This is a genomic window from Branchiibius cervicis (assembly GCF_042661605.1).
Classification (GTDB): Bacteria; Actinomycetota; Actinomycetes; order Actinomycetales; family Dermatophilaceae; genus Branchiibius; species Branchiibius cervicis.
This window is the reverse complement of the sequence record NZ_JBHSWJ010000002.1, coordinates 3,688,691-3,745,731: the sequence shown is the minus strand read 5'-3', so window position 1 is coordinate 3,745,731 and position 57,041 is coordinate 3,688,691. Positions and strand designations below refer to the sequence as shown.

52 protein-coding genes and 3 pseudogenes (2 of these 55 running past the window's edge) are annotated in these 57,041 nt (G+C 68.2%); 22 read left to right on the top strand and 33 right to left on the bottom strand.

The features are described 5' to 3' along the window. Window positions 1-641 carry the 5' portion of an enoyl-CoA hydratase/isomerase family protein gene (locus ACFQBT_RS19350; RefSeq protein WP_377825264.1) on the bottom strand. 136 nt of this gene lie to the left of the window's left edge, so 641 of the gene's 777 nt are visible here — the first part of the coding sequence; it begins with the start codon at window positions 639-641; the stop codon falls past the left edge of the window. Between the two features lie 34 nt (window positions 642-675). On the opposite strand from ACFQBT_RS19350, the gene ACFQBT_RS19345 reads away from it, so the two are divergent. Further along, window positions 676-1,272, top strand: a complete 597-nt coding sequence (locus ACFQBT_RS19345) for a TetR/AcrR family transcriptional regulator (RefSeq protein ID WP_377825262.1) — start codon at window positions 676-678, stop codon at window positions 1,270-1,272. Here ACFQBT_RS19345 and paaI read toward each other — a convergent pair. From paaI to paaA, 9 genes are read right to left on the bottom strand one after another with little or no spacing between them, the layout of a single operon-like run. Beyond that, window positions 1,262-1,696 carry a hydroxyphenylacetyl-CoA thioesterase PaaI gene (paaI, locus tag ACFQBT_RS19340; protein WP_377825260.1) on the bottom strand — a complete coding sequence of 145 codons (435 nt, stop codon included), beginning with the start codon at window positions 1,694-1,696 and terminating at the stop codon, window positions 1,262-1,264. The genes ACFQBT_RS19345 and paaI overlap by 11 nt on opposite strands. Further along, window positions 1,690-2,526 (bottom strand): 3-hydroxyacyl-CoA dehydrogenase family protein, encoded by an 837-nt coding sequence (locus ACFQBT_RS19335; RefSeq protein WP_377825258.1) that lies wholly within the window; start codon window positions 2,524-2,526, stop codon window positions 1,690-1,692. Before ACFQBT_RS19335 ends, paaI begins: the two co-directional genes overlap by 7 nt. Next, a complete protein-coding gene (locus ACFQBT_RS19330) occupies window positions 2,523-3,263 on the bottom strand; it encodes an enoyl-CoA hydratase/isomerase family protein (RefSeq protein WP_377825256.1) in 741 nt (246 codons plus the stop codon). Before ACFQBT_RS19330 ends, ACFQBT_RS19335 begins: the two co-directional genes overlap by 4 nt. Further along, window positions 3,256-4,308 carry a 1,2-phenylacetyl-CoA epoxidase subunit PaaE gene (gene paaE, locus ACFQBT_RS19325; RefSeq protein WP_377825254.1) on the bottom strand — a complete coding sequence of 351 codons (1,053 nt, stop codon included), beginning with the start codon at window positions 4,306-4,308 and terminating at the stop codon, window positions 3,256-3,258. Before paaE ends, ACFQBT_RS19330 begins: the two co-directional genes overlap by 8 nt. Next, on the bottom strand, window positions 4,308-4,397 hold the full coding sequence (locus ACFQBT_RS19960) for a PaaD-like zinc ribbon domain-containing protein (RefSeq protein ID WP_465252301.1): 90 nt from the start codon (window positions 4,395-4,397) through the stop codon (window positions 4,308-4,310). The genes paaE and ACFQBT_RS19960 overlap by 1 nt, the downstream gene beginning before the upstream one ends. Before the next feature lie 32 nt (window positions 4,398-4,429). Then, window positions 4,430-4,795 carry a 1,2-phenylacetyl-CoA epoxidase subunit PaaD gene (gene paaD / locus ACFQBT_RS19320; RefSeq protein ID WP_377825253.1) on the bottom strand — a complete coding sequence of 122 codons (366 nt, stop codon included), beginning with the start codon at window positions 4,793-4,795 and terminating at the stop codon, window positions 4,430-4,432. Between the two features lie 5 nt (window positions 4,796-4,800). Then, entirely contained in the window at window positions 4,801-5,712 is a 912-nt protein-coding gene (gene paaC / locus ACFQBT_RS19315; RefSeq protein ID WP_377825251.1) for a 1,2-phenylacetyl-CoA epoxidase subunit PaaC, read from the bottom strand. A gap of 10 nt (window positions 5,713-5,722) precedes the next feature. Next, complete coding sequence (paaB, locus tag ACFQBT_RS19310) at window positions 5,723-6,025, bottom strand: 1,2-phenylacetyl-CoA epoxidase subunit PaaB (protein WP_465252296.1); 303 nt, start codon at window positions 6,023-6,025, stop codon at window positions 5,723-5,725. Then, window positions 6,022-6,960 carry a 1,2-phenylacetyl-CoA epoxidase subunit PaaA gene (gene paaA / locus ACFQBT_RS19305; protein WP_377825249.1) on the bottom strand — a complete coding sequence of 313 codons (939 nt, stop codon included), beginning with the start codon at window positions 6,958-6,960 and terminating at the stop codon, window positions 6,022-6,024. Before paaA ends, paaB begins: the two co-directional genes overlap by 4 nt. 100 nt (window positions 6,961-7,060) lie before the next feature. Here paaA and paaZ point away from each other — a divergent pair, with 100 nt between their 5' ends. The 3 genes from paaZ to ACFQBT_RS19290 all read left to right on the top strand — a co-directional run bounded on the left by paaZ (window position 7,061) and on the right by ACFQBT_RS19290 (window position 10,031). After that, window positions 7,061-9,091, top strand: coding sequence for a phenylacetic acid degradation bifunctional protein PaaZ (paaZ, locus tag ACFQBT_RS19300; RefSeq protein ID WP_377825247.1), 2,031 nt, complete (start codon window positions 7,061-7,063; stop codon window positions 9,089-9,091). A gap of 10 nt (window positions 9,092-9,101) precedes the next feature. After that, window positions 9,102-9,401 (top strand): EthD family reductase, encoded by a 300-nt coding sequence (locus ACFQBT_RS19295; RefSeq protein WP_377825245.1) that lies wholly within the window; start codon window positions 9,102-9,104, stop codon window positions 9,399-9,401. Between the two features lie 123 nt (window positions 9,402-9,524). Beyond that, window positions 9,525-10,031, top strand: coding sequence for an OsmC family protein (locus ACFQBT_RS19290; RefSeq protein ID WP_377825243.1), 507 nt, complete (start codon window positions 9,525-9,527; stop codon window positions 10,029-10,031). A gap of 105 nt (window positions 10,032-10,136) precedes the next feature. Here ACFQBT_RS19290 and paaK read toward each other — a convergent pair. Then, window positions 10,137-11,442: pseudogene (paaK, locus tag ACFQBT_RS19285) on the bottom strand (phenylacetate--CoA ligase PaaK). 82 nt (window positions 11,443-11,524) lie between these two features. Here paaK and ACFQBT_RS19280 point away from each other — a divergent pair. Then, window positions 11,525-12,748, top strand: coding sequence for an AGE family epimerase/isomerase (locus tag ACFQBT_RS19280; protein ID WP_377825241.1), 1,224 nt, complete (start codon window positions 11,525-11,527; stop codon window positions 12,746-12,748). A gap of 14 nt (window positions 12,749-12,762) precedes the next feature. Here the strand turns inward: ACFQBT_RS19280 and ACFQBT_RS19275 are convergent, their stop codons facing one another. After that, window positions 12,763-13,644: an Lrp/AsnC family transcriptional regulator gene (locus ACFQBT_RS19275; protein ID WP_377825618.1), complete on the bottom strand. Its 882-nt coding sequence runs from the start codon at window positions 13,642-13,644 to the stop codon at window positions 12,763-12,765. A gap of 24 nt (window positions 13,645-13,668) precedes the next feature. Continuing rightward, a pseudogene (locus ACFQBT_RS19270) lies at window positions 13,669-13,884 on the bottom strand (AsnC family protein); the annotation flags it as partial. Window positions 13,885-13,947: 63 nt separating this feature from the next. Here ACFQBT_RS19270 and ACFQBT_RS19265 point away from each other — a divergent pair. From ACFQBT_RS19265 to ACFQBT_RS19250, 4 genes are read left to right on the top strand one after another with little or no spacing between them, the layout of a single operon-like run. Then, a complete protein-coding gene (locus ACFQBT_RS19265; RefSeq protein WP_377825239.1) occupies window positions 13,948-14,958 on the top strand; it encodes an MFS transporter in 1,011 nt (336 codons plus the stop codon). Continuing rightward, the gene (locus tag ACFQBT_RS19260) at window positions 14,955-15,191 is read left to right on the top strand and encodes a hypothetical protein (protein WP_377825237.1); all 237 of its coding nucleotides are present in this window, start codon (window positions 14,955-14,957) and stop codon (window positions 15,189-15,191) included. The genes ACFQBT_RS19265 and ACFQBT_RS19260 overlap by 4 nt, the downstream gene beginning before the upstream one ends. After that, the gene (locus ACFQBT_RS19255; protein WP_377825235.1) at window positions 15,188-16,612 is read left to right on the top strand and encodes an amidase; all 1,425 of its coding nucleotides are present in this window, start codon (window positions 15,188-15,190) and stop codon (window positions 16,610-16,612) included. The genes ACFQBT_RS19260 and ACFQBT_RS19255 overlap by 4 nt, the downstream gene beginning before the upstream one ends. A 10-nt stretch (window positions 16,613-16,622) precedes the next feature. After that, window positions 16,623-17,183 carry a suppressor of fused domain protein gene (locus ACFQBT_RS19250; RefSeq protein ID WP_377825233.1) on the top strand — a complete coding sequence of 187 codons (561 nt, stop codon included), beginning with the start codon at window positions 16,623-16,625 and terminating at the stop codon, window positions 17,181-17,183. A gap of 39 nt (window positions 17,184-17,222) precedes the next feature. On the opposite strand, the gene ACFQBT_RS19245 is transcribed toward ACFQBT_RS19250, so the two are convergent. Further along, complete coding sequence (locus tag ACFQBT_RS19245; RefSeq protein WP_377825617.1) at window positions 17,223-17,489, bottom strand: hypothetical protein; 267 nt, start codon at window positions 17,487-17,489, stop codon at window positions 17,223-17,225. Further along, on the bottom strand, window positions 17,377-17,886 hold the full coding sequence (locus tag ACFQBT_RS19240) for a hemerythrin domain-containing protein (RefSeq protein WP_377825569.1): 510 nt from the start codon (window positions 17,884-17,886) through the stop codon (window positions 17,377-17,379). The genes ACFQBT_RS19245 and ACFQBT_RS19240 overlap by 113 nt, the downstream gene beginning before the upstream one ends. Before the next feature lie 184 nt (window positions 17,887-18,070). On the opposite strand from ACFQBT_RS19240, the gene ACFQBT_RS19235 reads away from it, so the two are divergent. Together ACFQBT_RS19235 and ACFQBT_RS19230 are read left to right on the top strand one after the other, a co-directional pair. After that, window positions 18,071-20,233, top strand: coding sequence for an ATP-binding protein (locus tag ACFQBT_RS19235; protein ID WP_377825232.1), 2,163 nt, complete (start codon window positions 18,071-18,073; stop codon window positions 20,231-20,233). Continuing rightward, window positions 20,203-20,739, top strand: a complete 537-nt coding sequence (locus ACFQBT_RS19230) for a helix-turn-helix transcriptional regulator (protein ID WP_377825230.1) — start codon at window positions 20,203-20,205, stop codon at window positions 20,737-20,739. Before ACFQBT_RS19235 ends, ACFQBT_RS19230 begins: the two co-directional genes overlap by 31 nt. A 4-nt stretch (window positions 20,740-20,743) precedes the next feature. Here the strand turns inward: ACFQBT_RS19230 and ACFQBT_RS19225 are convergent, their stop codons facing one another. Continuing rightward, the gene (locus ACFQBT_RS19225) at window positions 20,744-21,154 is read right to left on the bottom strand and encodes a YccF domain-containing protein (protein WP_377825228.1); all 411 of its coding nucleotides are present in this window, start codon (window positions 21,152-21,154) and stop codon (window positions 20,744-20,746) included. A 58-nt stretch (window positions 21,155-21,212) separates the two neighbouring features. Here ACFQBT_RS19225 and ACFQBT_RS19220 point away from each other — a divergent pair, with 58 nt between their 5' ends. Continuing rightward, window positions 21,213-21,758 carry a hypothetical protein gene (locus tag ACFQBT_RS19220; protein WP_377825226.1) on the top strand — a complete coding sequence of 182 codons (546 nt, stop codon included), beginning with the start codon at window positions 21,213-21,215 and terminating at the stop codon, window positions 21,756-21,758. Here ACFQBT_RS19220 and ACFQBT_RS19215 read toward each other — a convergent pair. The 6 genes and pseudogenes from ACFQBT_RS19215 to ACFQBT_RS19190 all read right to left on the bottom strand — a co-directional run bounded on the left by ACFQBT_RS19215 (window position 21,755) and on the right by ACFQBT_RS19190 (window position 28,912). Beyond that, a complete protein-coding gene (locus ACFQBT_RS19215) occupies window positions 21,755-22,393 on the bottom strand; it encodes an NAD(P)H-binding protein (RefSeq protein WP_377825567.1) in 639 nt (212 codons plus the stop codon). The genes ACFQBT_RS19220 and ACFQBT_RS19215 overlap by 4 nt on opposite strands. Further along, window positions 22,390-23,346, bottom strand: a complete 957-nt coding sequence (locus ACFQBT_RS19210; RefSeq protein WP_377825224.1) for a GNAT family N-acetyltransferase — start codon at window positions 23,344-23,346, stop codon at window positions 22,390-22,392. The genes ACFQBT_RS19215 and ACFQBT_RS19210 overlap by 4 nt, the downstream gene beginning before the upstream one ends. Window positions 23,347-23,435: 89 nt before the next feature. Next, window positions 23,436-23,957: an ATP-binding cassette domain-containing protein gene (locus ACFQBT_RS19205; RefSeq protein ID WP_377825222.1), complete on the bottom strand. Its 522-nt coding sequence runs from the start codon at window positions 23,955-23,957 to the stop codon at window positions 23,436-23,438. Continuing rightward, a complete protein-coding gene (locus ACFQBT_RS19200; RefSeq protein ID WP_377825565.1) occupies window positions 23,954-24,784 on the bottom strand; it encodes an ABC transporter ATP-binding protein in 831 nt (276 codons plus the stop codon). The genes ACFQBT_RS19205 and ACFQBT_RS19200 overlap by 4 nt, the downstream gene beginning before the upstream one ends. 70 nt (window positions 24,785-24,854) lie before the next feature. Further along, window positions 24,855-26,621: pseudogene (locus tag ACFQBT_RS19195) on the bottom strand (FtsX-like permease family protein); the annotation flags it as partial. A gap of 827 nt (window positions 26,622-27,448) precedes the next feature. Then, window positions 27,449-28,912, bottom strand: a complete 1,464-nt coding sequence (locus ACFQBT_RS19190) for an MFS transporter (protein WP_377825220.1) — start codon at window positions 28,910-28,912, stop codon at window positions 27,449-27,451. Between the two features lie 58 nt (window positions 28,913-28,970). Between ACFQBT_RS19190 and ACFQBT_RS19185 the strand changes: the two genes are divergently transcribed. The 3 genes from ACFQBT_RS19185 to ACFQBT_RS19175 are packed head-to-tail and all read left to right on the top strand — an operon-like array spanning window position 28,971 to window position 31,701. Further along, window positions 28,971-29,444: a MarR family winged helix-turn-helix transcriptional regulator gene (locus tag ACFQBT_RS19185; RefSeq protein ID WP_377825218.1), complete on the top strand. Its 474-nt coding sequence runs from the start codon at window positions 28,971-28,973 to the stop codon at window positions 29,442-29,444. A gap of 50 nt (window positions 29,445-29,494) precedes the next feature. Continuing rightward, complete coding sequence (locus tag ACFQBT_RS19180) at window positions 29,495-30,142, top strand: TetR/AcrR family transcriptional regulator (RefSeq protein ID WP_377825216.1); 648 nt, start codon at window positions 29,495-29,497, stop codon at window positions 30,140-30,142. Continuing rightward, the gene (locus ACFQBT_RS19175) at window positions 30,139-31,701 is read left to right on the top strand and encodes an MDR family MFS transporter (RefSeq protein ID WP_377825214.1); all 1,563 of its coding nucleotides are present in this window, start codon (window positions 30,139-30,141) and stop codon (window positions 31,699-31,701) included. Before ACFQBT_RS19180 ends, ACFQBT_RS19175 begins: the two co-directional genes overlap by 4 nt. Here the strand turns inward: ACFQBT_RS19175 and ACFQBT_RS19170 are convergent. Further along, window positions 31,698-32,018, bottom strand: a complete 321-nt coding sequence (locus tag ACFQBT_RS19170; protein ID WP_377825211.1) for an antibiotic biosynthesis monooxygenase family protein — start codon at window positions 32,016-32,018, stop codon at window positions 31,698-31,700. The two genes, ACFQBT_RS19175 and ACFQBT_RS19170, sit on opposite strands and share 4 nt — an antisense overlap. A gap of 14 nt (window positions 32,019-32,032) precedes the next feature. Beyond that, on the bottom strand, window positions 32,033-32,647 hold the full coding sequence (locus tag ACFQBT_RS19165; RefSeq protein WP_377825210.1) for a CGNR zinc finger domain-containing protein: 615 nt from the start codon (window positions 32,645-32,647) through the stop codon (window positions 32,033-32,035). A 63-nt stretch (window positions 32,648-32,710) separates the two neighbouring features. On the opposite strand from ACFQBT_RS19165, the gene ACFQBT_RS19160 reads away from it, so the two are divergent. Beyond that, complete coding sequence (locus ACFQBT_RS19160) at window positions 32,711-33,244, top strand: hypothetical protein (RefSeq protein WP_377825208.1); 534 nt, start codon at window positions 32,711-32,713, stop codon at window positions 33,242-33,244. 140 nt (window positions 33,245-33,384) lie between these two features. Here the strand turns inward: ACFQBT_RS19160 and ACFQBT_RS19155 are convergent, their stop codons facing one another. From ACFQBT_RS19155 to ACFQBT_RS19140, 4 genes are all read right to left on the bottom strand, one after another. Continuing rightward, window positions 33,385-35,076, bottom strand: coding sequence for a SulP family inorganic anion transporter (locus tag ACFQBT_RS19155; RefSeq protein WP_377825206.1), 1,692 nt, complete (start codon window positions 35,074-35,076; stop codon window positions 33,385-33,387). Continuing rightward, window positions 35,073-35,324 carry a hypothetical protein gene (locus ACFQBT_RS19150; protein ID WP_377825204.1) on the bottom strand — a complete coding sequence of 84 codons (252 nt, stop codon included), beginning with the start codon at window positions 35,322-35,324 and terminating at the stop codon, window positions 35,073-35,075. The genes ACFQBT_RS19155 and ACFQBT_RS19150 overlap by 4 nt, the downstream gene beginning before the upstream one ends. A 309-nt stretch (window positions 35,325-35,633) precedes the next feature. Then, the gene (locus tag ACFQBT_RS19145) at window positions 35,634-37,004 is read right to left on the bottom strand and encodes a HAMP domain-containing sensor histidine kinase (protein WP_377825202.1); all 1,371 of its coding nucleotides are present in this window, start codon (window positions 37,002-37,004) and stop codon (window positions 35,634-35,636) included. Continuing rightward, a complete protein-coding gene (locus tag ACFQBT_RS19140; RefSeq protein WP_377825200.1) occupies window positions 37,001-37,690 on the bottom strand; it encodes a response regulator transcription factor in 690 nt (229 codons plus the stop codon). Before ACFQBT_RS19140 ends, ACFQBT_RS19145 begins: the two co-directional genes overlap by 4 nt. Window positions 37,691-37,755: 65 nt before the next feature. Here ACFQBT_RS19140 and ACFQBT_RS19135 point away from each other — a divergent pair, with 65 nt between their 5' ends. Next, a complete protein-coding gene (locus ACFQBT_RS19135; protein ID WP_377825198.1) occupies window positions 37,756-38,685 on the top strand; it encodes an NADP-dependent oxidoreductase in 930 nt (309 codons plus the stop codon). A gap of 9 nt (window positions 38,686-38,694) precedes the next feature. Here the strand turns inward: ACFQBT_RS19135 and tkt are convergent, their stop codons facing one another. From tkt to ACFQBT_RS19110, 5 genes are all read right to left on the bottom strand, one after another. Next, window positions 38,695-40,809: a transketolase gene (tkt, locus tag ACFQBT_RS19130; RefSeq protein ID WP_377825196.1), complete on the bottom strand. Its 2,115-nt coding sequence runs from the start codon at window positions 40,807-40,809 to the stop codon at window positions 38,695-38,697. Then, entirely contained in the window at window positions 40,806-42,350 is a 1,545-nt protein-coding gene (locus tag ACFQBT_RS19125) for a PTS ascorbate transporter subunit IIC (RefSeq protein ID WP_377825194.1), read from the bottom strand. Before ACFQBT_RS19125 ends, tkt begins: the two co-directional genes overlap by 4 nt. Before the next feature lie 36 nt (window positions 42,351-42,386). Further along, window positions 42,387-42,650, bottom strand: coding sequence for a PTS sugar transporter subunit IIB (locus ACFQBT_RS19120; protein ID WP_377825563.1), 264 nt, complete (start codon window positions 42,648-42,650; stop codon window positions 42,387-42,389). A gap of 43 nt (window positions 42,651-42,693) precedes the next feature. Continuing rightward, the gene (locus tag ACFQBT_RS19115) at window positions 42,694-43,140 is read right to left on the bottom strand and encodes a PTS sugar transporter subunit IIA (RefSeq protein ID WP_377825192.1); all 447 of its coding nucleotides are present in this window, start codon (window positions 43,138-43,140) and stop codon (window positions 42,694-42,696) included. A 100-nt stretch (window positions 43,141-43,240) separates the two neighbouring features. Next, window positions 43,241-44,407 (bottom strand): ROK family transcriptional regulator, encoded by a 1,167-nt coding sequence (locus ACFQBT_RS19110; protein ID WP_377825191.1) that lies wholly within the window; start codon window positions 44,405-44,407, stop codon window positions 43,241-43,243. 241 nt (window positions 44,408-44,648) lie between these two features. Here ACFQBT_RS19110 and ACFQBT_RS19105 point away from each other — a divergent pair, with 241 nt between their 5' ends. The 5 genes in view from ACFQBT_RS19105 to ACFQBT_RS19085 are tightly spaced (at most 2 nt apart) and all read left to right on the top strand, a layout consistent with a single transcriptional unit that may run on beyond the window. Continuing rightward, window positions 44,649-45,947, top strand: coding sequence for a hypothetical protein (locus ACFQBT_RS19105; protein WP_377825190.1), 1,299 nt, complete (start codon window positions 44,649-44,651; stop codon window positions 45,945-45,947). Beyond that, entirely contained in the window at window positions 45,902-47,932 is a 2,031-nt protein-coding gene (locus ACFQBT_RS19100; RefSeq protein WP_377825188.1) for a DUF6603 domain-containing protein, read from the top strand. Before ACFQBT_RS19105 ends, ACFQBT_RS19100 begins: the two co-directional genes overlap by 46 nt. Before the next feature lie 2 nt (window positions 47,933-47,934). Then, window positions 47,935-50,778, top strand: coding sequence for a hypothetical protein (locus ACFQBT_RS19095; protein WP_377825186.1), 2,844 nt, complete (start codon window positions 47,935-47,937; stop codon window positions 50,776-50,778). Further along, window positions 50,775-56,093, top strand: a complete 5,319-nt coding sequence (locus ACFQBT_RS19090) for a hypothetical protein (RefSeq protein ID WP_377825184.1) — start codon at window positions 50,775-50,777, stop codon at window positions 56,091-56,093. Before ACFQBT_RS19095 ends, ACFQBT_RS19090 begins: the two co-directional genes overlap by 4 nt. After that, window positions 56,003-57,041, top strand: partial view of a hypothetical protein gene (locus tag ACFQBT_RS19085; RefSeq protein WP_377825182.1) — the 5' portion only. Its footprint extends 71 nt past the window's final position; only the first 1,039 of its 1,110 coding nucleotides appear in the window; it begins with the start codon at window positions 56,003-56,005; its stop codon lies off the right edge, out of view. Before ACFQBT_RS19090 ends, ACFQBT_RS19085 begins: the two co-directional genes overlap by 91 nt.

The following is a 57,041-nucleotide window of genomic DNA, read 5'->3' as shown; positions in this document are numbered from 1 at the left end:
TGGTCCAGCAGAGCCTTGGACTCGGCGTACGCCGCGGTCGGGCCGGCCGCCAACCCCACCGCGAGTTGGGTGGCGACTGAGAGCACTTCGTCGGGGGCCACCAACTCGGCGGCCAGCCCCCACCCAACGGCGTCGGTCGCCGGGAAGGGCATCGGCAGCATGACCAGTCGGCGGGCGCGGGACAGGCCCACCGCCCGCTGCAACGTCCACGACAATCCTGAGTCGCACGTCAGGCCGATGCCGGTGAAGGCCGTACCGAGCTTGGCCTGGTTGGACAGCACCATCAGGTCACACGCGAGCGCGAAGCCGAAGCCCGCGCCCACGCACGTGCCGTTGACCGCCGCGATCACCGGCTTGGGCATCGACACGATCGACCGCACGATGGGGTTGTAGTGCTCATCGACGGTGTTCAGGCTGCGCTCGGGCGCCGATTCGAGGTTGGCGGCGTGCTCGGCGAGGTCCTGTCCGACGCAGAAGGTGCTCCCGGTGCCGGTCAGGATGACCGCACGCACGGATCGATCTGCCGCCACCGCCGCGAGCGCATCCCGCAACGCCTCTTTCACGGCGACGTTCAGAGCCGGTTGGCCGAGGGTGAGGGTCGCCACGGACCCGTCGATCGTCGTACTCACTGGCTCGCTCATGCCGTCAGGCTACCCATCGGCTACGTTGCGAGGTATGCCGCAACCGACCCGCCCCCGCCGCGGTCGCCCCGGCTACGACCAGAGCGACATCCTGCGGTGCGCGATCGACCTGTTCAACCGCCAGGGGTACGACGGCACGAGCGTCGGCGACATCGCGGCCGAGCTGGGGGTGGTCAAGTCCGCGATCTACCACCACGTCCCGAGCAAGGAGCACCTGCTGGCAGCCGCCCTCGACGAAGCGCTCGAACAGCTCACCGCGACGGTGGAGGCGGCCAGCGTCAGCCAGGGATCGGCGTACGACCGGCTGCGCACCGTGGTGCGCGACTCGGTCCTGATCCTGACCGAGCACCTGCCCGCCGTCACGTTGTTGCTGCGCGTGCGCGGCAACAGCCCCATCGAGCAGGACGCGCTGCGCCGACGACGTGCGCTGGACGAGAAGCTCGCCGGGCTCTACGCGCAGGCCGCCGCCGAAGGCGCCGTGCGCGACGACATCGATCCGGTCGTCGCCAGCCGTCTCCTCTTCGGCATGGTCAACTCCCTGGTCGAGTGGTACCGACCCGGCGGACCCACCTCACCCGACGTGCTGGCCGATGCCATGGTGCGTACGGCGTTCGACGGGCTTACGGCGTAACGGCCGGATTGGTGCGCGAGGTGGCACGACTGCGCCCCTGCAGCGTGGCGATGACCTCACCGTCGCGGGTGACATCGACGTCGTAGATCCCGTTGCGGCCGCTCCGGACCCGCTCGGTAGCGGTGGCCACGAGCACGTCACCGCGGTGCGCCGGGGCCAGGAACGTGACGTCGATGCTTGCCGCGACAGTCACGACACCGTGAGAATTGCAGGCCACCGCGAAGGCGGAGTCGGCCAGCGCGGTGATGAATCCACCGTGTGCGATGGACCAGCCGTTGACCATGTCGTCGCGGATCGTCATCTGCAGGGTGGCGGTGCCTGGTCCGACGGCGACCAGCTGCATGCCCAGACCTTGGCTGGCGGCATCGGTACGCCACATCTCCTGCGTGCTCAACTGCGCGATCTGCTGCGGGTCGGTCACCATTGGTAGAACCCTTTACCGCTCTTACGGCCCAACTCTCCGGCCGCGACCTTGTCCCGCAGGATCTGCGGTGGTTCGAAGCGGTCGCCCAACTCGCTGGCCAGGTGCTCGGCGATCGCCAGTCGCACGTCCAGCCCCACGATGTCGGTGGTGCGCAACGGTCCGGTCGGATGTTTGTATCCCAGGGTCATGGCGGTGTCGACGTCCTGGGCGCTGGCCACGCCGTCCTGCACCATCCGCATCGCCTCCAGTGCGAGGAAGACACCCAGCCGGCTACTGGCGAAACCCGGGGAATCCTGCACGGTGATAGCGGTTTTGCCGAGGTCCTTCACCCAGCCCTGTGCCAGCTCGACCAGTTCCGGCGCGGTGTCCCGGCCGACGACGATCTCCACCAGCTCACTCGCCGGCACCGGGTTGAAGAAGTGCAGACCGATCAACCGCTCGGGCCTGGGCAGGGTCTTCGCCAGTTCGGAGATCGACAGCGAACTGGTGTTGCTGGCCAGCCAGGCATGCGGCGCTTGCTGCGAACAGGTCTGCAGCACAGTCTTTTTCAGCGCAGTATCCTCCGGGACTGCTTCGACCACGACCTCGACGTCATGCAGCGCGGTGGCGTCATCGCCGACTGTCAGACGCGTCAGCGCGCCCTCCGGTGACGAGCCGTCCGGAATAGCCTGCCGCGCAGCGGCTTTCGCCAGACTGGCCGCCACCCGCTCCCGCGCCGCCTGGGCGGCTTCCTCGGACGCCTCGATGACTCTCACCTCGGCTCCGGTCAGCAGGAACGCGTGCGCGATACCGGCCCCCATCCGACCGCCGCCGTAGACGCCGACCTTCACGATGTCTTCCTCCGTTCCAGGAATGCCGTCATCCGATCGTGTTTGTCCTGCGTCTCGAACAGCACCGCTTGGGCGATGTCGTCGATCAACGGGTGCGCCTCCCGCGGCGCATGGAAGACCCGTTTGGTCAGTTGGACCGCCAGCGGCGCGTTGCGGGCGATGCGGTCGGCCAGTCGGTGACCGGCCGGCAACAGGTCGTCGGCCTCGACCACCTCGGTCACCAGGCGGACGGCGAGCGCTTCGTCGGCACCCAGTACCCGACCGGCCAGCAGGATCTCCTTGGCCAGCGGTTCGCCGACCAGTTCCGCCAGCCGCCACGTGGCGCCTGCGGCGGCGAGGATGCCCAGCCCGGTCTCGGGGTTGCCGATTTTCACCATCGGCGTCCCGATCCGGAAGTCGCAGGCGTAGGCGAGCTCGGCGCCGCCGCCCAGGGCGTAGCCGTCGATCAGCGCGACGGTCGGCATCGGCAGCCGGCGGATCCGATCGAACACCGCGGAGTTGATCCCGCGCAGCGCCTCGGCACGACGCCGATCGCGCAGCGCCGCGATGTCCGCCCCGGCCGCGAACGTGCCGCCCTCGCCGATGATGAGCGCGATCCGCGGATCGGCCTCCAACCCGGCGCAGACACTGTGCAGCGCGTCGACCATCTCCTGGTCGATGGCGTTGCGGGCCTGCGGACGGTTGAGCCGCACGACCACCCGGTCACCGGACTGCTCCAGCAGGACCGGCTCAGGCATCGAAGTCCACACTGACCTCATCGCTGACCGGGTAGGTCTGGCAGGTGAGCACGAAGCCGGCCGCCACCTCGGAGTCGTCCAGGGCGTAGTTGCGGCGCATGTCGACCTCGCCCGCGCGCACCACCGCCCGGCAGGTGCCGCAGACCCCTCCCTTGCAGGCGAACGGCACGTCACTGCGCGACGTGGCCGCGCCGTCGAGGATGCTGTGCTCACGCGACATCGGGATCTGCGTCTCCCGACCGTCCAGCGTGACGGTGACCTGGCTGACCGCACCGTCGAGCGCGGCCTCGGCCCGGTGTACCTCCGGCGGCGGCTCGTCGACGTAGAACAACTCGAAGTGCACACGTTCAGCGGGGAAACCTCTCTCCTGCAGCACTTCTCGGGCATCTGTGATCATCCCGAAGGGGCCGCACAACCAGACGTCATCGATCGCGTCCATCGGTTGCAGCTCCAACAACCGGCGCAGTCGATCAGCGTCCAGGCGGCCGGAGAAGAGATCGACCGACCGCGGCTCACGCGACAGCACATGCACCACGTCGAACCGTGCGGGATAGCGATCCTTCAGATCGGCGATCTCCTCGGCGAACATCACCGAGCCGCTGGTCCGGTTGCCGTAGAGCAACGTCACTTGCGCCTCGGGATGCGTCAGCACCGTGGCCGCAACCGACAGCATCGGGGTGATGCCCGAGCCCGCAGCGATGCACAGGTGCCGGCCCCCGGAGGCGGGGTCCGCACGGAAGCGGCCACTCGGCGTACCGACCTCGACCCGGTCACCGACCCGGACCTCCCGGGTCAGCCAGGTGGAGAAGGTGCCACCGCCGGGGATCTCACGCACGCCGACCCGCGGCGCGCTGCCCGCAGGAGCACAGATGGAGTATGAGCGCCGCTGCTCGGCACCGTCGATGAGGCGCCGCAGCGTCAGCGACTGCCCGGCGCCGAAGTCGAAGTGCTCGCGCAGGTCGTCCGGCACCTCGAAGGTCACCGCGACCGCGTCGTCGGTGAGGCGCTCGACCTTGGCGACGTTGAGCTCGTGGAAGGTGGCCATCAGATCTCCTTCACGTGTTCGAACGGTTCGAGGCAGTCGGCGCAGCGGTAGATCGCCTTGCACGCGGTCGGCCCGAACTCCGACGTCACCTCGGTGCGCGGCGACCCGCATCGCAGGCAGGTCACCGCACGCCGGGTTGGCAACAACGACAAGGCAATTGGCCCGGTACGCCGGGGGCGGGCCCCGGCGCGGAGATCCCGTGCTCTTCCAGGGCAGCCCGGCCCTTCTCGGAGATCCAGTCGGTGGTCCAGGCCGGCTCCAAGCTCACGGCGATCCGGACGTGCGGAAAACCGTTGCGCTGCAACGCCGCCGTCAGATCGTCACGCATGGTGGCCATCGCCGGGCACCCCGAATATGTGGGCGTGATGGTGACCGTGACGCCGTCGTCACCTTCGGTCACATCGCGCAGTACGCCGAGGTCGGCCAGGGTCAGCATCGGCAACTCCGGGTCGGTGACGGCCGCCGCCACTTCGCGGGCAGTCGCCACGGTGGTCACCATCGTCCCGCCGGATGCGCCCGGGCGACGGACTGCATCTCGGCCAGCATTCGCGACAGCGCCTCGGTGTGTCGACCGTCCCGGCCGGTGCCGCCGTTCACCGGGCCTACGCGGGGCATCTCCGGCAGATCGAGGTCGGCTGCCGACAACGCCTGCGCCACAATGTCATCGGCTTCCTCGCGCAGCGTGCTGGGCAGCACACCCACCCCTTGCTCGGCCATCAGGATCTCGACCGGGTGATCGTCGAAGAGCTCGGCCCAGTAGGGCAGCACGACCCGCAACCCGGCCTGGGTGCGGCGGCGTGACTCATCGGTGCCTTTCGCGAGGGTCACCAACCAGCGGGCTGCGTAATCGCGGTGATACGTGACCTCTTTGACGCCCTTGGCGGCGATGGCCGCAAGCACCCGGTCGTTGCTCAGCCGCAACCGGTCCAGCAGCGCCAAGCGGTAGGTCGCGAAAAGGAACAGCCGCACGATCGTGACCGCGAAGTCACCGTTGTCGGGTTCCACGAAGCGCACGTTGCGGAAGCCGGCGTCGTCCCGGAAGAACGCCAGGGCGTCCTCTCCCGGCACCGGCGAGCCGTCGGGTAGCCGCGGGACGACACCCGGATCGGCGAGCGCGGCCCGCGCGAGCAACAACCGGGCCTGACCCAGCAGGTCCAGTGCCGTGTTGGCCAACGCGATGTCCTCCTCGAGGTCCGGAGCGTTGCTGGCCCATTCGGACAACCGGTTGGCGTAGACCAACGCATCGTCGCCGAGCATCAAGCAGTAGACCGCGAGTGCGGCGGCGTCCGTACCGGGAGTGATAGTGGTGTCCACTCCGGCCAGCGGGTCCTCGAAGTCGGTGCCGAACGCCCAGTTGGCGTCCTCACCCCCGGCGAAGCCGTCAAAGATCGAATCGTGGCTCACGGGCGCCTCCTCACATGTGCGGGACGTTGTCGGGGATGGCATAGAAGGTCGGATGCCGGTAGACCTTGTCCCCCGACGGCGCGAAGAGCGGATCCTTCTCGTCCGGGCTGGATGCGGTGATGTCGGACGAGCGCACGACCCAGATGCTGACGCCCTCGTTGCGCCGGGTGTAGACATCGCGGGCATGCCGGACCGCCATGTCATCATCCGCCGCGTGCAGCGAGCCGACGTGGACGTGGTTCAGCCCGCGCTTGCCGCGGACGAAGACTTCGTACAGCGGCCAGTCTGCATTCATTCCAAGGGACGCGCTCATGCCCGAACTCCCTTCTCGGCGTACGCCGTCGCCGCTTCCCGCACCCACGCACCCTCGTCGTGGGCGCGCTGCCGGTGCGCCAATCGCTGCGTGTTGCAGGGGCCTTCGCCCTTGACTACCGCTTTGAACTCGGCCCAGTCGGGCGAGCCGAAGTCGTAGTGGCCGCGCTGCTCGTTCCAAACCAGCTGCGGGTCGGGAAGCGTCACGCCGAGCGCTTCCGCCTGGGGGACGGTCATATCGACGAACTTCTGCCGCAGGTCGTCGTTGGTGTCGCGCTTGATCCCCCAGGCCATCGACTGGGCGGTGTTGGGCGAGTCGTCGTCGGGCGGGCCGAACATCATCAGCGCCGGCCACCAGAATCGGTCCACCGACTCCTGCACCATCGCCCGTTGCTCGTCGGTCCCGCGCATCATCGTCGACAGCAACTCGAAGCCCTGGCGCTGGTGGAAGGATTCTTCCTTGCAGATCCGGATCATCGCCCGGCCGTAGGGGCCGAAGGAGGTCCGGCACAGCGGGACCTGGTTGCAGATGGCCGCGCCGTCGACCAGCCAGCCGATGGTGCCCACGTCGGCGTAGGACAGCGTGGGGTAGTTGAAGATCGAGGAGTACTTCTGCTTGCCGGCCAGCAGCAGCTCGGTCAGCTCGCTGCGGGAGACCCCGAGGGTCTCGCACGCGGAGTAGAGGTAGAGCCCGTGGCCCGCTTCGTCCTGCACCTTGGCCAGCAGGATCGCCTTGCGGCGCAGTGACGGCGCACGGGTGATCCAGTTGCCCTCCGGCTGCATGCCGATGATCTCGGAGTGCGCGTGCTGGGCGATCTGCCGGACCAGGGTGGCGCGGTACTTCTCCGGCATCCAGTCCCGCGGTTCGATGCGGTCGTTCGCCTCGATGACAGCGTCGAAGTGACCTTCGAGATACGTGTCTTCGACAAGGGTCACGGGACCTCCTGGTGTATTTACAGACCGTTCGTTCAGTAATAATATGTCAGCTGGATCACACCCGCGCAACCTGTCTTCCGACCACCCGAGAGGTCCCTTCGTGTCCGAACTGCTCAGCAGCTATCTCGCCGGCTCCTGGTTCACCGCCTCCGATGAGGGTCGCCCGGTCCTCGATGCCGTCACCGGACAGGAGGTCTGCCGGGTCTCGGCGACCGGCGCCGACCTGGCCGCTGCGATCGAGCACGCCCGCACGGTCGGCGTACCCGCGATCCAGGCCCTGACCTTCCACGAGCGCGCGGCGATCCTCAAAGCCGTGGCCAAGCACCTGACCGCCGCCAAGGACGACTTCTACGCGTTGTCCACCCACACGGGTGCGACCCGCCGCGATTCGGCGGCCGACATCGACGGCGGCATCGGTACGGTCTTCTCGTTCGCGTCCAAGGCCACCCGCGAGCTGCCCAACGACACCATCGTCCTGGACGGCAAACCCGAGACCCTCGGCAAGGCCGGTACCTTCGTCGGCCAGCACATCTACACCTCCCGCCCCGGGGTCGCGGTGCAGATCAACGCCTTCAACTTCCCGGTGTGGGGCATGTTGGAGAAGTTCGCGCCGGCCTTCCTCGCCGGCCGGCCCTCGTTGGTCAAACCGGCCAGCCAGACCGCCTACCTCACCCACGCGGTCGCGGCCTCGATGCTCGACAGCGGTCTGCTCCCGGAGGGTTCGCTGCAGCTGTTGTGCGGCAGTCCCGAGGGTCTGCTGGACCTGCTGGGCACCCAGGACCACCTGGCGTTCACCGGTTCGGCCGCCACTGCGGCCACGCTGCGCCAGCACCCCAGCGTCGTGTACGGCGGCCTCGAGCTGGGCGTGGAGGCCGACTCGTTGAACTGCTCCATCCTCGGGCCGGACGTGCGCCCCGAGGACCCTGAGTTCGACCTGTTCGTCAAGGGCGTCGTCACCGAGATGACCGTCAAGGCCGGGCAGAAGTGTACGGCGATCCGCCGGGTTCTCGTCCCCGCCGACCGGGTAGACGACGTGATTTCCGCGCTCTCACAACGGCTTTCCAAGATCACCGTCGGCAACCCCGCCGACGAGACGGTGCGCATGGGTGCCCTGGTCAGCCTCGACCAGCGTGACGAGGTCCGCAAGAGCGTGCAGGCGCTGCGGGCGTCGGCGGATCTGGTGTTCGGCGATCCCGACCACGTGTCGGTGGTCGATGCCTCGGCGGTCGACGGTGCCTTCATGGGGCCGGTGCTGCTGCGCGCCCACGACGGTGCGATGGAGCCGCACGAGGTCGAGCCGTTCGGGCCGGTCTCGACGGTGATCACCTATTCGTCGGTGCCCGAGGCGATTTCGCTCGCCGCGAAGGGTGGCGGCAGCCTTGCCGGCTCGTTGGTGACGCATGACCCCGCGGTCGCCCGAGAGGTCATCCTCGGTCTCGCGCCGTGGCACGGGCGGCTGCTGGTCCTGGACCGCGACGACGCCGCCGAGTCGACCGGCCACGGGTCACCGCTGCCGAGCCTGGTGCACGGCGGCCCCGGCCGGGCCGGCGGGGGCGAGGAGCTGGGCGGCATCCGGGCCGTGCTGCACCACATGCAGCGGACCGCGATCCAGGCTTCCCCGGATGCTCTGACCGCGATCACCGGATCCTGGTTCACCGGGGCCGAGCGGACGGTGTCGTCGCAGCACCCGTTCCGCAAGTCCTTGGCCACGCTGCGGATCGGGGACGCGATCGTCTCCGATCGACGTACGGTGACGGCCGACGACATCGCCCACTTCGCGGAGTTCACGGGCGACACGTTCTACGCGCACACCGACCCCGAAGCGGCTGCTGCCAACCCGCTCTTTGGCGGGATCGTGGCCCACGGCTACCTGGTGGTGTCGTTGGCCGCGGGCCTGTTCGTGGAGCCGAACCCGGGCCCGGTGCTGGCGAACTTCGGGGTGGACAACCTGCGTTTCCTCACCCCGGTCAAGGTGGACGACTCGATCGCAGTCACCTTGACGGTCAAGGCCATCACGCCGCGCTCCAGCGCCGACTACGGTGAGGTGCGATGGGACGCCGTCGTGACCAACCAGCGCGATGAGCCGGTGGCAACGTACGACGTACTGACCCTGGTCGCCAAACAAGACTGAGCGAGGACCGATGCAGCGGATCACGGTGACGTACGGACAACCCACGAGCGTCGAGGAGTTCGAGGAGCATTACGCCAACACCCACATCGACCTGGTGAAGGCGTTACCCGGGCTGGCCCGGTTCACCACCTCCCACCCGACGTCGCTGAATGGCGGTGACTCGCCGTACTTCGTGGCAGAGCTGTGGTTCGCGGACGAGGCGGCCTTGAAAGCAGCCCTCACCTCCCCGCAGATGGCCGCAGCCGGCGAGGATGCGGCGACCTTGCCGGCGACGATGACGATGTACATCGGCGAGGTGGACGAGCAGTAGCCGCCCGGCCATGCGACGGCAATGGGCAATCCAGCGGACGTTTCACTGCCGCAACGACCGCAGAATTGCGAATTGCCGCTGATGTGATGAGGGCTTCGCGCCGGACGGGTGTAAGCCTGTGGGATGACCACGGTCGATGAACTCCGCGCCCTGCAAGCTCCGTTGAAGGAGAAGTACCGGTCCGACCCAGCCGCTGCGTCGATCCCGATCCATGCGACCGGTGACTTCCGCGATGACGGGATCACCTGCACGGTGGACGGATTCGCCGGTCCGGTGCGGGCCGGTCTACACCCCGCGACGGGCGGTGACGGCTCCGACGCGTGCTCGGGTGACCTGCTGCTGGAGGCTCTCGTCGCCTGCGCCGGCGTCACCTGCCGCAGTGTCGCGACGGCGATGCGGATCGCCTATGCCGACGTTACTGTGCAAGCGGAGTCGACGTTCGACGCGCGCGGCACCTTGGGGCTGGATCGCTCCGTCGACGTGGGCGTCGGCCCGATCCGGCTGACGATCACGCTGGCCACCGACGCAGACGACACCGCGTTGGCGAAGCTGGCCGAGCTGACCGAGCGCTACTGCGTCGTGGGGCAGAGCTTGAAGACTCCGCCAGAGGTCGTCGTCCGGCGCGCGTGAGGCCCTGCAGTGCGACGGCAATCGGCAATCCAGCGGACGGATTCGCGCCAAAACAACCGCTGGATTGCGGATTGCCGCTGATGTGACGAGGCGGGACGACGGCAATCAGCGCTTGGATCGGCGGTCCACGATCCGGCGCATCTTGCCCACGGACCGCTCGACCGAGTCCGGTGCGACCACGTCGACCGTGACCGAGACGCCGATCGTGCTCTTCACGAGGCGGCGAAGCTCCTGACCGGCTGCGAGACCGTCTGCCAGAGAGGCGTTTTCGCGGTGCTCGACCAACACGGTCATCGCATCGAGGGTGTCCGTGCGGGAGAGTACGCACTGGAAGTGCGGCGACAGCGCCGGCGTGCGCAGGATCAGTTCCTCGATCTGTGTCGGGAAGAGATTGACCCCCGCAGGATGATCATGTCGTCGGTGCGGCCGGTGATCTTCTCCATCCGGCGCATCGTGCGGGCCGTGCCGGGCAGCAGCCGCGTGAGGTCGCGCGTGCGGTACCGGATGATCGGCATGGCCTCTTTGGTGAGGCTGGTGAAGACCAGCTCGCCTTCCTCGCCGTCGGGCAGCACCTCCCCGGTGATCGGGTCGATGACCTCCGGGTAGAAGTGGTCCTCCCAGATGTGCAGCCCGTCCTTGGTTTCGACGCACTCGTTGGCAACGCCCGGACCCATGACCTCGGACAGGCCGTAGATGTCGACCGCGTGCATATCGAGGCGTTGCTCCATCTCCCACCGCATGTCGTTGGTCCAGGGCTCCGCCCCGAAGATGCCGACCTTGAGCGAGGTCGAGCGCGGGTCGACGCCCTGGCGCTCCATCTCATCGATGATCGCCAGCATGTACGACGGGGTCACCATGATCAGGTCGGGACGGAAGTCCTGGATGAGCTGCACCTGTCGCTCGGTCATCCCCCGGACACCGGCACGACGGTGCAACCGAGCTTTTCGGCGCCGTAGTGCGCGCCCAACCCGCCGGTGAACAACCCGTAACCGTAGGCGTTGTGCATGATGTCGCCCGCGCGCCCGCCGGCTGCCCGGATGCTGCGCGCGACCACCGTCGCCCACGTGTCGATGTCCTTGGCGGTGTAGCCCACGACCGTCGGCTTGCCGGTCGTCCCGGACGACGCGTGCACCCGGGCGACCTGCGTGCGCGGCACTGCGAACATCCCGAACGGGTAGTTGTCCCGCAGGTCGGCCTTTGCCGTGAACGGCAGTTTGGCCAGATCGCTCAGTTCCTTCACGTCGTCGGGGTGGACCCCCGCGTTGTCGAAACTGTTGCGGTAGTGCGGCACGTTCTCGTACGCGTGCCGCACCGACCAGCGCAGCCGCTCGGTCTGCAGCGCGCGCAACTCATCGGTCGAAGCCCGTTCGATGGGTTCGAGGTCCTCGGGGCGCGGGGTCCGGTCTTCCATGGGGCCTCCCTTTTCCTGAACGATCGGTCAGTATCTTATGTGTCAGGGGTCACACGTGGCAACCGGTGGGATGATCGCGGCCATGACCGCCCCGTGGCCCGAACTGCCGACCCACCGCGAATGGCTCCACGAGCAGGCGCGTTCCCTGCTGATTTTCGGTCGGCGTACGCCGAGTGCGGACGGGGGTGCCTACTGGCTGAATGATCACGGAGAACCCGTGCCGCAGAACGGGATCCACACGTGGATCACGGCCCGCACGGTGCACGTCTACTCCCTGGGGCACCTGATGGGTGTCCCCGGCAGCCGGCCCATCGCGCGGGCCGCACTGGCCGGACTGACCGGCCCGCTGCACGATCCGGAGTACGGCGGGTGGCTGGCCAGCCTCGGGCCCGGCGAGCCCGACGGCACCAAGGCGGCCTACGCCCACGCGTTCGTCCTACTTGCGGCCACCTCTGCCGTGGCGGCCGGCCTCGAAGGGGCGCCAGCCCTGTTGGACGAAGCCGCAGAGACTCTCCTGCAACGGTTCTGGGACGACGATCACGGACTCGCAGTCGATGAGTGGGATCGCACCTTCAGCCGCTGCGACCCCTACCGCGGGATCAACGCCAACATGCACCTGGTCGAAGCGTGCCTGGCTGCAGCCGACGTCACCGGCGACCGCGCGTGGCTCGAACGTGCCCGCCGCATCTCGCAGTTCGTCATCGCGCAGGCGCGGGCCAACCAGTGGCGCATCCCGGAACACTTCGACGCCGACTGGCGGCCCCGGTTGGAGCTGAACCGTGACAAACCGGGCGACCAGTTCAAGCCCTACGGAGCAACCGTCGGCCACGCCCTGGAATGGTCCCGGCTGCTGCTCCACCTGGAGGCAGCCCTGGGAGAGCCCGGCGACACCGATTGGTTCGGCGCCGCCCGCCATCTCTTCGACCGGGCGGTGGCTGACGGCTGGGCCGCCGACGGCGCCGACGGCTTCGTCTACACGACCGACTGGTCCGGCAAACCCGTGGTGCGGCAACGAATGCACTGGGTCGTCGCCGAGGCGCTCGGCGCGGCAGTGACGCTCTGGCACCGGACCGGCGACCCGGCGTACGCCGATCGGTACGCGCAGTGGTGGGACTACGCGCACCGTTACGTGCTCGATCACGACCACGGGTCGTGGCACCACGAACTCGATGAGCACAACCGACCGGCGGCAACGGTCTGGTCCGGCAAACCCGACCTGTACCACGCGTTCCAGGCGACCCTGCTGCCGTTGCTGCCGCTGACGCCCAGCTTTGCCACCGCGATCGCGCAGGGCCGTCTCGCGTAACGACCGACGCTTTGCTACCGCAGTTCGATGGGTGCCGGCGCCGCTGTCATTGCGTCCCATTCCCCGATCCCCGGCTGGAGGGCGGCCACTCGACCATCGGGTCCGAACAGTCGGCCGTACCGCTTGATCGACCGCACACAGAACTCCAGCCGCTCCACTTCAAGATCCGGTATCGCCGAATGCAGCGTCGCGAGGACGCGTTCGGCCTCACTCGGTGCCGGCAGCCAGACCAACAACAGGAACGGCGCCGTCCCGCTCACTGCTGACACGACCCGCACCCCGGGTACCCGTCGCGCGACTCTCGCGAGCCTCGGACCCTGCGCGGTACCCCTGATGGACAAGAACATCCCGACCGGCAGTCCGAGTGCTTCCTGGCAGACGTCGCACCGCGTGGTGAGCACACCGGAATGCAGCATCTTCGGCAGGCGATCACGCAGGGCACGCTCGGAAAACCCACTCTCCGTAGCTAATTCGATGTATGAGGCCCGGCCGTTACGCAAGAGCGCCGTCCAGAGTCCCAGATCCTTCTGCGTGGGGGATGCCGAGAAGGTGGGTTCGACACCCCAGACGGGGGGCGTGCCAGGATCCACCGGACCGACCGCTCGCGGTTGCCAGCGCGAACCATCGTGAAGGACGGAGCGGACCACTTGCGTACGCACGGACACCACCCCGGGTAGCACCTCGACATTCTCGACAGTGGCGTGGAACCGCCGAAGCGATGTGGCCCGGATCGCTACGAAATAGCTGAAGTCCCCCTCCAGTGCTTCGATCCAGTACGCCGCTGGGTCGGCCGCGAGGATCGAGCCCACCCGTCGCCGCTTACCGGGTAGGACGCTGATCCAGCAGTAGCCGACCGTGGTGACCAAACGGGCCGGATACGCACAGATCCAGCTCACGCCGCCTGCCGAGAGACGCTCCCATCGCCGAGCTGCGGAACTGGCACTGCCGTTGACGGCCCGCCCGATTTCCTGCCAGGTGGCGCGCGGCTGTGCCTGGAGCGCGGCAATCAACCTCTGGTCAGCATCAGCCAGTTCAGGGACCGCCGGAGTTCCGGATTCGAGCGCATCGTCGCCTGATCCGCCGAAAATCAGCGATTCCACGGTCTCCGGGCGTGGGCTCCCTACTGTTTCGCTCATCGTTTCAGCCCGGCCGCGGCTCTATCCATCACTGATATGCCTGTCCGTCCCCGAAGGACCGCCATGAATCCACGAACACGAACCACCGTCATCCTCCTGTTCATCGCATGGTGCATCGATTACATCGACCGCAGCGTGATCAGTGTCGCGCTTCCCGCCATCGGTCGGGACCTGGACCTCGACCACGGTCAGCTCGGTCTGGCAGTGTCCGTCTTCTTCATCGCCTACGCCGCGGTACAGATTCCAGGCGGTCTGCTCGCCGATCGGTTCGGAGCCATGCGCATCGCCGTGGTCGGTCTCCTGGCGTGGTCACTCTTCACCGGACTCACCGCCGCCGCAGCCTCATTCGGCACGTTGATCCTGATCCGAGTGCTGTTCGGCCTCTCCCAGGGGATCTTCCCGGCAGCAGGGATGAAACTGCTGGCGGAGCGTTCCACTCCGCAGGACCGGATGACCGCCAACGGGTGGGTCAACTCCTCCAACGCCGTCGGCGGTGTGCTGGCCATGATCCTCGCCGCCGTCCTCATCCCGCTGATCGGCTGGCGGGGTCTGTTCGTCGCGGTGTCGGTCCTGGGTTTGGTGGTGACGTTCTCCTTCGTGACCAAGATGCCTGCGCCGCTGCAGGAGGTCGACCTGGCTCCGAACCCGTCGAACGGGGGCACGGCACTGTTGAAGGTCCCCACGATGTGGTTGTACGTGCTCGCCTTCTTCGGCTATGACGTCCTGATCTGGGGCACCAACTCCTGGTTCGCCTCCTACCTACAGGAGGAACGCGGGCTGAGCGCTTCGTCGGCCGCATTGCTCGGTCTTCCGGCGGGCCTCACGGCAGCAATCGTCATCGTGCTGTCCGGCCGGGTCTCCGACCGCATCGGCGGCCGGATCCGACCCCTGGTCATTCCCGGGATGACCATTGCGGGGATCCTGATCATCCTGCTGCCGCACGTATCCAACCTTGTCGTCTACGTTCTCTTGTCCATGGTCGCGGTCGGGTGCAGCTCGCCGGCCTACATCGGCGCGTTCAGCATCCCGTTGAAACAGCTGAACCCCGCGTTGCCGGAATCGGATCGGGCATGATCCTCACCGGCGGCATGGTCGCTGGAATCGTCGCGCCGGCCATGTTCGGATTCGTCGTCGACGCGAATGGTTGGAACGCCGCCTGGGCCTGCTTGGCTATCGGATCCGTCATCGCCGTCATCGCTGCCTACCTGGCTCCGCGCAACGCCGAGGAATTCCGGGCTCGCGTCCCCTCTCACCTGCTCTTCGACCCCTCCGGTATCACCAACACCACGAAAGAGGCCACCCGATGAATGTCGATCCGCTGTACGACTCGGCTACCGAACTGCTGGAGAAACTCCGCCGTCTGGAGACGACGCCGACTGAGGTTCTGCAAGCCCAGCTGCGACGCGTCGACGAGGCGGGAGACCAGATCAACGCCGTCACCGAACGGATGGACGAGTCCGCGCTGGAAGCAGCGGAAGCCGCGACCCGCCGATACCGCGATGGCAACCCGTTGCCACTGGACGGGCTGACGGTTGCGGTGAAGGAGAAGCACGCCATCGCCGGTCACCACATCTGCGAAGGCTCCTCGGCCTGGGACGGCTACACCCCGACTGAGAATCACCCGATCGTCGATCGCCTGCTGGCGGCCGGCGCGGTACTGCACCTGCGGACTACCGAACCGGAGTTCTGCGTCGCCACCTACACCCACACGAAGATGTGGGGCGTCACCCGCAACCCGTGGAACTTGGAGATGTCTCCCGGCGGGTCCTCGGGTGGCGCCGCAGCGGTGCTGGCAGCGGGGATGACCACGGTGAGCACCGCCTCGGACATCGGCGGCTCAACCCGGGGACCGGCCGGATTCACCGGAACCGTCGGCTACAAGTCCCCGTACGGCCGGGTGCCCGGCACGGGGGCCATGAGCCTTGACTACTACCGCGGTGACGGTTCGCTGACGCGCACGGTCGATGACTCACTGCTGATCACGAACGTCATCGCTGGGCACGATCCGCGCGATCACGTATCCCTGCCCAAAACCCAGCTTCGTGCAGATCGCGACGTCTCCGGGATGCGTATCGCCTTCTCACCGGATCTGGACCTGTTCCAGGTCGATCCGGTCCAACGGGAGAATGCGCGCGCAACGGTCGACGCCCTGGCCAAAACGGGGGCACAGATCGAAGAGGTGCGGGTGGGCTGGGAGATGGAGGACTTGTTCCTCGCCGTCGTCGCACACTTCGGACAGTCGATGTCCTCCTGGCTCAGTCAGACCGTGCAGGGCCGCGAGGATGAGCTCAACGACTACACCGCGGCGTACCTCGAACTGACCTCCACCGGTCGCAACACCATGACGATGTTCGATGCCATGCGCGGCGAGCACGCGGTGCACCAGGCCCTGAGCAGGGCCATGCACGGTTTCGACGCCCTCATCTGCCCGACGGCCGCCGCGATCGGCTTCCCCGCCGGCGACACCATGAAGGACGGTATCGAGATCAACGGCTCCACCGTCGATTCCACGTTCGCCTTGTTGACGCTGCCGTTCAACATCGCGAACCGCTGCCCGGTGCTCAACGTGCCCAGCGGATTCGCTGCGAACGGTATGCCGACCGGTGTGCAGATCGTCGGTCAGCCCTACGACGACGACACGGTGTTCTCGGTCGGCCGTGCCCTGGAAGAAATCCAGGGCCCGTTGTTCGCCAGCCACCGACCACGATTGACGCCCACGCTGCCGTAGCGTGGGGCCGGTGACCAGGGTCGAGGACTTCGTCAGCCATTTCGACGCGCTCGCCGGCAAGATCCCGGCGAACGTCTACTACCAGGACCTGCCCGACGGCAACAGGATCAGTGCGCTGGTCTATCCCGACGTCCCCGAGGAGGGCATGCTCGTCGGCGTCACCTACGGGTTGTCGCTGCTGGACAACCCGGCGTGGACCCGCGGCCGGCCCGAGCTGCTGATCGGGGTGAGGTCCACCGATGAGCGCTGGGCCCGCGCCGCCGGTCTGCTGGCGGCGAACATCCCCGACTGCCCGTTCAGCTACGGCACCGTGCTGAACTTCGGCCAGCCGATCACGGAAGAGTCCGACATGGACCATTTCGTGGTCTTCGCGCCGACGCTGCTGGACGAGGCCGACTTCCTCAACGTCCTGCACGCCCCCGACGGGGCGCCGCCGCAGGATGTCATCAACGTCGCCGGCATCTACCCGATCCATGCCTCCGAGGCGGCCGCGATCAGCGACGGGCGGATGGAGCAGTTCTGGAAGTCCGGCGCCGACCTCTACGACGTGACCCGCCCCGCGGTGCTGTGACGCCCAAGGTCCCCGGTAGCCGGAAGACCCACGATCCGCTCACACGCCCGCCCGCACGGTGACCCCGCGCGCCGGCTGCGGTGTGCCGTGCACCTGCGTGGCGTATTTGCGGTAGGCACGCCGGGCGAGCCGGGGTACGACGGCACGCACCGGCGCCGGCATCTTGGCCAGCTCGGTGGCCATCGTGGCCGGGTCACCCTCGTAGAGCATCATGCCCAGGAAGACCATCCGCAGATTCTTGGGCGTACTGGACTCGCCAGCGTGCGCGAAGTCGGCCCACTCCTGCGGCTGGATGTGGCGGGCCATGATCGGCAGCAAGCGCGATTCCTCGGCGTCCAGGTGTTTCACACAATGCAGCGACCAGGTCGTCGAGCGCATCGGCCAGACGGGCGCCGTCCGAGCCGGCGGCGCTGGCCGTCCACGCTGCCAGGTGTTGCTGGACGCGTTCGCCCAGGTCGGCGACCCGCTCGTGCTGCTCCTCCATGAGATCGACGAGCGGTTCGAGCTCGGCGGGCACCCGCTGTTGCAGCAGCGGCCACATCATCTCGTCTTCGTGCGTGTGGTGGGTGTGCAGACCTCCTGCGACCAGACCCAGGTGATCGGCCAGGATCTTGACCCGCCTGCGGTCGCCGGCCGCGACCTGCCGGATGGAGGCGGGCAACAACCCCAGTTCGCGGCGGAAGACCCGGTGGATCGAGATCATCATGCGTACGTCGGTCAGTCCGTCGCCGTGGAGCCGGCCGTCAGTGGTGGGCAAAGTCATGAGCTTCTCCTTGTGATGGATCGTGTGATGGATGCGGTGTGCTCCCACCGTGCCCTTCGGTGGATGGCGGGCACATCGGGGAAATCCCTAGTCGTTGCCCACCCTTACCTGGGATTCTGCTGACATGTCGCTGATAGGCCGGGCCGCGGAACGGGCTGCGATGCAACAAGCCGTGGACGACGCGGCGCGAGGCCGCGGGCGCACGGTCATCGTGCGTGGCGAGCCCGGGATCGGGAAGACCGAACTGCTGCGGGCGACCCGCCGGTACGCCGCTGGGGCCGGACTGATGGTGCGCAGCGGCCGGGCCACCGAACTCGAACAGGACGTTCCGCTGGCCGGCCTGAGCGCCATGGGTCTCGCCCCCGCCGACGGTCAGCCGGACTGGCAGTGGGCGCAGTCGGCGGCCGATGACCTGCGCGATGCCGCCGGCGACCGGGCCGTGGCCTTGCTCGTGGACGACGCGCACTGGGCGGATCCGGCGACGGTGGACGCGCTCGCCATCCTGCTCAGTCGGCCGCCCCGGATACCGGCTGTGCTGATGATCACCGCTCGTCCCGGTCCGGTGGCCGATGCGTTGGTGCGAGTGGCGACGACGGCTCCGGCCGGCTGCCTCGTGATGGATCTCGGACCGCTGGACGAAGCGGACAGCATTCGGCTGCTGCGCGATCACGGCGTCACCGGCGACCGCCCGGATCTGGTCAGGGCCTCCGGTGGGAATCCGCTCTTCCTGCGCGAACTGGCTTCTCACGACGACGAATCGGTGCCGACGGGCATCGTCGCTGCGGTGCACCGGGAACTGGCCGGACTGTCCGCCGACGCGGTCAGGTTGGTGGAAGCGGCCGCTCTGCTCGGCGACCCCTTCGAGGTCGGGCTGGCCGCCCGGGTGGCCGGGCTGCCGGAGCAACGGACCGACGACCTGCTCGCCGAACTCACCGGGCACCGCTTCCTGCACCCCGGCGTCGATCTGGCGCAGTTCCGTTTCCGGCACCCGGTCGTCCGCTCGGCGGTGCTGGAATCGACCGACGTCTCCCGTCGGCGAACGCTGCACCGATCCGCGGCCGCGGTGCTGGCAGCCGGTGGAGCACCGGCGCCCTCGATCGCTCGTCACCTGCGCCCGGTGGCCGAGTTCGGTGACACCGCTGCCGCCCGGACGTTGATCGAGGCGGCCGAGCAGGTGCGCCACCGATCGCCGTCCGTCGCCGCCGACTGGTACACCGCCGCCCTGCGCTGCGATCCTCGCCTGGCCCCCGGGCACACCCAGCACCTGATCACCGCGCTGGTGCAGTCCGGGCGTGCCGTCGAGGCCCTGGACCGCATGGGCGACGAACTCGAGCGACTGCCGGCCGGCAACCCGGACTGGACCGACTTGACCCTGCGGGCGGCTGCCCTCGAGCGGTTGACCGGCCTGGTCACATCCAGCGAACGCCGGCTTGCCGCCGTCGACCCAACCGGACTGCCGCCGGCCGGGCGCAGCGACTGGTACGCCGCGTCCGCCGTGTCCGCGTTCCACGCCGGCCGCTTCGAGCAGGTCGCGCCACTGGTGGGCCAAGCGGTCGCGGCTCGACCGGAACAGGGCGGCGAAGGGTTGCTGGACGCGGCCCGGGAGGTTCTGCTCGCGATGACCGCACAGTTTCGCGGCGACCTGGACCAGGCGTCGAAGTCGGCGGCTGAAGCACGCCGGATCGTCGAACATGCCTCTGTGGCAGAGATTCTCGGCCACGCGGACATTTCGGCGATGGTGCCATGGACCCTCGCCCAGATCGACCGTTTCGACGACGTCCTGGTGACGGCCCGCCGCGCGGCTGGGGTGACTCGCGCCGCCGGCAACCTCTTCGCCGCAGCACCCGCTGCCCTGGCCGAAGTGCTCGGCCTGGCGCTCACCGGTCGACTGACCGAGGCTGCTGCGCTCAGCGAACAGGTGACCGTGGAGGCCAGGATCGCCCGGCTCGACCAACCGTTGCAGTGGGCGCTATGGCTGCACGCCTGGGTCCTCGCCGAGCGCGACGAATTGGCGCGGGCTACCACTCTGGCGCAGGAGGCGCATGCGATGGCCGCCCGCCTCGAGCCGTCGGTCATGACCACCAACGCCCGGTCCGTCCTCGGCTCGACCCTGATCATGGCCGGTCGCGCTGAGGAGGAGTGCCGCTGCTGGCGGCCCACGACGAGCCGGGCTGGATCTGCCGGTGGGCCCCGCGCCTGGTGCAGGGTCTGCTCGCGCTCGGCGACGACGCCGCGGCCGCCGAGCATGTCGAACGGGTGCGTGCCCTCCCTGCAGCCGACCTCCTGACGTCGGCGGCCGTCGGGCGGGACCAGGCCGAAGCGTTGCTACTGCTGGCCCGGGACGAACCGGGAGCGGCGTTGGCCGCCGCGCAGCGCGCCACCGCCGAGGCACGGGACGCCGGAATGCGATGGGAGCAGGCGCGGGGGCTGCACCTGTGCGGCCTGGCCCGGGCCGCGGACGATCCGGCCGGCGCCGCCGACACCCTGCGGGACGCCCGGACACTGGCCCGCCAATGCGGGGCATTACTGCTGGAGCGGCAGATCGGGCGCGACCTGCGCCGCCTGGTGCGGGGCACCGCGACGCTGCACTCCCGGACCGGGCCGCTCAACGGTGAGTTGACCGCTCGCGAGCGCGAGATCGCCGCCCTGGTCGCGGACGGTCTGACCAACCGGCAGATCGCGGCCCGGCTCTTCGTCAGTGAGAAGACGGTCGAGAGTCACCTGTCCAAGGCGTTCGGCAAACTCGGCGTCAACTCCCGCGCTGCGCTCGCGGCGCAGGTGGGCGCGCCCTGAGCGACTACAGCTCGATCAGCGGTTGCTGCCCCGCGCGCAGCGACGAGGTCGGCACGATGTCCTTGCCGAGCGGGACCAGCGCGATCGGCACCATCTTGAAGTTGGCGATGCCGAACGGGATCCCAATGATCGTGATGCACAGCGCGATCCCGGTGGTGATGTGCCCGAGCGCCAGCCACCACCCGGCGAAGATGATCCAGATGACGTTGCCGATGATACTTCCGGTGCCAGCACCGGGCTTGCTGACGATGGTGCGCCCGAACGGCCACAGCGCGTAGGCCCCGATCCGGAACGACGCGATACCCCAGGGGATCGTGATGATGAAGATGCACAGGATGACACCGGCAGCCAGATATCCCAAGAACATCCAGAAGCCGCACAGCACCAGCCAGATGATGTTCAGGATCGTCTTCACACCCCTATTCTCCCGCATCGACCACCCAGTTCACGAACTCCGGAGTTATGGTTCGCGCATGAGGCTGCAGCGCTGCGGGACCGCCCTGGCGGCGGCCGCCTTGGTGGGTGCCCTGGCCGCGTGCGGCGGGTCCGATGCGGGTACGCCGAGCCGCACCGCCACGAGCACCGCGCCGACCACGTCGTCCACCCCGGCGCCCACGTCGACGTCCGCCGCGGCACCGACCAGCGGCGGCACCGTGAGCAAGGCCCCTACGAAGCCGATGACGACGCCGCCGCCGGCCAACGACAGCACAGTGGCCAGCCCCACCGCGGCCCTGGAGTCGGCGGTCCGCTCCTACTCCGGCTTCTACACCGGCGGCAACGGTCCAGCGGCGTACGCGCTGTTGTCGGCGCGCTGTCAGAAGCTCTACAGCCCGTCGGTCTTCAACGCCGTCGTGAAGCAGGTGCATCAGGGTTACGGCACGACGCCGATCGCCACGCTGCGCGTCGTGGTCAACGGCGACTCGGGGTTCGCGACCTACACCTACCCCAAGAGCGGGCTGAACCAGAACCGCCAGCCGTGGGTGCTGGAGGGCGGCTCCTGGAAGAACGACGGGTGCTAGATAACCTCGTCGATCGGGGTGTCGCCGTCGTTGAATTCGATCGTGCGTCCCGCGGCCTTGTCGCCCGCCGCCACGACGGCCGCGATCACGCGAGCCACGTTGCCCCTGGATGTCTGGGTCCCCTCGGTGGCATCCGCGTCGATGCGACCGGTCGGCTCTGCCAAGGTCAACGAACTCGGTTCCAGCAGAGTCCATTTCAGGTCGGAGGCGATCAAGTGCTGGTCGGCGGCGGCTTTGGCCTCGGCGTACGCGTAGAAGGAGTTGTCCGGCGACACCCCGTGGTCGGGGCCCGCTCCGAAGTAGCTGACCATGACGTACCGCGCACCGACCCGGGAGGCGGCGTCGATCGAGCGGATCGCGGCGTCCCGGTCCACTGCGTAGGTGCGTTCGGGTGAGCCGCCGCCGGCACCCGCCGACCAGACGATCACGTCGTAGCCCTCGAAGGCCGCGGCCATTGCGTCGACGTCGGCGTGCTCGACGTCCAGCAGCAGCGGGTCCGCGCCGGTTGCGCGGACATCCTCGAACTGGTCCCGGTTGCGCACGACACTGGTGACCTCATCACCCTGGGCGACAAGGAGCGGGGCCGCCAGCAGTGCGACCTTGCCGTGCCCGCCGATGATGAGTGTGCGCATCAGTGCCCCAAGTCGATCTCGTAGTGAACGAATCCTGTATCCGTCGCCACCTTGTCATACAGCGACCGGGCGCGTGAATTGCCCACTTGGGTGAGCCAGTACACCTTCGCGGCACCCCCGTCACGGGCGGCGCGGACCACGTGCGCGATCAGCCCGGCCCCGGTGCCGTGGGCGCGGGAGTCCGGTGAGACGAACAGATCCTCCAAATAGCAGTACCCCTGGGGTGTCCAGGTCGAGGCGTGGAAGAGCCAATGCACGAAACCGATCGCCGTACCGTCGGCGTCGCGGGCCAGCACGCCGTGCAACTCCCGGTCGGCGACCAGCCGGGCGAACGTGTCGTCGGTGACCGCGTCGGGCAATTGCTCCTCATAGAACTCCAAGTAGCCCTGCCACAGCGGCTCCCACTCGGCCCGGTCGGCCGCCGTGATCGGGGTCAGCCTGGGCCCCAGAGCCTTGGTGATGACCGCAAAGTTCAGGTCCGGGCGGCTGGCAGCTGCGAGCAACTCCGGGGACATCGGGATGAGTTCGTCCGTCGTGCGGTAGCCGCGGCGGTGGTACCAGTCGATCAGCTCGGTGCGAACGTCGATGACCTGCATCCGCATCGTGTCCGCGTGCCAGGTCTGCTGAGCAAAAAGCTCAGCGGCGGTGAGAAGTTCGCGGCCGGTCCCGCTGTTCTGCCGGTCCGGGTCGACCGCGAACATCCCGAAGTACGCCGTGTGCTCGTCGAACCGCCGAAGCTCGGCGCAGGCGATCAGCCGCTCGCCGTCCTGTCCCACCAGCACCACGCTGTCGGCGCCGTCGATGATCTCCCCCACGGCGTCCGCGCCGATCCGCTCGTTGTCGAGCAGGTCGGACTCGCTGGTCCACCCCCGGCGGCCGGAGTCGCCGCGATAGGCGCTTTGGACAAGGTCAGCGATGGTGGCCGCTTCGTCGCGGCGCGCGGGACGGATCTGCATGGCGGCATCGTGTCACGACCGCCGCCGGCCTCACGACAGGGCGACCGTCTGATCCGCCCAGTCCGCCAACTCCACGTCGTTGGTCGTCATCAACACCGCGGCTCCGGCGTCGGCAGCCAGCCGGACGGCCCGCAGCACCAGGCCGCGACTGGCGCGGTCCAGGGCACTCGTGGGTTCGTCGAGCAGCAGGGTCTTCGGTCGCGCGGCCAGCGCCGGGCCACTGCGAGTCGCTGCCGCTGACCGCCGGAGAGTTCGTCGGGCATGTTGCGATCGACCCCGTCGAGACCGAGAGCGACCAGCAGCTCCTGACCGGTGGTCTCCGCCTCGGACGCCGGGACACCGCGGATCAATCCCTGCAGCACCAACTGCTCCAAGGCGGTGAGGCTGCTGGGCAACAGGTAGCTCTGGGTCACCACGGCGATCGGTTCGTCGACCGCGACGGTGCCGGAGTCCGGCTTGACCACTGCCCGGCACACGTCGATGAGGGTGGACTTGCCGCTGCCGGCGTGGCCGGTGACCAGAGCAATCGTCCGGTCGGGGACCTGCAGGCTCAACTCCCGAAGAGCAGGGGTATCGCCGAAATGCACTGTGGCCGAGTCGATCCGGATCATCGCAGCTCCTCCACCCTGGTCAGGATGATGGCTCCGTTGGCCGGATCACGCTCGATCCGCAACCGGGTGCCGGGCGGGAAGTCGCCGTCGAACTCCGCGCCCAGGACAACGGTGCCGCCCTCCCCGACGAGGATCTCGGTGGTTTCGAAGCTCGTGCTGTCGTTGCCGACGCGGCCGTCTCGGATGGTCACGATGCGCCCGCCCAGCCCGACGGCCACGTCGACGTCGTGCGTGACCGCCACGATCGTCGTACCCCGCTCCTGGTTGACGGTCCGCAGCGCCTCGGTGATGCGGCGCGCTTCGTCGCCGGTCAGGCTCGAGGTGGGTTCGTCGGCCAGGAGCAGTTGTGGATCGGGCGCGACGCTGGAGGCCAGGGCGGTCAACTGCCGCACCGTCGGAGACACGGCGTCGATCGGTGAGTTCCAGTCCTCCTCCGGTACGCCGACCATCTCCAACGCGTCCGCCGGGCGGATCGCGGTGCGCAGCCGCGGCGGCGCGGTCAGGGCGACGTTCTCGCGAACGGTCAGGTAGGGCAACAGATTCCGGTCGATGTCCTGCACCATGACCGCGACCTTGTCGCCCCGCAGTGCGTCGACCTGTTCGGTGCTGGCGCGGGCCAGGTCGAGGTCGCCCAACAGGACCCGGCCGGCGCTGGGCGGGACCAGCCCGGACAGGACACTCAGCAGCGTGGACTTGCCGGCACCCGAGGGCCCGACGAGCGCGACGACCGATCCGCTCGGGACCGACAGGCTGACGCCGGACAGCGCTGCCACGTCCTGCCCGTCGACGGTGTAGATCTGCACCAGGCGGTCCACCTGGACGGCCATACCCTGCCGCGGTTCGAAGTCGGTCATCGTGCACCTCCAGCCGCTCGCAGGGCCGTCGACTCACCAGCACCGCGATCGCCGCCAGCACCACGAAGAGGACAACGACCGCACCGACACCGGCCGACCAGGCGAATCCCGTTCTGGTGACGGGATAGTCAGGCGGGGTTGACCACCAGGGCAAGGAGTCGCCCACGATCGACGCACCGACGGGGGCGGCAATGAGCCCGAGCACCGCGGCCACGATCGCCACCAGCAGGAACTCCATCGTGGTCGCCCGGGAGACCATCCGTCGCGGCACGCCGGCCGCAGCCAGCGAGCGTACGTCGACCGCCCGTTGCCGCCGGGTCGCCGTGACCATCGTGGCGAGGGAGAGCAGCGCCACCAGGACGGCCGCCGCGCCCAGCAACAGGCTCAGGTGCATCGACCACGCGGTGGCCGTCGCGTCGTACTCCGCCCGCTGCTTCTCGATGCTGTTGACGTTGATGAGGTCGAACCCGGCGGCGCTCAGGTTGTCCTTCAACCGTTGCAGCAGAGCCGGATCGGTCGAGTCGGACCAGACACTCTCCAGCACCTGGTCGGTCCGCGAACCGCCCGCCAACATGGTCTTCAGGTCCACCACCACTGCCTGCAACGGCACCCCGGGTATGTAGGGGGTGGTGGCCACCACGTTGACCTGGTCGTCGCGGTCCGCCATGCCCGGTGCCGTCAGCTGACCACCGGTTCTCGTGGTCACGGTCTCCGAGGTGATGGCTGACAGCGCACCCGGGGAACCCGGCTGCTTCAGGGCGTCCCACGGCACGCTCGACGACACACCGTCGGTGGCGGCGATGTGGGACACGTCCGACGGGATCACACCGACCGTGGCCAACGCATTGTCCGACGCAGCGCTGATCTCGATGACCGGCGTGAGATGGGTGTGCCCCGGGTCGGTCTTGTCGACCGCCTTGAGCAGCGCCGACGGGTCGACCGCTCCGGTCACGCTCGAACTCGCCCCCACCACCACCGCAGCACCGATGTCGGCGGTCGCCCGGGCCTGCCGGTTCTCATCGCCCCGCATCAGCAGGCTCGCGCTGAAACTGACCAGCGTCGTGGCGATGATCAGCGTCGTGAGCACCGGGACCGCACCGGGCCGGCGGATCGTCTGGGCCAGCCCGAGCGCGCCGGTGGCGCGGCCCGCACTGAACAAGCGGCGTACGAGCCACGCACCCACCACACCGAGCCCGGCGGCGAGCAATGCGGCCAGCACGATGGCCGCGAGCGTCGGGACGAGCAGGCTCGGTGCGCCGGTGAGGTTGCCGGTCGCCGCGAGGACCACGCCCGCGAAGGCCAACGCGCCCGCGACGATCAAAGCCACCGGTACGCCGCGGACCCGGCGCGGAGCAGCCCGCATCAGGTCGATGATCGGTGTGCGCGTCATCCGGGACCAGATCAACACGAAGAGGACGATGGTCGCCAGGAGCGCGAGCACGGCCCAGATCAGCGCCCACCAGTTCCAGCTCGGCACCGTGTCAGTGGGCAGGATGAACCGCCCGATGGCCGCATCGGCCAGATAGGCGATCAGCAGACCGAGCGGCAGACCCAGCAAGACGGCGCCGGCGAACTCGCCGACGGCAAAGCGCGTGAGACTGCGCCGGTCGTGACCGCGCATCTTCAGGACGGCCGCATCGGACCGGCGCAGGTTCGTCAGGAGACTGAACACCTGGTAGGCGAGGATCAGCACCAGGATCAGCAGCTGCACGAAGAGCAACGGGACCAGTTGTTTGACCTGATCGAGGTCGATCGCGATGTCCTGCTGGATCTGGGTGAGGGGTTCGGTGACCGTCACGCCATCCGGCATCCCGCTGCTGGTCTTGGCCGAGCCGGCAACCGCCGTGCTGAGCGTGTTCGCGGTGATCGCGTCGTTCTTCAGCGGGAAACGCACGGACAGGTTCGGTGAGAACCAGCCCTGGCCCTGCGCGAAGGTCGCCGGAGCCGTCAGCCACACCTGGTTCGGTGCGGTCCGCGCCGGGTTGGGCGGGGCGTACCGTGCGGGGTTGACGCCGCCCCAGTACGACGACGAATTCGCCGTGAACGACCCGACCACGGTCAAGGTCTTCTGCGGCAGCTGCTCGGGTAGCGCCGAGCCGTTGATCTGGGCGACGTGGACCTGAGCGCCGATCTTCAGACCGGAGATCTTCTGCGCCGTCAGCGCTGCGTCGGAGACCAGGATCTCGTTGGCGGCGGACGGGCATCGGCCGGCGGTGATCGTGATCTGCTGGCACTGCCCGTTCGTGTTCTGCACGAGGACCAGCACGTTCTGGTCGGCCCAGGTCCCGGTGACCTGGGTGGTCTCCACGGGTGGCTGGGTGACCGCGCGCAGCCGCGGATCGACGTACGACGCCATCTGTTGGTAGTCGTGGCCGTATCGCTGGGGGCGTCCACTTCCACCTGGCTGCTGACTGGTGGCAGTTGGTCGACGCGGTAATCCACCAGCGCCGAGGAGAACGAGCGCTCCACCAGCGGGATCAACGCGACGGTCGCCACGATCAGCGCGACGACCACGCTCACCACAACGTGCTGCCCGCGCCGGCTGTTGCGGGCGCGGGCAACGAGTGAGGTCACCGCACCACCCTGCCAGGAACGGCCCCCATAGGGATCGGATGAACCCTTACGATTCGGTCACGCTCACCCGCCGGCGATCAGCCCGATCTCCGTACCGTCCTCACGCAGTTCGACGGTTTCATCCGCGGTGACCGTCGAGCGGCGCGGGATCAGCAGCGTCACCGCTGCCCCCGCCAACGCTGCGGCAGCACCGACGATGAAGCACAGCTGGAACGCGCTCTTGGCCGGAATCTCCACTGCCCCACCGAATTTGACCGTGTCACTGGTCAGGATGGCGGCCATGACGGCTCCGGCGATCGTCGTACCCACCGAGCGCATCAGCGCGTTGACGCCCACCCCGGAGCCGGCTTCGGAGGGCGGCACGTTGTCCATGATCAGGGTCGGCATCGCGGCGTAGCCGATACCGACACCGGCACACACGACGCACGAGGCGACCATCAGCTGCCAGGGGGCGCCCATCAGGGCCAGCGCCACGACGTACCCCACACCGATGATCAACGCGCCCAGCGCCAGGGTGATCCGGGCGCCGGACCGGGTGATGAGGGCCGACGAGACCGGCGCGAACGCCATCATCATCAGACCGCCGGGCGCCATCCAAAGACCCGCGTGCAGGATCGATTGGCCCAGCCCGTAACCGGTTTCGGTGGGCATCTCCAGAAGTTGGGGTACGACGATCGACTGGGCCATCATGCCGAAGCCGATGAGCACGGCCGCCAGGTTGGTGAAGAGCACCGGCCGACGGGCGGTGGTGCGCAGGTCGATCAACGGGTCGTGGTGGCGCAGTTCGTACCAACCCCAGGCGACCAGCACCACCAGCCCGCCGACGATCGCGCCGACGGTGGACGTGGCGTTCCAGCCCCACTCCGAACCCTTGGAGACACCGACCAGGACCGCGATCAGACCGACCGCCAGCCCGATGATCCCGACGACGTCCAGGTGTGCCGGGTGGGCGTCATGGACGTTGGGTACGACGATCGCGGTGGCCACGAGGATGAGTGCGGCCAGGACGGTGGACAGCCAGAAGAGCCCGTGCCAGGAGTAGTCCTGAGCGATCCAGGCCGACAGCGGCAGCCCGAGGGCACCGCCGACTCCCAGCGTGGCGCTGACCGCCGCGACCGCACCGGCGCGGCGCTCGGGCGGTGCAATCTCACGCACCATGCTGATCGCGACCGGGATGTACCCCATCGCGATGCCCTGCAGCGCCCGCCCGACCAGGAACGGCGCCAACGTGCTGGACATCGCCGCGAGGGCGGAGCCCACGAGCAGGATGCCGGCCGAGACGACCATCACCGGCTTCTTGCCGAACATGTCCGCCAGGCGCCCGGTGACCGGCATTGTCACGGCGGCCGCGAGCAACGTCGCGGTGATGGCCCACGAGGCGCTCCCGGCGTCGGTGGACAACAGGTGCGGCAGTTCGCTCTGGATCGGGATGACCAGGGACTGCATCAATGCTCCGCACAGACTGCCGAGGCATAGGACGACGATGACCGCGAGGGCTGGGAAGCGTGCGGAGCGGGAGGAAGGCATCGGATCTCCGGGTTTGTGTAACGTACACATCAGGGCAACTTGTGTAGGTTACACACCTATGGAGCGAACCCCCAAACCGGCGCCCCTCCCCCAGGATCGCGAGGTCGCCTCGCTGCTGAGTTCACTGCAGCGCGTCCGCCGGGTGACCGAGCAACACGCGTCGCTCAACGCCGCCGACGGGCGGCTGATGTGGCTGTTCAGTGACCGCCAGCCACGGACCCTGCGGCAGATCGCCGAGAGCCTTGATCTGGAGCAGTCGACCGTCAACCGACAGGTGAACGCCGCCCTGGCCGCCGGGTTGCTGACCCGCAACCGTCAATCCGGCCGTGCGGCATGGCTTTTCGAGGCGACCGACTCCGGGCTCGAGAGGTTCGAACGCGACTTGTCGGTGCACCTGGGCCTGCTCGACCAGGCATTGGGCAACCTACCGGGCGAGGAGCGGGAGCGCTTCCTGGAGTTGCTCAGCGCCTTCGTCGACGGCTACGGCGATGCCGTGCGACGTCAGACCTGGTCGCGCCTGGGCAACGGGTAGCTGCATCGGCGCAATTTTGCACTACTGCAACTTTGCGTTAGTGTAGCTATATGTCCACTTCCAAGACGCCCGGTCTTCGCGACCGCAAGCGCACCGAAACGGCGGCCCGGATCCACGCGGCCGCCCTTTCGCTGGTCCTGTCGGGCGGTCTGGACGCGGCCACGATCGAAGCGATCAGCGAGAAGGCCGATGTGTCCCCGCGGACCTTCTTCAACTACTACGAGGGCAAGGACGCCGCGATCCTCGGCATCCAGCCGGACACGTCCGACGACGCCGTCTTCGAGGACGTGCTGGCCGACGCCGAGGCAGGGTCGGGCGAACCGTTGGCTCTGGTGATCCGCCTGGTGCTGGCCACCATGGGCACCAGCACTCACGTGCACAGCCCGGCCCGTCAGGCCGACCGGATGGCCGTCATGGGACGCCACCCCGAGCTCATCACCGGCCAGTTCGCGCAACTGGCCGCCCGGCGTACCCGCACCGTCGAGTACGCCGCGCGCATCCTGGCCGCGCACCCCGCCTGGGCTGCCGATCCCGAAAGCGCCCCGTCGACTCCGCTGGTCATCGCCCTGTGCGGTGCAGCGGTCAAATCCGCGATCGAGGACTGGGCGGCAACGACGCCGGGCCAGCCGCTCGACGAAAACCACCTCGAGGAGCGCGCTCTCGCGCTCGTCCATCACACGATCAGGAGCCTTTCATGACCTCTGTTGCTCTTGACGAGGCCGAATCGGGGACCGCGAAGAATCGCGGCGTCCTCTTCGTCTTCGCCGGTCTGATGATCGCGATGCTGTTGGCGTCGCTCGACCAGACCATCTTCAGCACCGCGCTGCCGACCATCGTCGGTGAGCTCAACGGTGTGGACCACATGCTGTGGGTGACCACGGCCTACATCCTGGCCTCGACGATCATGATGCCGGTCTACGGCAAGCTCGGTGATCTGATCGGCCGCAAGAACATCTTCATCGCCGCGATCACCCTCTTCATGGCCGGTTCGGTCATCGGCGGACTGGCCGGCACGATGACGTGGCTGATCATCGGCCGCGCCGTGCAGGGCCTCGGCGGCGGCGGTCTGATGATCCTGGCGCTGGCGATCATTGCCGACGTGGTGCCCGCCCGCCAACGTGGGCGCTACATGGGCATCATGGGCGGCGTCTTCGCATTCGCCTCCGTCGCCGGTCCGCTGCTCGGCGGCTACTTCACCGAAGGTCCTGGCTGGCGCTGGGCGTTCTGGATGAACATCCCCCTCGGCATCCTGGCCATCGCTGCCGCGGTCTTCTTCCTGCACCCGCACACGGCCACGGCCGACCGCCCGAAGCTGGACGTCGCCGGAACCGCTCTGCTCGCCCTGGCCTCCGCTTCACTGGTCCTCACCTCGGTATGGGGCGGCACGACGTACGCCTGGGACTCGGCTCAGATCATCGGCCTGATCGCCGTAACTCTCGCTGCCGCAATTGGATTCGTTGTGGTGGAGCGGCGCGCCGATGAGCCGGTGATGCCGTTGCACCTGTTCCGCGAGCGCAACTTCGTCCTCACCACCGTCGCCGGCCTGTTCATCGGTATCGCGATGTTCGGCGCCATGGCCTATCTGCCGACCTACCTGCAGATGGTGACCGGGTCCAGCGCCACCAAGGCGGGATTGCTGATGATCCCGATGATGGCCGGCGTCCTGATCACGTCGACCGTGGTCGGTCAGGTCGTCAGCCGCACGGGCCGTTACAAGGTCTACCCGATCGTCGGTGCCGTCGTCGTCGGCGTCGCGCTGTGGCTGATGTCCACGATGAGCGCGGACACCTCGATCGTCGTGATCTGCAGCTACCTGGCGGTCATGGGCATCGGGCTGGGTCTGTCGATGCAGATCCTGGTGCTCATCGTGCAGAACACCTTTTCCGCCCGCGAGGTCGGCACCGCCACGGCGTCGAACAACTACTTCCGTCAGATCGGCGCGTCCCTCGGATCAGCCATCGTCGGAACGGTTTTCGCCAACCGGCTCGCTGACTTGCTGTCCGGTCTGTCCACCAGCGGCAGCGGTACGGCCGCCAACTCGCTGACCCCGGATCTGGTCAAGACCCTGCCGGCATCCGTGCAGCACGTGATCGTGTCGGCCTACAGCGACGCGCTGACCCCGGTGTTCTTCTACCTGGTGCCGCTGATGGTGCTGGCCGCAGCACTGCTCGGCTTCGTCCACGAGAAGCCGCTGGCCACCACGATCGAGCACGAAGCCGCCGAACCGCTGGAGGTTGCGGCCGCGATGGCCGACTAACCAGACAACACGTCCGTGAAGTGCTCGACCGTGGGGAACGGATCGTAGAAACGGTGCAGCAGGTCCTTCCACTGCTGATACTCCGGTGATCGACGAAAGCCCTCGGTGTGCGCCTCGACGCTCTCCCACTGCACGAGCAACACGTAGTGGGAGGGCGTTTCCAGGCTCCGGGCCAATCGCAACGAGGTGAATCCCGGCTGGCGGCTGATCAGCGGACGCGCCTGCGCGAAGGCCGCCTCGAACGCCTCCTCCTGGCCGGGACGGACGGGCAGGAGGGCGTGCTCAAGGGTCGCCCCGGGCGTCGCGTGCGCGTTCATGACGCCATTGTCGGTCAATCGAGGTGGCGGGCCTGAAAGGAGGCCTGCTTGGCCCGGTTGCCGCACACCGCCATCTGGCACCATCGCCGCCGGCCGCTGGCGTTGACGAAGAGCCAGCCGCAATGCCGGCCGGGGCACGCCACGACCCGGTCCGCCTCACCGCCGGTCAGCAGGTCTCCGCTGGCAATCAGCAGCGCATCGAGCGCGTCGGCCAGTCGCTCCGGTCGTTCGAGTCGCCACACCGCTAACGATCCAGCCAGGTCGAGTACCTGACGACTGCGCGCAACCTGTACCGCGTCGGCGACCCGTGCCATGGCTCGTCTCGAGGCGGCTCCGGTAAAGAGTGCGTACAGATCCGCCCGGATCGCGACCGCCCGTCCGACTTCTTTCGCAGCGTCCTCGGGGTGGCGCCGCGCCCTTCGTCGGAGCCCATCCACCTGATCCCGATTGATGAGATCGGTGCGACCGGCGATCAGCGCAAGTTGGTCGTAACCACGGAGGTATTCGCCCTCCCATCCCGCCGATTCGCGCCATCCCGCGCGGGTGTTGCACAGTTCGAGTCCGGGGTGCCCACTGATCTGCTTGGGCAGCCATACGCCATCCTCTCGGACGGCCCAGGCGGTTGACATACCCCCAACCTAACCGGTTGGTTCGAATAACCAGTTAGAGCTACCAAGTGGTTAGGACAGCTCATGATCGGCGTCACCCTCCTCACGGCTGCAGCGGCCGCCTCCGCCATCGTCGCGCCGGCACCTTCCTCCACGACGACCGGGTGGCACCCGGTCTCGGAGGTCTGGACACCGGTGACCCAGCCGGCGGTCACCTACCCGGCAGCGAAGTACTGCGGCACGTTCGACCTGTCGGCCACCCCCGTCCGGCAGGGCATCGAGGCGAAGGTCTTGTCGCGCTGGGACAACGGCACTCCCCGGCAGACGGTCTTCGCCGGCCCGCTGATCGAGAAGTTGACCAACACCGCCAGTGGTGCCAGCACGACCATCGACGTCGGTGGCACCGCGGTCGAGACCGACCGCGCGGACGGCACCATCGAGCACTATCTGATGCTGGGCCCGGTGGGTGTCGGCATGCCCATCGGGACCTCCCGTGGCTTGAGGCCCGGGGTCTACCGGGTCAATGGCGTGCACGAACTCGATTTCGGCACTGACGGCACGCGCACCATGAGCTTGACGGTGGGCTCGGAAGTCAACGAGTGCACTGCGTTGCGGTAGTTAGGTCATCTGGCTGAAGGGGCTGCGGGATCGCGATGTGCGACGAAACCACCACAACTCCCGACCTCACCCACCCCCGCCACCACGATTCGCGACGAAACCACCACGAATCCTCAGCGCGCAGCGGCCACAGCGTTCGATCACGCGGCGGGAGTGCCGTGGAACGCCGCAACCGCGGTATCGAGATCGTCATACACGTACTGCGGTGTGATCAGCTCGGTCATCCCGTAGTTGCCGAGCGTGTGCAGCAGATCGGTGTCCGGCCGGGCGAGCACCAGGTGGATGCTGCGAGCGTGAAGGTAGTCGATCATGCTCACCAGGTTCAGGCCGGCCGAGGAGTCGATGTCCGGGATGCCGGCGCAGTCCAGGATCACCCATCTGACCGGGTCCGGCGCCGTGTCGACGAGCGCCTCAACCCGATCCACGAAGCGACTGGCGTTGGCGAAAAACAGTTCTGCATCGAAGCGCACCACGAGCAGGCCGGGTTCACTCTGCTTCCCCGGTGCGGCGACGTCGTAGTCATAACCCCCGTCGGCCCGGATGCCGAGGACGTAGGTGGGAGCGCGGTACTCGCGTTGGATCACCTCGGCCAGCGACAGCACCAGCGCGAGCACGATCCCGGCGCCGACGCCGACGACGCAGACCGTGACTGCGGTGGCCACCGCGACCGCGAATTCGATCCGGCGCCGGTGGTAGATCCGGCGCAGCCCGGGCAGGTCGACCAGCTGCACCCCGATCACCACGACGATCCCGGCGAGTACGGCGTGCGGCAGGTTGCGTAACAAGCCGGTGAGGAAGAGCAGGACCAGCAGGGTGACGGCCGCGACCACGAGATTGGCCACCTGCGTGCGACCGTGCTGTTCGTCGAGCACCTTGGTCTTGGTGGGCGATCCGTTCACGACGAACGTCCCACTGAAACCGGCGCCCAGGTTCGCGACCGCAAGACCGATCAAGTCCCGGTTCACGTCCGGCCTGTCGCCGTGCTTCATCGCGAAGCTACGGGACGTCGCGGCACTCTGCGCGATGACGATGGTGAAACACGTGAGAGCAGTGCTCGCGATTGCGGTGACGTCACCGAACCGGATACCGCCCGGGAGCCCCAGGTGCGGGAGGCCGCCCTGGACCGCACCGACGACGCCTACGCCGTGCTGTGCCGCATGCGTCAGCGTTGCCGTCACGATCGCCACCGCGACGACGATGATCGAGGCCGGCAGCTTCGGGGCAAGCCAACGCAACATCATGATCAACGCGACCGTGCCCAGGCCGAAACCCACGGTGGCCCATGACACTGCGTCCCAAGACGTCAGCCAATGCCATTGCTGCTGAATCCAGTTGCCGTCACCCTTGGTCACGCCGAGCACGGTGGGAATCTGCGACGTGGCGACCTGGACGCCCACACCGGTGAGAAAACCCACGAGCACGGACGCCGAGAGGAAGTCTCCGATGAACCCGAGACGCAGCAGCCGGGCCAGGATCAGCAGGCCGCCGCACAGCAACGCGGTCGCCGAGCACAGCGCCACCCAACGAGGCGAGTCAGGTTGGACCGCGAGACCGGCACCGGCCAGACCGGAAGCCAGGATTGCCGCCGTTGCCGAATCGCCACTGACCACCAGCAGTTTCGAGGCGCCAAAGAGCGCGAACGCCACCAGCGGCAGAAGCAGCGTGTAGAGCCCGGTGACCACCGGGGTCCGTGAGATCGAGGTGTATCCCATGACCTCGGGGATGGCGATCGCCGCCAGAGTGAGCCCGGCGAGTACGTCCGCACCGAGCCATCCGCGTTGATAGCCCCGCAGTGAGCGGGGAACCAGCGTGGCTGCCAGCCGATCCGTCACCGGTCGAGTATCCCAGCGATCTTTACCGGATCCTGACAATCCGCTCGCATCCCCTGAATCTGGGCGTCGCAGTGTGGAACGGAGCTCGCGGGTACGCCGCTGGCCGTGCTCTCAGAAAGGGTCAGAATCATGAGGAAACAGACCGTCATCGCCACTGGTGCGCTGGCGACCGTCGCAATGATCGGCGGCGGCGCCACCGCGTACGCCGCGACCGGATCGCCGACCCCCTCCACCTCTGCCTCGCCCACCAGCTCGCATCACCGACACCACGCCGACGAGCTTCGCCACGCTCTGCACGCCACCTGGGTCACCAAGGGCAAGAGCGGCTACGTGACCCACGACGCGATCCGGGGGACGGTGTCGTCGGTCTCGTCGCGCGCGGTGTCGGTGAAATCGGCGGACGGGTTCACCCAGAAGTTCACCATCACCTCCGCCACCACGTTGCGCGAGCGGGGACAAGACGGTCAACGCGACGAGCCTGAAATCGGGCGAGCACGTGATCGTGGTGGGCACTGGCTCGACGTCCTCGCCGACCGCGACCCGGATCGGGGTTCGCGCTACGCCCTGATCGGCAGCCGTATGGTGAAGCGGGCCCCGCCCTCAGGTGCGTGGCCCGCTTCCACTTGTCCGCCGAGAGCAGTGACCAGACGCTGCACGATGGCCAGCCCAAGACCGCTGCCTCCGGGGCGGGTGTCTCGGTAGCGATCGTGCAGGACCGCCTTGTGAAAGGCCACCGGAAGGTCTTCGTCGCGCAGACCGGGACCCCCGTCACGCACCTCGACGAGCACATACTGCTCACCGTCCGTTCGCACCGCGAGGACTACGGGCGCACCAGCCGGAAGGATCCGGGCTGCGTTGTCCAGCAACCCGTCGACGACCTGTCGCAGGCGAATCGCGTCGGTCGTCGCCCACACGTCTTCGACGATCTCGGTGCGCAGTTCGATGTTCTTGTCCTGCAGGCGATTACGCCAAGCATCGGCACAGTGCGTGATCAGCAGCGATACGTCGGTGGGCACCGCCTCCACCCGCACCTCCCCGGCCTCGAGCCGGCCGATGTCGAGCAGGTCGGCCACCATGCGGGTCAGCCGCTGCGACTCGGCGAGCATCACCGACCCCACCGCGCTCGTCTCGCCAGGTGCGATGACACCGTCAGCCAGCGACTCGGCGTACCCACTGATCGCCGTCAACGGGGTGCGCAGGTCGTGTGAGACGGACAGCAGGAATTCGCGCTGTTGCGCCTCGGATCGGGCCAGCGATCGGCTCAGCCCGTTGATGGCCTCGGCCAACTCCGCTACTTCCGTCGGTCCCTCGATCGGGATGGTGACGTCGCGGCTGCCGCTGGCCAGGGCGTGCGCAACCCCTGCCGTCTGCCGCAGGGGCCGCACGATACGCCGCGACAGGACCAGCGCCAGGAGTGCCGCCACCGCGAAGGCCACGGCGAAGGCGATCAGCGTGCGCAGGAAGACACCGCCCACCGGACCGATCGCGTCCTGTTGCCGCTGCAACAGTACGACCGACCCCAGCGCGGTCGGACGACCTTCGACCAGCACCTCCTCGTGGTCATCGGCCCGAATGACCGAGACCGGGTGCCCACTGCGCAGCCGGTCGATGTCGGCCGGCGTGACGGCATCGGCCAGCGCTACCTTCGGGTTGGCGACGTGCCCCTGGTCGTTGACGATGACGGTCCGGATGTCGATCGCGTTGAGGGTGCGCACCGTACGCCGTTGTGTCGCAGCGGGATCCGCGCTGCTGTTGATCTCTGTGGCAACGGCATCGGCGAGCTTGACCAACGATTGCCGGGCCCGGCTCTGCTGGTCGGCGCGCACGAGGCCGGCCGACAGTGCGCCCGTGATCGCCGCAGCGAGGACCCCGACGATCGCAGCCAGCAGCAGGATCTGGCGGAACAGCGTGGTCCTACCCGCCGTCACCGCGAGGCTTCCTGGGCCGCGTATCCCACGCCACGAACCGTCCGCAGGATGGGCGCGGCACCCAGCTTGGACCGCAGCGCAGCGATGTGGACGTCGACGGTGCGGCTCACCGCGTCGGAGTCGTAACCCCATACTTGGCGCAGTAGCTGGCTGCGGGTGAACACCTGGCCCGGATGCTCCATCAAGCACCGTAGAAGGTCGAACTCCGTTGCCGTCAGGTCAATTTCGTCCTCACCCACATAGGTGCGGCGGCTGCTGTCATCCAGGTGCACCGAGCCCACTGAGAGGACCCGCGACCGCTGCTCCGGTCGTCCAGCGCGGCGCAGGATGCCGCCGAGCCGCGCGACGAGTTCCCGGGGCGAGAACGGCTTGGTCAGATAGTCGTCGCCACCCAGTTCGATCCCGAGGATCCGGTCGACCTCGTCGTCGCGGGCGCTGACGAACAGCACCGGCACCCAGTCCCCGTCGCTGCGCAGCCGGCGGCACACCTCTATCCCGTCCATCCCGGGCAGCCCGATGTCCAGGACCAGCGCCGCCGGTGCCCGGGTTTGGGCAGCGTGTAGCGCCGCCAAACCATCCACCACCAACTGCACTTGGTAGCCATCCCGTTCCAGATACCGGCGGATGATGTCGCCGATCGCCGGCTCGTCTTCAGCCACGACCACCAGCTTGCGCCGTTCGGACATGGAGCGACGGTACGCCGCGTGGCTGTGGCCCGGAATAGTGCTGCGTCGTTGCGCCTTGCGACTACATGAGAGCTGTCGCCTATGACCGTTACGGAAGTCTCGACGTACTGACCGCGCGCGACCTGCCCGACCCGAAGGTCGGACCCAGCGAGCTTCTGGTCGAAGTTCGCACCGCGGGGGTGAACCCGGTCGACTGGAAGCTGATGTCCGGCGGCCTCGACCCCATGATGGAGGCCACCTTCCCGATCGTGCCTGGCTGGGACGTGGCGGGCGTCGTCCGCGCGACCGGCCCGGACACCCCAGAGTTCGAAGTGGGTGACGAGGTGCTGGCCTACGCGCGCAAGGACTGGGTGCACGGGGGAACGTTCGCCGAGCTGGTCACCGTCCCCGTCCGCGCCGCCGCGCGCAAGCCGGCCGACCTGTCCTGGGCAGCTGCCGGCGCGCTACCGCTGACCGGCCTCACCGCCCTACGGACGCTGCGGGCGCTGCGGGTGGGCGAGGGCGATACGGTCCTGATCCACGGGGCTGCGGGCGGCGTCGGGCGGATCGCCGTACAGCTGGCCCGGCTGCTCGGTGCCACCGTGATCGGCACCGCCTCCGCGGCCAACCACGACCGCCTGCGCGCCCTCGGTGCCACCCCGGTGACGTACGGCGATGGCCTGGTCGGCCGTGTCCGCGACCTGGCGCCGGATGGAGTGAGCGCCGTCGCCGACTTCGTCGGAGGAGTTCTCGACGACACGCTTGCGGTGCTGGGCGAGGGCGGCCGGCACGCGTCGGTCGCCGATCCGTCCGTCGAGCAACACGGCGGTCATTGGATCTGGGTGCGACCGGACGGCACGGAGCTGCAGTGGCTCGCCGACGTGGCCGGTCGCGGCGACATCGTGGTCGATATTGCCGATACCTATGCACTAGACCAGGTGGCAAGCGTTTTCGAGCGCAGCCAGGAAGGTCACGTCGCCGGCAAGCTGGTCATCGTCGTAAGCGAGGACGGCTGACCCTGACCGTCACCCTCGCCGGGTGCTCCGCCGATCGGCCTGCTCCGCAACCCGTCGAAGGCTGGTCCGCGCCGCGGCCACCACGTGGTCGGTCGTCACACCGAAGCGTTCGAAGAGTTCCGGCCCCGGGGCTGACGCCCCGAAGTGATCGATGCCGATCACTTCGCCTTCGGTGCCGACGAAGCGATACCACGTGTCGGGTACACCTGCCTCCACGGCGACCCGAGCGGCGACCCGGCGGGGCAGGACCGTGGCACGGTAGGACTCGTCCTGCGCCAGGAACCACTCGACGCACGGCATCGAAACCACCCGGCAGCGGACTCCTTCGTCACGCAACCGCTGCGCCGCGCGCACGACTAGTTGCAGTTCGGACCCGGTGCCGATCAGGATGACGTCGGGTTCCTCGTCGCTGTCCAGCACGTACCCGCCCCGTCTGACCTGATCGATGAGATCAGCACCGCCCTCCGTGAGCACGGGCAGCGCCTGCCGACTGAGAATGAGTCCCGTTGGCGCAGAATGCCGCTCGATCAGCACCGCCCAGGCCGCGACGGTCTCGTTCGCGTCGCCGGGGCGCACCACATCCAAACCTGGCACCGTCCGCAGCGAAGCGATCTGCTCCACCGGTTGATGGGTTGGACCGTCCTCCCCGACGCCGATCGAGTCGTGGGTCCAGATGAACACCACCGGAGCCGCCTGCAGGGCAGCCAGGCGAACCGCGCCGCGCATGTAGTCGCTGAAGACCAGGTAGGTCCCGCCGAAGGGACGCGTCAGGTCGCTGAGGCTCATTCCGACCAGCATGAGCCCCATGGCGAACTCGCGGATGCCGAAGTGGATCAGTCTGCGGTCCAGTCCCGGGGCGCCGCCGTCTGTGCCGAATTCCGCCTCACCGGGCATCCACGCTTTCGTCGAGTCCGCGAGATCGGCCGAGCCGCCCCACAATTCGGGCAGTCCTCGACCCAACGCGGTCAGCGTCTTCCCGGACGCCGCGCGAGTGGCCACGGCCGCCGACTCGGTCTGCTCGACCCAGGGAAGGGCATCTCGCCACCCGTCGGGTAGGTGGCGCGACCGCAGCCGGTCGTAGAGGGCGGCACGCTCCGGCTCCCGGTCACGCCACTGTTGCATGACCTGGTCCCAGTCCTCGTGCCACGTCCGACCGCGCTCCAGCGCCTCGCGCGTGTGGCGCAGTACCTGCTGCGGCACTTCGAACGACGCCGCGGGGTCCAGACCGAGCACGTGCTTGGTCGCCGCCACCTCATCGGGCCCCAGCGGCGCGCCGTGTGCCGCTGCCGTGCCGGCAGCGTGGGGTGCGGGCCAGCCGATGGTGGTCGCGACGGCGATCATCGACGGTCGGGGGTCAGCCTCGGCGCGGCGGACGGCTTCGTCCAGCAGATCGACGCGATCGGCGTACTCCCCGTCAAGGGAACGGAACTCGACCCGCTGAACGTGCCATCCGTAGGCTTCGTAACGGGCGAGGACATCCTCCCGGAACGACAGATCGGTCGGGCCGTCGATGGAGATCTGGTTGTCGTCCCAGAACACCACCAGCTCTCCGAGACCGAGGGTGCCGGCGAGTGAGGAGGCCTCTGATGAGACGCCCTCCTCCAGGTCCCCGTCCGAGCACACCACGTAGACGCGGTGGTCGAAGGGGCTGGTGCCCGCGGGTGCTTCGGGGTCCAGCAGGGTGCGTTCGCGCCGGGCCCCGAGTGCCATGCCGACCGCGGTCGCAAAGCCCGACCCCAACGGTCCGGTCGAGACCTCGACGCCCGGGGTGACACCGCGCTCTGGATGCCCCGGGGTCACCGAACCCCACCGGCGGGTGTGCGCGAGATCCTCGACGGTCACGGCGTACCCGGAGAGGAAGAGCTGGGTGTACTGCAGCAGGCTGGCATGCCCACACGACAGGACAAAGCGGTCGCGCCCCGGCCAGTCCGGGTCGGCCGGATCGTGACGCATCACCTTCTGGTAGAGCAGGTAGGTCACCGGTGCCAGGCTCAGCGCGGTGCCGGGATGCCCGGATCCGGCCGTTTCGATGGCGTCGAGTGACAACGCTCTTGTGACCGCGAGAGCCCGGTCGTCCCCTTCGTCCCAGTGCCAGGACCGGTCATACCGTGCGGTTTGCGTCACGTCTGCTCGGGATTCTCGGACTGAGTCTTGGCAGCGGCTTTGGCGGCCGCCTCCTTGGCTGCAGCGGCGGTTGCCGCTTTCTGCTCCTGCAACCATTCGGCGTGTTGAGTGGCCGGCAGCCAGCCGGCGTCGACGACCCGCACCTGCCAGATCCAGGCCGCCGCGAAGAGGACCAGTGCCAGCACCAGCAGCGCGATGGTTCCTCCCAGAGCGTGCAAGTGTGCCAACCCGCCGACGACTGAGCCGAACCAGGCGAAGTCGGCATCACCGAAGGTGCTGTTGGACAAGCCCAGCGACCCCATGACCGTGAGCAGGACCGCCGGGAGGATGGTGATCAGAAGGCCGTTGACGAAGCCACCGACAATAGCCCCGCGGCGGCCGCCGGTTGCGTTACCGAAGACGCCCGCACCACCACCGTCGAAGAAGTGCGGCACCATGCCGGGCAAAATCAGGGCCATTCCCCACCACGGCCCGAACCACAACGCGATCAGCCCGAGCATCACCAGGCCGCCGACGAAGGAGGAGATGAAACCGATCAGGGAGGCGTTGGGCCCGAACGGAAAGACAATCGGTATGTCCAGGGCCGGACGCGCTCCGGGCACCACCTTTTCGGCAATGCCCTGGAAGGCCGGCACGAGTTCGCCCAGGATGATGCGCACGCCGTAGAGGATGATGGCCACGCCGATACCGAACTGCAGCGCCTGCGCGAAGGCCGCCATGATGTACGCGCCGTAGTCGGTGGGCGGTGTGGCCGAGGAACCGAAGATCTTCATTGCCTCGTCTTTGGGCAGTTTGATGGCCACCCACACGGCGAAGAAGAGGTAGAGAATCGCCATCAGCAGGGTGGTGGAGACCATCGAGTCGCGCAGGAACTTCAGGCCCTGTGGAAACTTCACGTCCTCGGTCGAACGGGACTCACGGCCGATCTTGGAACCGATGGCACCGGATGCGATATAGCCGAGGGTGTTGAAGTGACCGATCGCCAGCTTGTCGTCACCGGTGACCCGGTTCATGTAGGGCTGGGCGAACGAGGGCATGACGACCATGATCACGCCCATCAGCACCGACCCGACGATGACGATGAGCAGGCCCTTTTCGTGACCGAAACCGACCGACAGCACCACGGCCAGAAGGGTTGCCATGAACACCATGTGGTGCCCGGTGAGGAACACGTACTTCAGCGGCGTGAAGCGCGCCAACAGCAGCATCACGACGAAGCCGAGCACGATGATGTAGGCGGAGGTCGCGCCGTACTGCGTCGACGCCTGAGCCGTGATGACTTCGTTGGTCGGCACGACGCCGTGCGCGCCGGTTGCCTTCAGGATCAATTCACCGAACGGCGCCAGAGCCGCCGTAACCACTCCTGCGCCGGCTCCCAAGATCAAATAGCCCATGGCGGCCTTGAGGCCACCCCCGATCACCTGTCCCGCTGGTTTGCGCAGGGCGATCAAGCCGACCGCCGCGACGATGCCGATCAGATACGCCGGGACGTTGAGGATCTGCTTACTGATGAAGTCGAGGATGGTCACGAACCAGTTCATGCCAGGCGCCTTCCAGGGTGGTGACGGGTCTATCGATCAGCCGAGGTGATCGGCCAGCTTGGTCTGGATCTCCGAGATGTCCATGAAGTTGTCGACGACCTGGACCGGCGTGCTGATCTGGCCCAGTTCCTCCGCCAGCTCATCGGAGGTCATGATCAGGTCGGCCCCTTGCGCCGCACCGCGGGCCGTACTGATGTCGGCGGTCGTGACCGTCGCGTCCACGCCGAGGTTGTCGGCTGCCTTCTCGACGTTCATTTTCAGCAGCACCGATGTCCCGATGCCCATGCCACACACGCACACGATGTTCACTTACCTCGCCTGCTTCCTGGGTTTGATTGCGGCGCTACGACGTTCGCAGCACCGTTCGAATTTCTTCGGGCGTCTTCGCCTCTCGCAGTAGCTGCAGCGAGTCCGGCCGGCCCAGAGCGGACGCGAGCGCGGCCATGACATCGATGTGCGAGTTCTCGTCGGTGGCAGCAAGGCCGATCACGAGCCAGACAGGATCGTTCTTGGGGTGCCCGAACGGCACGGGTTCCTTGAGCCTGACCAGACTCATCCCCGTCGAGAGGACGGCGGGTGAGGGACGGGAGTGCCCCAGGGCAATACCGGGGGCAATGACGATGTAGGGGCCCAACTCCTCGACCGTCTTGATCATTTCCTCGGCGTACGCCGGGGTGGTGAATCCGGCGGCGGACAGGGCCGCGCCGGCCAGGCGCAGCGCGTCCTGCCACGTGTCCGCTTCGGCATCCAGATCGAATGCCGCGTCGGGCAGTGCTTGGTCGATATCCATCGGATCACCCGCTCCGTATCGCGACGCCGCGCTCAACACGGCCTCATATCGAACCTAGTGACGGGGTCACACTTTTGGCAATACGTAGCCCAAAGTGGCACTACTCGTGCACGCAGACGTGCCGCTGCAGATACGTCGGCGAGCAGACCGCCTCCAAAGCGAGCAATGCGGCACCCGTGACTCCGGCGTCCACGCCGAGGCGCGAATGCTCGAGCACGAAGGTGCCGCGTAGGTAGTCGGGAACTCCGGCTTCGAGGGCATCTCGTATGGGAGCCATCAGCAACTCGCCCGCCCGCGCCAGGTTGCCTGCCACGACAATGGTGGTCGGGTTGACCAAACCCACCACGTTGACCAGTGCCTCGCCGATCAAGGCACCCGCGCCCGACAACGAATCGGTCGCCAGCTGATTTCCACCCAACGCGAGGTCCACGACATCGTCGCTGGTCGTGACCTGATGCCCGGCCTCACGCAACCGACGGCCGATGGCCCACCCTCCCGCGATCGACTCGAGGCAGCCATGTCGTCCGCAGCGGCAGGCGCCGCCTTCTGCGATGCGCATATGGCCGAGTTCACCCGCCATTCCGGTTCCACCCCGCCACACGGCGCCCTCGATCACCAGGCTCAACCCCAGGCCCTGGCCGAGCTTGACCAGGATGAAGTCGCGGGCATCCGGCCGCCCACGCCTGTACTCGCCCAGGGCGAGCAGGTTGGCGTCGTGGTCGATGAGCACCGGCACGTCAGGGTTCTCCGGGAAGAGACCGGCGGCGGGGCTCACTCCGTCCCAGCCGGGCATGATCGGCGGGCGCACCAGGCGGCCGGCTGCGAAGTCGACCGGACCCGGGACGCCCACGCCGACACCGAGCACCTCCCGGAACGTGTGACCTGTCTGGTCAAGAAGCGTGTCGAAAAGCGCCCGCACGCGCGGCAGGACTACGTCCGGACCCTGCGCGACATCCAACGCGACACTGCGGGCCGATTCGATATGTCCGGAGAAGTCGCAGACGGCCACTCGTGTCTCGCTGCCGCCGATGTCCGCCGCCAGGAGTACACCGAATCCCGGTCGTAGGCCGAGGGATTGCGGCGGACGCCCGCCGGTAGAACGCCTGGCACCCACTGACTCCAGAATGCCTGCCGCAACCAGCTCGTCGATCCTGCGCCGCACGGTCACCCGCGACCAGCCCAGTTCCGCGAAGAGTTCGGTCCGGGTCACACTCGTGGTACCGCGGACGACGGCAAGGACCTGACTGAGGTCATCCAGGGACGCCATCGCCGTAGCCTGCCAGCATCGTAGGAGTAGGGCAGGCAGCTCACCCTCGCCACGACCCTGCCGGGCTGCACCGACAGCGTCGTCGGTGCATCGCCCACCGTTGAGAAACTGCTTCCCGCTACACCCGACCGGGTGTAGCGTTCGATTACCGTCACTTGCCCGGCCGCGAACCTGAGGGCTTCGGCTGCGCCATCGCCATCCGGCAACGTGGTTCACCCCTTCCCGGCCCCCAAGGTGTGTCATGTCGGGCATCTTCACCACCGTCGCGGACGCGATCAAAGTCGCGCTGCAACCCCCGCACGATCCGCCGCAGGACGGCGACCCGCCACCGTTGCCCACCCTCATCCACGACGGCGCCGACCGACTGGCCGCGCTCTTCAACCTCAGCGGCAGCCTTTCGACCGCACCCGCGGACCTCGAGCGATGGATCGCCCAGTTCAAACAGCTGATGGGGGATGCCGATCTTCGCGAGTGCATCGTGATCCGGATGCTGCAGGTCCACTTCCCCCGCGTGGCCGAGGTGCTGACCCTGGCCGGCGTCATCACCGCGACCTGGCAGCCGCCGGAGAAGGTACCTGAGAAGTTCACCGTCGATTGGTCGGCGCTGGCCTCGTTGACCAAGGATCCGGGCAGTTTCTACCTGACCCAGCTGCGCTCGGAGGTCACCGCTGTCGGTGACGTGAAGGCGTTGCAGGTCCTCCTGTTGCTCTTGCTCGGCGGGCCGCAGCAACTGCTTCACCTGGAGTACGACCGCAAGGGATTTCTTGCCCTGCCCGTCGCGAAGCATCCGGGCGTCAACCTCGACGATCTGATCAACCTGGTCAATTCCCCTATCGCAGTAGTACTTCCGCCGCCGGATCCCTTCACGCTGAGCAGTCTGTCCAAGGACGACACCGTCCCCGCCGGCAAGGACGGCAAGCTGGTGTTCGACGGACCCGATGCGCCCCCGTCACCGGCCCACCCGCTCAAAGACATCGGTCTACGCGTCATCGCCCGCGAGGCCAAGGCCGTTCGCAAGTCCGTGGCGCTCCCCGGCAGTTTCACCCTCGACATCGCATTCGACGCCTCAACCGGAGCACCGAACACGCCCATCGTTGCGCTGAAATTCGGTGACGACGGCTTCGATGTCTCCGGACCGCGCCCGACCGCCGGCCTGGAGGTGACGCTCACCAAGCCGCCCAAGGACCCCAAGGGCGATGCCTTTCTCTTCGGTGAGAAGGCGGGGACGCACTTCAGCGTCAAGTCAGTCGCGATCGGGGTCAAGATGGGGCTGCCCGACGACAAGTCCGGGCTGTTCAGCTTCCTCTACCGCGCTCAGGACGTCGAGTTCCAGGTCGCCGCCGATCTACTCAAAACGGTGGCCATGGGCCTGCCGGTGCCACCCTCACTGACCTTCCTGGCCCCGCTGGAACGCACCATCCGTCAGGGGTTTCGACGGCGACGGACGCAGCCGCCGGTAAGCCGTTCGCCACCCAGTTCAGCCAACACATCGGTTTGGCCATCGGATCGTCGGCCGCCGGTTTGTGGGTCGACGACATGATGGTCCGGATCGAGATCGCGCTCGCCGGCAACGGTGTGCTGTTCCGGACCGTGTTCCGCTTCGATGCCCGCGCGAGGCTCGGTCCGCTCAAGGCCACGATGACCGGAGCCGGGGTCTGGATCGGCCGGTGGACGGCAGGCACGGCGGGCGTCGTGGACCCGGACGGTATCGGGCTGAGCCTGGCGGCCGGCCCGGTCAGCGGCGGCGGGTTCCTGAAAAACTCCGGCCCCGGGCGCTACGCGGGCGCGCTGCAGTTGAAGATCCTCGGTGTGGGCGTCTTCGCCTATGGGCTGTACGACGAGATCCCCGGAGGCGTTTCCTTCGCCGCCCTCATCGGGATCCGTCTACCGTTGCCCGGCATCCAGATCGGATTCGGCTTCGCCGTCAGCGGATTCGGCGGTCTGATCGCAGTCAATCGCCGGGCCGATCTCGATGCTTTGCGCGACCGTCTGCAGAGCGGTTCAGCCGGTGACGTGCTCTTCGCCGACAACCCGATGGCCAACGCACCCAAGCTGCTGGGCGATATGGCGGCGATGTTCCCCGTCGAGCGCGGCGTGCACGTGTTCGGCCCCACGATGCAACTCAACTGGTGCAGCCTGCTGATGCTGGACGTCGGGTTGTTCATCGAGCTGCCCGGTCCCCGCAAGATCTTCGTCGCCGGACGGGCCCGCCTGGTGATCGGCTCGGAGGACTTCGCGCTGGTCCGGATCAGAGTCGACTTCGTCGGTGGCGTCGACCTCACGGCCTCGCTGATCTTCTTCGACGGCATGTTGGTCGATTCCAGCGTGCTGGGGATCATCAAGATCACCGGCGGCGTCGGACTGCGCATCGGTTTCGCCGGGAACGCCTTCTTCGTCTACAGCGTCGGCGGTTTCCACCCCGACTTCGATCCGGGCAAGCTGCCGGTGCCGGTCCTGCCGCGCGCGGGCGCGTCGGTGTCGATCGGGCCGCTCTGGCTCAAGCAAGAGGCCTATCTCGCAGTCACCTCCAACACCCTGCAGTTCGGATCCAAGACGGAGGCCGGCGTCAAGATCGGGCCGATCGGCGTCCATGGCTGGTTCACCTTCGACGCCCTGATCCAGTACCGACCGTTCTATTTCAAGGCCACCATCGACGCCGGGATGGAGGCATCCTTCAACGGTTGGTCGTTCGCCAGCATCCGCGTCCAGGGCTCGCTGATCGGCCCCGGCCCCCTCGTGCTCTTCGCGACCGCGACGGTGAAGGTCATCGTCTCGATCAGCAAAGACGTCACCATCACGATCGACACCACCCCCGCCGAGCAGCTGCCGCCACCACCCGCGCTCGCCGATCTGCTGAAGCCCGAACTGTCCGAGGTGAGCAATTGGCGCGCTGACGGCACAGATCCGGACGTCGGCTTCACCGGGGCGGACGGCGTGGGAGACCGGCTGATCCCGGTGGGCCGTTTGGTCTGGGAGCAGAAGCGAATCCCGCTGGACCAACCCATCGAACGTGCGGAAGGTCGCGATCTGCCGGCACCGGCGAGTGTCTCGGTCGTCTGCACCAACGCCGGCCTGCCGGCGCTGACCGCGGAGTCCGACCAGTTCGCCCTCGGCACGTTCAGCCGCTTGTCCGACGCGGCCGCACTGGCGGCGCCCACGTTCGTGACGGCTCGTTCCGGCGGTGCGCTGGGTGCCGGCGCGATGAGTTCCGGTGCTGCCGCAGCGACCGACATCTCCCTGAACTTGGTGACCCTGCCACACCGCGCCCGGGTCGCTCTTGCGCCCGGATCGATCTTCGCGCTTGCCGCTGGGTTCCACGCAGCGCTCGCCGAACGCATCACCGGGGCGAGTGTCGCGCACGAGAGCCCCGTGGTCGCCGTGCACGACGAGACGTATGACGTGGCGGGCGGCTCGACGCCCATCGGCGCAGTCGGGGCGATGCAGGCCTGGACCACCGCCTTGCACAGCGGCGGCGTCGCGGTTCCCTCCGCGGATCGTCCCGTCGACCTCGCGGGGGTGTTGTGATCGTGCCCGACCTCACCTTCCGCAGTTGGCGCCGATCGACGCTGCTGGAGTCAGCTGACTTCGCGGCGGGCCGGCCGCCCAGTATCAGCGTCGAGTTGGCCGCCACCGATACCTCCGGCGGGTCGAGCACCGGCAGTTTTCCCGCCACCTTCCGTTGGCCGGGCGACGTACGCTCCCTCAATCCGTCGGCCATCCGGCACCGCGCACCCGCACCGAGCGTCCAGGACGCGGAGACCACCAAGTTCGTGCACGTCGACTTCTGGTCGCCGGATCTGCCGTGGCGCTATACGCCCGAGTCCGGCGCACTGCTGCGGCCCTGGCTCGCGCTCCTGGTGGGCAAACCCGACGAACTGGACTTCGTCGCCAACACCCTCTCGGTCTCCGATCGCACCCGCAACCTCGTGACGAGCAACGCGACGTTCGCCGGGAGCGCCTTCCCGCCCCATCTCACCGCCCATCTGCAGGTCCCCGACAGTGAGGATCCGACGACCGCGGGAACGCCGACCGCACAACGGTTTTCACGACTCTTGTCACCACGCGTCCTGGAGCCTCAGACGGACTACACGGCTCTCGTGGTCCCGGCGTTCCGCGCCGATGGCCATCCGTTGTGGACCACGCAGGGCGACGCCGTGACGGTCGACCTGGGCGGAGCTCCGCTCCCGGTCTTCGATCACTGGACCTTCCGCTCCGGCGAGGGTGGCGACTTCGAGACCCTCGCGGCTCGGTTGTGGATGCCCGACCCGGGGGTCGTCGGCCGAGCATCCCTGACCTATCAGGAGTCGGACGGCACCGACATCGCCATGGAGGTACGCGGCGCGTTGTCCTCCCTGAAGGACAGTCAGCCGCCGGTCGGGAGTCTGACCGCCGTGACGGCGGATCTGCGATCGCTCACCGCGGTCGTCCCGCCGGGTGGGGGTCCGGTTCCGATCGACATGCCGCAGTACGGCGTGCCCTGGCTGGCCGACCCGTCGTCCGCACCTGCCCGCAGCTGGGCCGACACGTTGCACCTCGATCCTCGCGAACGCATCCACGCCGGCACCGGAGTGCGGATGGGCATCCTCGCCCAGGAGGAGCTGATGCGAGCGGCCACCGAGCAAGCCGGGGCGCTGGCCGAAGCGACGGTGCGTATCGCCCAACTCGCAGCCGGACTCGAACTGTCCCGCCGTACTTACACGACGGCACTGCCGAAGGACGAAGCGGAGCGAGTGACGGTCCTGGCGCCCATGACGGCACGACTGCGCACCGCAGACGGATCCACCGTGCAGGCCGCGATCACCGGACCGGACAGCACGTTGCCCGCCGCGCTGCTCACCGGCGCCGGGAACCGGCTGCTGCACCGGGCGGCGGCATCACCCGGGTCAATCCTGGCGGCAGTCAACGAAGCCAGCCCGCCCGGTTCCCCCGCCCCTGACTCCGAAGCCGCGGCGACCGGCGACATCTCGGACCAGTTGTGGGATCAGGCGGGTGTCGATCGCGATCTGGTCGAGCGGATGACCAAGTTCCTCTGTGCGGCCTACCGCAGCAGTGTCACCGCGGGCAGCACCTACCGACGCCGGCACGTGCTCGAGACCGACCCCGACCGGATCGTCGAACAGCTCATCGAGTCCGCCGATGCGTTGTTGCAGCAGCTGCAGCAGCTACTCGCCGACCTCCTGCCCGAGACCTCGGCCTGCAGCAACGCCGACCTCACGAACATCGGCCAGGACCTGTTCGCCGTCGCGGGCCTCGTCGTGGGAGCCGGAACTCATCCGCCCCCGGGTGGCGAGGACGACGACGCCCGCCGGCAGCGCTTCGACCGGCAACGCCGGGGCTTCACCGCCCACCTGCTGAGCGAGGGGAACGAGGCCGCCGGCGTCTACGACGTCCTGGCCACCTTGATCCTGCGGTGCCTCCTGGGTGTTCAACCGCTCTGGCCGCAGTCCCCGGACGACCGGAACGACCGGCTGGGCGGCCTCACCTTCGCCCAGTGCGATCCCCGGCGCTGCGTCGACCTCGTCCGGCTGTCCGCGGCCTTGGACGCCTCCCTGGATCCGGCCGGCGACAACCCGCCGGCCCGGGTGCGCATCGAGTCACGACTGGCCGGTCTGCCGATGACCAGCCTCGCTCCGCCGCGCTATCCGTTGGGTCTGGACTTCCCGACCTGGAGTCTGTTGAACCAGTACGAGAGAGACTGGTTGTTGCCCGGTGCCGGCGACCTGCAGCCCGACTCGATCACCGCCCTGAAGACCAACCCTCGGTTCATCGACGCCTACCTGGTCGGTCTGAATACGCAGTTCCAAGCAGAAACCCGCTGGCGCGGAATGTCCTCCGACCCGTCCGGAACCCCGCTGCGGATGTTCTTCGGCCCCACCGATCCCCACAGCGGTGAGCGAAACCCCGACATCGTCCCGATCGCGACGTGGGACCCCGACTCAGGGCTCGGCGCCGCGGATCACCTGGCCGGCGCCAGTCTCGGCGGCGGAGCCGAACGCCTGGTGATCCTGTTCAACAGCAGTCTGTTCCGCCGCTATCCGCGCACGGTGGTCTACTTGCACGCGGCGGCGGGCGCGCCCGCAGATCTGAAGGATCCGCCGAGCGCGGCCAAGGACACGCCGCCGTCGCTGACCGGCTCGATCACTCCCGACCTGGTGTTCTTCGGATTCGACGTGCCGGCGCAGGACCTGGACAACTACTGGCTGATCCTCGACGAACCTCCAACCGAGTTGCGCTTCCGCAGCGATCAACCGCAGGACCGTTCCGACTCAGCCCATTTCGCCCGGTCGGCCATCGACTCCCCGACCCGCGTCGCCATCTCGGGCGCCGACCTGCGCGCCTGGTCGAGCGGCCAGGCAGGCGGCGTGAAATGACCGGTTTCACTCGCCGCGACACGCGCCTCGCGCTGATCGACAAGGCCCTCGCCAAAGACCCGGCGAACACGGCCCTCGTGGCCGAGCGGCAGGCCTACTCCGGGCAGGACTGGAAACTCGAGGACCGGACGGTGGCGACGGTCGCCTACTCGGCGTTGTGGACCGATCCACTCACCGCGGTCGGGCAGCAGGACGATCCGGTCCTGTCGACGCTGCGCCGGCGGCGCCGGTTCACCGACCAGGACCTGATCGCGATCCAGGCCATCCCGCGCCCCGCCGGTCCGGTCGCCCCCGACTTCGCCGCGGCCGTGCTGCAGGCCATGGCCAACCGGCGGTCCGCGGTGGAGGACCTCCTGGTCGCGGTGCATCACATCTGGCTGATGTCCGCAGGCGGTAAGGAACCGCCCTACCCCTTCGACGACGTGGGGGTGTTGCTGCCCCTGGGGATCGAGACGGTGTTCCAGCCGTCGGGTGCGAACTGGACGGTGCGGGTGCGCGTGATCCCGCAGCCGCCGTCGATGCACGGCTTCCGTGCCGAGCTGTCCCAAGGCGGGCAGGAGGCCGCTGACCGGTTCTGGCGCAGCTGCAACCGCTCCGGACGCATGCGGCGGGCATGGCTGGGCAAAGAGCCCGTCGCCCGCGCCTTCGACACGCTGGCCCAACAGGTCGGCGCTGCTCGCGCAACCTGGATCGTCACAGCTACCAAGGGCGTTCGCGCCGACGGACACGTCTCCGCAGTCCTGATCGACAAGCCGCCAGCCGTCGACGACGACATCCTGCAGCATGTCGTCGGTCTGCCGCCGCAGCTGTCGGTCGTCGTCTGGACGCACGACGCCGCGGGCACTGCGCAGATCCAGGAGATCGGCACTCTGCCGCAGTCGGGCGGAGCGATCGACCCGGTGCTGCCGGTGCGGTTGCCGGCGACACCGCAAGAGGTGGCCGGCAACTGGTTGGTGGACTGGGACGCAGCCGAAAAGGTCGGTCTGGCAGGGGTTTTCGATTTGCCAGCCGGCATCGGTCCGGACGGGCTGGGCGGCATCGCCGTCGCCGGTATCGGCGATGAGTCCCCAGCCGCGTTGTTCAGCGATCAGGTGCGCGCAGGCAACCTCGGCGAGGTGACCCTGGGCGCCGCGACCGCGAGCGTCTCGGGAGCAACGACAGCGCTGTCGAGCTCGGCGCCCGGCGGCGGCCCGGCGTTGGACGGCGCCCCCGACTCCGCGTCGTACCTCATGGCGGCTCAGGATCGCCTGGCACAGCAGGTAGCGGAGCCAGGAAGTTTCGACGCGCTGATGCGTGACTACCTGGCCGGCTCGGCGGACCTGCCGACAGTGGCTCGCGTGCGCGGTCTGGCCGAACTGCAGGCGCAGGAGTCCATGGCCGATGAGGTGAGTACGCCGTGTGGCCTGTCCCGGATCATGGTGCGTGCTCTGTGGCCGGCGTTGTGGGGCAGCTGGACCTTCGAGGCCTGGGGTATGCAGGCCGAGGGCGTCGTGATCAGCCGCTGGGCCCTGGATCATCTCTACCCCGAGGGCCCGTTACCGCCCGTCCGGTTCGGAGCTGCGCCGTACGGCGTCCTACCGGTCACCTGCCTGTCCACGTGGCAGGGGGACGACGACGATCCCAACAGCCCGGTACTGTCCGAACTGGCAGCGCGTGTTGCCGACATCCAGCAGCGCCTCTACGCGACGGGTCTACCACAACGCTCGGTGCGCGGCCCGGACGGTGAACCGGTCGATCCGTCACGAGAAGCCGATCTGCTTGCCCGGGCTGGGGTTTCGTCTCGGACCCGGTTCCGGGACTATCGACCGACCCAGACGCTGCTCGACCCCGCGCCGTACCTGGACAACCTCAACAACGCGCTCAAGCGGCTCGACCTGCCGACCCGGGACCAGTTCTGGGCGGCCACCACGGTGCGGGCGCGACGGACCGGACCCCAATCGGTGTCGCCGAACCACTCGATGGTGTGGTTCTACCCGGACCGCCCCCGCGACGTTACGCCCTACTGGTTGCGCATCCCGTTGACGCACGTCATCGATTACCTCCTGCGCCGCGGTGAACTGACGACGGCCGTGCCGGCCGCCAAGGCACTGACGCAACTCGACCGGTTGTTCGCCGGCGGTATGCGACTAGGGCTGCTGGCGGACCCGAGCCTTGAGCCCGGTGGCGGATTGCTGCGGATCCTGCCGGATGACCTCCTGTCCCGGTTGCTGGTGCAGTCCGCACTCACGTCCAACGCCTGGCGCATCAATCAACCGGCAGGAGCCGGCGAGCTCGTCAAGCCGGCGCAGCCCGGGGGTGCTGATGAGGATCAGGACGACCAGGTGGTTGCCTCGACCCGGCTCGCGGCGCTCGCCGACCCGCACAAGGCGGAGGTCTGGGACGGGATTGTGACCATTCCCGGCGGTACGCTGCCGCACTTCCCGGTGGAGCAGGAGCCCGGGCGCCGCGACCGGCTCGCGCGGGCACTGGGTGCCACCATCGACGCCGTGTCCCACCGGATCGACCCGTTGGCGACCGGGTTTGCCTGGCAGCGGTTGCGACGCTCGGTCGAGGAACCGACCGGCACGCACCGCCTCGGCGCGTACGGCTGGGTCTTCGGTCCGTTCGTCGGGACACCCGGGCCGACCCCGACCGGACGGCTGCACACGCCCTCGTTGCCGCAGACCATCACCGCCGCGATCCTGCGCGAGCGCTATCTGTGGGCCAAGGCCGCCGGAGTCACCAACCGCAGCGGCGCCACGCCCTGGTCCATGACCCTGACCAGCCGCAGCGTCCGCCTTGCGCAGGAGTACGCCGCGGCCATTCGCGCCGGTCTGCACCTGTGGGAGGTCATCGGGCAGGAGGTCGAGCGGATCGTCGGCGGGGCGAGCGGCGCCCCCGGGCCGTACGAACGGATTGCGCGCCTGCGGATGACATACCCGATCGCAGACCCGGCGTCGCCCCATCGCACCTGCCACGGGTTGAACGCTCTGTCCGCACTGCTGTCAGATCCTCCTCCGCCGGAACCTCACCTCAATCCGGACCAGCGCCAGGCTCTCCAGGACGTGGATGCGGCACTCGACGCGTTGGCCGAGCTGACCATCATCGAGGGCCTCACGCATGCGCAATCGCGCGCCACCGGCCGCACCGGGGCCGTGCTGGATGCAGCGGCAGGCCTGGGCAGGATGCCCGAGCTGGACTATCCGAAGACCCGGCCCAGCGGATACCTGGTGCACACCACCGTCCTGTCGATCCTGCCGTTGGCCCAGGCGGGACCTGACGCCAGCCCCGGACGCGTCGCCGATCCGTCGGTCGCTGCGTTCCTGGAGCAGCAGCTGGGCACCGACTGGATCTGGCAGGTCGAATTCGAGGACGGCACCTCCCAGCAGGTCTCACTGACCGATCTGCAGCTGTCGCCGGTGGACACGCTGGTGCTCTCCGAGGCGCAACTGGACCGACTCGTCACGACCGCTGCGGGAAGCCGGCCGCTCACGGCCACGTGGGAGGAGAACCGCGCCTGGCACATCACCGACGATGCCGGCGACCGCGCCATCCACTCGGTCGCGGACCTGGCGATGAATCCCCGCGACCTCTCCGAGAAGGACCCTGCGTCCGTCGAGGCGGCCGTCCTGTCCGCTGTGTACGGCGGGGCACCGGCAACGGGCGCACACGCGGAGATCGTGCCCGCGCCGTACGTCGATCTGCTGACGGTCTGGGATGAACTCGGCAACTTCGTGGGCAGCTACGACGCGGGATCCTTCCCGGACCCCGACACGGTCTCGAAGCTGCCGCGGCCCGACGTCGAGAAACGGTTACGGCTGCTGCTGCACGCGCCCGCGGTCAGTCAGCTGCAACGGCCCGCCGGACTCGCTGCGGCGGCGGACCTCTGCCGGCTGCTGGGCGCGCCGGCGACCCGGCGCGCCGTGTCAGACGGATCGACCGGTGCGACGAATTCTCCTGCCTACGAGGAGCTTCGCGGGCGTTACACACGGCTGCTGGCCGATCTCAAGCAGGTCAGCAGTGCGTGCACAGCGGCGGGTCGCAAGTCCGCAACGGATGACGCCCGGCGGGCCGCGCTGCGCGGGGCGGCGCGTTGGGGCGTCACCTGCGACGCTGCGCCGGCCGATGCGGCGGCGTTCTATTGCGCGTTGACCGGCGCCACCCCTCCACCGGGTGCCACGTCGCTGCGCACACTGGCCACGTCGGCCGCCGACGTTCTGAAGAAGCGGCTTGCGGCAGTACCCAGCCCCGCCCGGTTGCCGAAGACCGGCGCCATGGCGCAGCCGCTGTCCGATCCGTTGAAGGCACGGGCCCAGGGCGTTCCGGACGGCGTGCAGTCGATGGCCGAACTCATCTCCCGGTTGGCGGCACCGCAGGGTTCACTTCCGATCCTCATCGCGTGGGACGCCTCGGATCTGACGGACACGACCGGGCTCGCGACCACCCCGCGACCCAGCCTGGACGACGACTGGCTGCCGGTCCTGGCCACGGTGCGGGACAAACTGGCGCGGGTCGCGGCGTACCAGGCATCCGGTGCGCCGCTCACGGCGTGGTCCAGCTCTACCGACCCGTGGCTGACCGCGGCCGTGGATGCCATGGCCGCGCAACGGCGTACCGGATCGATCGAGTCGCTCGACCCGCCGTCGTTGACGGTGGCCTACGGCCCCGCCGGAGCTTTGGGGAAGCCCGGGTCGCGGTCGGGGTCATCGACGCGTACGGCGAGGCGATCCCCATGCGCGACCGGGACACGTCCTCGCGTTCGGTTTCAACGCTCCGGCCGCCCGGGCGCCGCAGGCCATCCTGCTGGCCGTCCCGCCGCAGCGGCGCGTCCGACTGGACGCAGCCGGACTGCACGAGATCCTGCGCGAGACCCGCGAGGCGATGGTGGCTCGTACGGCGACCGTGGACGACCTGGGGTTCGCCGACCGGGTGCTGCGCTCGGTGTGGCTCCCGGGGAGTTACGGCGACGGGATCCTCAGCGTGCCCGCGTATCAGTCGACGCCCTGAAGAGCGAGGTTCTGACATGCCCAACCTGCCCGATCACCGGCTCCGGCTGGAGGCCGACCCCGAAGGCGACTGGGAGGATGCCGTTGCGCAGCGAGTGCACGACCCGATGTGGTTCCTCGCGCGGCAATGGCAGATGGGCGAGTTCCAGGGCGAGAACGCCAGCACACCGGTGCAGGTCACGGCCCGGGTCACCCAGGCCGATATCAGCTACACCCTGGGCGCGGCCGACCCTGGTCAGGTGCCCGCCGAACCACTCGTCGAGTGGGGCGTGCCGGACGGGCTGCCGGATCCGACCCACCTGGGAGAGACGTGGGACACCCATCAGCTGAGATATGACCGCAAGGGTGTATTCACCAGCGGTGCAGCAGCTTTCGACGTCGAGCGGCACACCGGGGACCACGTCGATTGGTACACGGTGGATGTGCGCGACGCCGACGTCCCGGACCCCGCAGCGGGCGATCCGATCACCCGGCTGCCGGCCAGGCTGGACTTCGCCAACAAGCCCCCGCAGGGGATCTGGGAGATCGAGGACGCCTCAGCCGACCTGTCCGCGATCCCCCCGGACAGCGCTCACCCGAACACGGCCATCTCGACCGACCTGCTGGGCGGCCGGCACGACGAATGGTTCGTCTTCCAGGTGCCGGGGCAGGCCGGCAGCGTGCTGTCGGTCGAACGTGTCGAGGTCCTCGACAGCATGGGCAACACCTACGACAGTGCGGACGGCGACATCGGTCTGGAGGCGCCAACGGACTGGACCCTCTTCCAGACCTCCGGCTTGGCCGCCCACCAACTGCTGTTGTGGAATGTCGCCGAGTTCCCATTGATGAGCGAATCGATCGAGCGAGTCCAGTTCGGCGTCGACGAGGCGGCCAACCTGGTGTGGGCGGTAGAACGCCGGATTGCCTCACGCGATGCCACCGAGGTGAACCCGTCGCCCGCCCCCGACCCACCCGAGCCCGGCGGCGACCTCACGGGCGCGATGTCGTATCTGTACGTGCCGGGTGAGGGCGCGGCGCCGCACTGGATCCCCTATGCGCTCGACGCCGATTCGCAGGCGGCCGACCACGCCTACGTGCAGCGCCGACTGCTGGATCTGTCGACACCGCCGGTGCCGGTGCCGATGCCCCGGCCGTCCGCAGAAGTCCTGCTACCAGCGGGTGTTCACCGGGTTCTGTCCTCCGCCATCCCGCAGGACGGGATCGAACTCGAGCGCCGCTACCTGCTCGCGCGCGACATTCACGGGCGACCGCAGTTGTGGATCCAGCAACAGGTGCGGC

Coding starts and splice junctions, on each gene's coding strand:
- ACFQBT_RS19345 (WP_377825262.1), top strand. CDS start 676: ATGCCGCAACCGACCCGCCCCCGCCGCGGTCGCCCCGGCTACGACCAG.
- paaI (WP_377825260.1), bottom strand. CDS start 1,696: ATGGTGACCGACCCGCAGCAGATCGCGCAGTTGAGCACGCAGGAGATG.
- ACFQBT_RS19330 (WP_377825256.1), bottom strand. CDS start 3,263: ATGCCTGAGCCGGTCCTGCTGGAGCAGTCCGGTGACCGGGTGGTCGTG.
- paaE (WP_377825254.1), bottom strand. CDS start 4,308: ATGGCCACCTTCCACGAGCTCAACGTCGCCAAGGTCGAGCGCCTCACC.
- paaB (WP_465252296.1), bottom strand. CDS start 6,025: ATGAGCGCGTCCCTTGGAATGAATGCAGACTGGCCGCTGTACGAAGTC.
- ACFQBT_RS19295 (WP_377825245.1), top strand. CDS start 9,102: ATGCAGCGGATCACGGTGACGTACGGACAACCCACGAGCGTCGAGGAG.
- ACFQBT_RS19290 (WP_377825243.1), top strand. CDS start 9,525: ATGACCACGGTCGATGAACTCCGCGCCCTGCAAGCTCCGTTGAAGGAG.
- ACFQBT_RS19280 (WP_377825241.1), top strand. CDS start 11,525: ATGACCGCCCCGTGGCCCGAACTGCCGACCCACCGCGAATGGCTCCAC.
- ACFQBT_RS19265 (WP_377825239.1), top strand. CDS start 13,948: ATGAATCCACGAACACGAACCACCGTCATCCTCCTGTTCATCGCATGG.
- ACFQBT_RS19260 (WP_377825237.1), top strand. CDS start 14,955: ATGATCCTCACCGGCGGCATGGTCGCTGGAATCGTCGCGCCGGCCATG.
- ACFQBT_RS19255 (WP_377825235.1), top strand. CDS start 15,188: ATGAATGTCGATCCGCTGTACGACTCGGCTACCGAACTGCTGGAGAAA.
- ACFQBT_RS19245 (WP_377825617.1), bottom strand. CDS start 17,489: ATGGCCCGCCACATCCAGCCGCAGGAGTGGGCCGACTTCGCGCACGCT.
- ACFQBT_RS19240 (WP_377825569.1), bottom strand. CDS start 17,886: ATGATCTCGATCCACCGGGTCTTCCGCCGCGAACTGGGGTTGTTGCCC.
- ACFQBT_RS19235 (WP_377825232.1), top strand. CDS start 18,071: ATGTCGCTGATAGGCCGGGCCGCGGAACGGGCTGCGATGCAACAAGCC.
- ACFQBT_RS19220 (WP_377825226.1), top strand. CDS start 21,213: ATGAGGCTGCAGCGCTGCGGGACCGCCCTGGCGGCGGCCGCCTTGGTG.
- ACFQBT_RS19210 (WP_377825224.1), bottom strand. CDS start 23,346: ATGCAGATCCGTCCCGCGCGCCGCGACGAAGCGGCCACCATCGCTGAC.
- ACFQBT_RS19205 (WP_377825222.1), bottom strand. CDS start 23,957: ATGATCCGGATCGACTCGGCCACAGTGCATTTCGGCGATACCCCTGCT.
- ACFQBT_RS19200 (WP_377825565.1), bottom strand. CDS start 24,784: ATGGCCGTCCAGGTGGACCGCCTGGTGCAGATCTACACCGTCGACGGG.
- ACFQBT_RS19190 (WP_377825220.1), bottom strand. CDS start 28,912: ATGCCTTCCTCCCGCTCCGCACGCTTCCCAGCCCTCGCGGTCATCGTC.
- ACFQBT_RS19185 (WP_377825218.1), top strand. CDS start 28,971: ATGGAGCGAACCCCCAAACCGGCGCCCCTCCCCCAGGATCGCGAGGTC.
- ACFQBT_RS19180 (WP_377825216.1), top strand. CDS start 29,495: ATGTCCACTTCCAAGACGCCCGGTCTTCGCGACCGCAAGCGCACCGAA.
- ACFQBT_RS19175 (WP_377825214.1), top strand. CDS start 30,139: ATGACCTCTGTTGCTCTTGACGAGGCCGAATCGGGGACCGCGAAGAAT.
- ACFQBT_RS19170 (WP_377825211.1), bottom strand. CDS start 32,018: ATGAACGCGCACGCGACGCCCGGGGCGACCCTTGAGCACGCCCTCCTG.
- ACFQBT_RS19165 (WP_377825210.1), bottom strand. CDS start 32,647: ATGTCAACCGCCTGGGCCGTCCGAGAGGATGGCGTATGGCTGCCCAAG.
- ACFQBT_RS19160 (WP_377825208.1), top strand. CDS start 32,711: ATGATCGGCGTCACCCTCCTCACGGCTGCAGCGGCCGCCTCCGCCATC.
- ACFQBT_RS19140 (WP_377825200.1), bottom strand. CDS start 37,690: ATGTCCGAACGGCGCAAGCTGGTGGTCGTGGCTGAAGACGAGCCGGCG.
- ACFQBT_RS19135 (WP_377825198.1), top strand. CDS start 37,756: ATGAGAGCTGTCGCCTATGACCGTTACGGAAGTCTCGACGTACTGACC.
- ACFQBT_RS19125 (WP_377825194.1), bottom strand. CDS start 42,350: ATGAACTGGTTCGTGACCATCCTCGACTTCATCAGTAAGCAGATCCTC.
- ACFQBT_RS19115 (WP_377825192.1), bottom strand. CDS start 43,140: ATGGATATCGACCAAGCACTGCCCGACGCGGCATTCGATCTGGATGCC.
- ACFQBT_RS19110 (WP_377825191.1), bottom strand. CDS start 44,407: ATGGCGTCCCTGGATGACCTCAGTCAGGTCCTTGCCGTCGTCCGCGGT.
- ACFQBT_RS19105 (WP_377825190.1), top strand. CDS start 44,649: ATGTCGGGCATCTTCACCACCGTCGCGGACGCGATCAAAGTCGCGCTG.
- ACFQBT_RS19090 (WP_377825184.1), top strand. CDS start 50,775: ATGACCGGTTTCACTCGCCGCGACACGCGCCTCGCGCTGATCGACAAG.